Raw genomic sequence first — 57,671 nt, 5'->3', positions numbered from 1 at the left:
CGGCCCTAGACTGTCGGTCGCCCCTTTGCCGACGTCAGGAGCCTCATGTCGATCAAGGACATCCGCCTGTTCGGGGACCCGGTGCTGCGCAGCCGCGCCGCCGAGGTCGCCGACTTCGACAAGGAGCTCCGTGCCTTGGTCAAGGACCTCGAGGACACGATGATGGACGCGCCCGGCGCAGGCCTGGCCGCCCCTCAGCTCGGCGTCGGACTGCGGGTGTTCACCTACTACGTCGACGGAGCCCTTGGTCACCTCGTGAACCCGGTGCTGGACCTGTCTGACGAGGAGCAGGACGGGCCGGAGGGGTGCCTGTCGATCCCCGGCCTCGCCTTCGACACCAAACGCGCCCTGTCCGTCGTGGCCAAGGGCCAGAACATGTGGGGTGAGCCGGTCGTCGTCGAGGGCAGTGAGCTGCTCGCCCGCTGCGTGCAGCACGAGACTGACCATCTCGACGGCATCCTCTTCATCGACCGGCTCGACCCGGAGGCCCGCAAAGAGGCCATGCGCGCGATCCGGGAGGCCGAGTGGTTCGCAGAGAACCCCCCTGAGGTTCGGATCAGCCCGCACTCCACCTTCGGTCGGGCGATGTGACATGAGGGTGGTGTTCGCGGGCACACCCGAGGCGGCCGTGCCCAGCCTCGACGCAGTGGCCGCCTCGAGCCACGAGCTCGTCGCGGTGGTGACGCGGCCTGATGCGCCCTCGGGGCGAGGGCGGCGTCTCGAGGCGTCTCCGGTGCGTCTTCGTGCAGACGAGCTCGGCGTACCTGTGCTGACGCCGACCCGGGTGCGCGACGACGACTTCCTCGAGCGGCTTCGCGACATCGGTCCGGATGCGTGTCCCGTCGTCGCGTACGGCAACCTGATCCCACCGGTCGCACTCGACATCCCGCGACACGGGTGGGTCAACCTGCACTTCTCGTTGCTGCCCGCCTGGCGGGGGGCGGCCCCGGTCCAGCACGCGGTGATGGCAGGTGACGAGGTCACCGGCGCGTCGACCTTCCTCATCGAGAAGGGGCTGGACACCGGACCCGTCTACGGCGTGATGACCGAGGCGATCCGGCCGACCGACACGGCGGGCGATCTCCTGGACCGCCTCGCCGTCGCCGGGGCAGGCCTGCTGGTGGCCACTCTGGATGGCATCGAGACGGGTGCGCTCGTCGCGAAACCCCAACCGGCGGAAGGTGTTTCACTGGCGCCCAAGATCGATGTCGAGGACGCCCGCATCGAGTGGAGCCGACCCGCCCTCGCCATCGACCGGCTGGTCCGAGGCTGCACCCCGGCTCCCGGTGCCTGGACGACGTTCCGTGGGGAGCGCCTCAAGGTCGCCCCGCTCGTCCTCGCGACGCCCGATGAGCTGCCCAGCCAGGTGCCTGGTAGCGCCCACGTGGACGTGCAGGCCGACAGGCCTGGCGACGGCCCGCGTCCCGCCCGGCTGGACCCCGGCCGGATCGCCGTCACGAAGCGCGCCGTGTTCGTCGGAACCGGCAGCGTTCCCGTCCGGCTCGGCGTCGTCCAGGCGCACGGGAAGAAGCCGATGCCGGCGGCGGACTGGGCCCGCGGCTCCAGGATCGAGCCGGGGGAGGGCTTCGGCGATGGGTGAGTCCAGAGGTCGCGGGCGGCAGCGCCCACCCGCGCGCGAGCGGTCTGCCCAGCACCGTTCGGCACAGCGGCCGGCGGAGCGAAGCCGACGTACCGACCTTCCCCGCCTCACGGCATACACGGTCATGCGGGAGATCGCCGAGGGTGCTTATGCCAACCTCGTCCTCCCGCGACTGATGCGGGAGAAGCGCCTCACCGGCCGCGACGCGGCCTTCACGACCGAGCTGGTCTACGGCGCGACGCGCCTGCACGGTCTCTACGACGCCATCGCCGCGCGAGCTGCCGACCGCCCGGTCGACAAGATCGACCCGCGCGTGCTCGACACCATCCGGCTCGGCGCCCACCAGCTGCTCGGCATGCGCGTCCCGACCCACGCCGCCGTCGACGAGACCGTCGCGCTGGCGCGGCAGGTCAACGGGGCCGGCGCGGCGGGTTTCGTCAACGCGGTGATGCGACGGATCAGTGAACGTGACCTCGACGAGTGGCTCGAGGTCGTGACCGCCGGGGTCACGGACCCGTTGGAGGCTCTCGCGGTCCGCACCTCGCACCCGCTCTGGGTCGTCAAGGCCCTTCGGGCGGCCCTCATCGGTCATGGGGCGGCGACGTCTGCCACCGTCGACGGGCCGCTGACCGCGCTGCTCGAGGCCGACAACGCGCCCGCCAAGGTGACCCTCATCGCCCGCCCTGGCCTCGCGAGCGTGGACGAGCTGGTCGCTGCAGGGGCCACGCCGTCGACGACGAGTCCGGTGGGTGCCGTTCTGCCAGAAGGCGACCCAGGTTCGATCGCGGCTGTCCGCGAGGGTCGCGCGGCCGTCCAGGACGAAGGGTCTCAGCTCCTGGCGCTTGCACTCGCCGCGGCTCCCGTGGAGAGCCGCCCCGGCACGGAGCGGTGGCTCGACCTGTGCGCTGGGCCGGGAGGCAAGGCCGGCCTGCTCGCCGCGATCGCCGTTCAGCGGTCGATTCCCTTTGTCGCCAACGAGATCAGCGAACATCGGGCGGGACTCGTCCGTCAGACGCTCGATGCGGCCTCTCGTGCGGCCACGGCCGCAGGGACGACTGTGGAGGTCCGGCAAGGCGACGGTCGCGACGTCGGGGCTGCGGAGCCGGCGGCATACTCCCGCGTGCTCATCGACGCTCCGTGCACGGGCCTCGGAGCGCTCCGGCGCCGTCCGGAGGCCCGCTGGCGGCGCAGCCCCGGCGACGTCGCCGCCCTGGCGGGGCTCCAGCGCGAGCTGCTCGCGTCGGGGATCGACGCCACGATGCCGGGCGGGCTCATCGGCTATGCGACGTGCAGCCCCCACCTCAACGAGACGCGCTTCGTCGTCCAGGACGTCATGAAGAAGCGCTCGGACGCCGAGGTCGTCGACGCTCGTGAGCTCTTCGTCGACACCGCCGGTATGCCGCTGGGTGGGCTCGGTGAGGGCCCGTTCGTCCAGCTGTGGCCGCACGTGCACGGCACTGACGCGATGTTCTTCGCACTCCTGCGCAAGCTCTAGGGTGGCTGCCGTGCTGATCTCACCGAGCATCTTGTCGGCGGACTTCGCCAACCTCCAGTCGGAGCTCGAGCGCATCCGCAACGCGGACTGGGCGCACGTGGATGTCATGGACGCCCATTTCGTGCCGAACCTCACGCTCGGCCTGCCGGTCGTCGAGGCCCTGCTCAAGGTGAGCCCTGTCCCGGTCGACGCGCACCTGATGATCGAGGACCCCGACCACTGGGCGCCGATGTACGCCGAGGCGGGCTGTCAGTCGGTGACCTTCCACATCGAGGCGGCGCGCGACCCACGCGGCCTGGCGCGAGCGCTGCGCGCTGCCGGGGCTCGCGCGTCGATGGCGATCAAGCCCGCCACGGAGTTCGCGCCGTACGAGGACCTGCTGCCCGAGCTCGACATGGTCCTGGTCATGACCGTCGAGCCCGGATTCGGCGGCCAGTCGTTCATGGCCGACCAGATGCCCAAGGTCGCGCAGGTGCGAGAGGCCGTGCGGCGGCACGGCGGCGAGATCTGGGTCCAGGTGGACGGAGGCGTCAGCCTCGAGACCATCGAGCAGTGCGCCGAAGCCGGTGCAGACGTCTTCGTGGCTGGTTCGGCGGTGTACGGCGCTGAGGACGCGGCCGGGGCGATCGATCAGCTGCGGGCGCTGGCCGACCAGCACGCGCACTGAGCGCGGCCACCGCGTCCCCGGGGCGTCGTGGCGTCCGAGTGGGGACCATCACGTGGGCGGGCGGGGGCGCCGGGTGCGCCCGGTGGCATACTGGGGCTTACGTGCTCCGGGGTCGGTGTAATTCCGAGCCGGCGGTGATAGTCCGCGACCCGGCCGCAGCCAGCGGCCGGTTGACCTGGTGAAACTCCAGGACCGACGGTGAAAGTCCGGATGGGAGGCAGCACGAGACAGGCCGTCGTCGGCCGGTGTGCGGCACCGTGAGGTCCTCCGCCATCCGACCCGACCTGTGGAGTCCCCCGGAGTTCGTCCGTTCAGTATCACCACACGAACTTCGAGGACGAACACCACATGGTCACTCTCGCGCTCGCGGACGAGTCGAAGAACGTCTTCCAGCAGCTCATCGACGCTGCGATCCCGGTCGGGCAGTACCAGCTGCACTGGCTCGAGCTCATCGGCGTGCTCATCGGCGTCGCCTCGGCCTGGCTCGGCATGAAGCGCCTGGTCTGGGCCTGGCCGGTCGGCATCGTCGCCAACGTCATGCTTTTCTTCGTCTACCTCGGTGCCCTTTTCGGGGCCGACGAGCGGATCCCGCTGTTCGGGCAGGCCGGACGGCAGGTCTTCTTCATCATCACCAGCATCTACGGCTGGTGGCGCTGGTCCCGGGTCCGTCGGCTCAACCATGCCGATGACCCGTCCGGGGCTGCGATCACCCCGCGCTGGGCGACGACGCGTGAGCGGACCGCCGTCATCGCCCTGTGGCTGGTCGGCACGATCATCGTCGCCCAGGTCTTCAAGTGGATCTGGAGCCTCGCGCCCAACCCGTTCTTCACGCCCGAGTGGTGGTTCTACTGGTGCGACGCGTGGATCTTCGTCGGCTCGATCGTGGCGACCTACGCGATGGCGCGCGGCTGGAACGAGTTCTGGCTGGCCTGGATCGGCGTCGACCTCGTCGGCGTCCCGTTCGGGCTCGCCACCGGCTACGTGCCGACCGCGGTCCTCTACACGTTCTACGGCGCGTTCGTCGTCTACGGGTTCATCCAGTGGGTCAAGGTGTCCCGCACGGCCAAGCCTGACGTCGAGCCGGCGCTCGCGGACGCGAAGGCCGGCTGATCGGGCGGTCGCGCGACATGACGGACAGGCCCCACTCGATCGACAGCATGGGCCCAGCGGCGGCGTCCTGGATGCGGCGGGCTCTCCACCTCGCCGCATCCGGGCCGTGGCCTGACCCGAACCCTCGGGTCGGCTGCGTCCTCGTGGGTCCGGCGGGTGAGGTCGTCGGTGAGGGGTACCACCGGGGTGCCGGCTCACCCCACGCGGAGGTCGACGCGGTGGCTGCCGCGGGCACGCGCTCACGGGGCAGCACGGCATACGTCACGCTGGAGCCGTGCTCGCACGCAGGCCGCACCGGGCCCTGCGCCGACCTGCTGGTCGCAGCCGGGGTCGCTCGCGTCGTCTTCGCCCAGACCGACCCCAACCCTGAGGCGGCCGGCGGTGCGGAGGTGCTCCGCCGTGCCGGGGTCGACACCGTGGGGGGCGTGCTCGCCGACGAGGCCGCCGCGCTCAACGACCGCTGGTCGCGCACCGTCGCCCTCGGTCGCCCGCTCGTGACGTGGAAGTTCGCGGCAACGCTGGACGGTCGCAGCGCAGCGTCCGACGGGACCAGCCAGTGGATCACGGGGGAGGCCGCACGCGCCGACGTCCACGTTCAGCGGGCCATGCGCGACGCTGTCCTCGTCGGGACCGGCACGGTGATCGCCGACGACCCGAGGCTCACCGTTCGTATGCCGGATGGCGGGGAGGCCGCTCGACAGCCACTTCGCGTCGTCATGGGAGAGCGCTCCGTGCCTCGCGGTGCCCGCCTCTATGACGGCCCCGGGGAGGTCCTGCACCTCGCCACACGCGAGCCGGGAGAAGCGCTGCGTGCCTTGTGGGACAGGGGAGTCCGCGATGTGTGGCTGGAAGGAGGCCCGACGCTGGCGGCGGCCTTCCTGACCGCTGGACTAGTGGACGAGGTCTACGCGTACCTCGCTCCGGCACTGCTAGGGGATGGCCGCGCAGCGGTGGGCGACCTGGGCATCGGCACGGTGTCGGACCTGGTGCGGCTGGTGCCGGTCGAGGTCACCTGCGTCGGCGACGACATCCGGATCCACGCCATTACTCAGGCGTGTGCGGATCCGTCGGGTCGAGCCACATCTGGGTCGGGCGTCCCGAACGAGGCATGGGAAGCAGCAGAGGGTACGAGGAACAGGGAGTAGGAGCAGATGTTCACCGGAATCGTCGAAGAGCTCGGCACGGTCGCGTCGATCACGCACGGGCCGGAGTCAGCCGTGCTCCGCGTCCTCGGGCCCCGGGTGGTCACCGATGCCACCCACGGAGCATCGATCTGCGTCAACGGGGTGTGCCTGACCGTCACCGAGCACGATGCGGAGGGCTTCACGGTGGATGTGATGGCCGAGACCCTGCGCCGCAGCAGCCTCGGGGCACTACATCCGGGTGACCGGGTCAACCTCGAGCGCGCGATGCCTGCTGACGGGCGGTTCGGCGGTCACGTCGTTCAGGGGCACGTCGACGGCACCGCCTCGATCATCGGGCGGACGCCTGGGGACCGCTGGGAGACGGTCGTGCTCACACTCCCGCCGCATCTGGCCGGATATGTGGTCGAGAAGGGCTCGATCACCGTCGACGGTGTCTCGCTCACCGTGGCTTCCGTCGACGACGGCTCGTTCACCGTGTCGCTGATCCCGACGACGTTGGAACTGACGACGTTGAGCCGAAAGGGAGCCGGCGACGTCGTCAACCTCGAGGTCGACGTTCTGGCCAAGTACGTCGAGCGCTTGCTCCAGCAGGGCGGGCACCTTGCGCCGAGCGCAGGGCACCTCGAGCGGAGCGCAGGGAACCGTGAGCGGCCCGAACCACCGAACACCAACCAGGAGGTCTCGTCATGAGCGTGCTGTCGACCATCGAGGAGGCGCTCGAGGCGCTTCGTGAGGGCCGACCGGTCCTGGTGCTCGATGACGAGGACCGGGAGAACGAGGGTGACCTGGTCCTGGCCGGCGCGACGGCGACGGCGGAGTGGATGGCGTGGACGATCCGCCACTCGTCGGGATACCTGTGCGCGCCGATGCCGGCGGAGGTCGCCGACCGGCTGGACCTGCCGCTGATGGTCGCGGCGAACCGTGACCCGTTGCGGACGGCATACACGGTCTCGGTCGACGCCGCGTCGGGGGTGTCGACGGGCATCTCGGCGGCCGACCGCCTCCGCACGCTGCAGGTGCTCGCCGACCCGTCCTCGACCGCGGCCGACCTGATCCGTCCTGGGCATGTCCTACCGCTGCGCGCTCGTCCTGGTGGGGTGCTGACCCGTCCGGGTCACACGGAGGCTGCAGTCGACCTGGCCCGGCTCGCAGGGCTGCCGCCGGTGGCGCTGATCGGTGAGCTGGTCCATGACGACGGGCGGATGATGCGGATGCCGGGCGTCGTCGACCTGTCACGCGAGTTCGACCTGCCCGTGATCACCATCGAGCAGCTGATCGGCTGGCGGCAGCGCTATGACCGGGTCGAGCGCCTTGCGACGACGCGGATCCCGACGGTGCACGGCACGTTCACCGCGCATGGCTACCGCGACACCCTGACGGGTGACGAGCACGTGGCGCTGGTGAGCCCGCGGGGGCTCAAGGGGCTCAGCGACTCGGGGCCGGTGCTGACTCGGCTGCACTCGGAGTGCCTGACCGGTGACGCGTTCGGGTCGCTGCGCTGCGACTGTGGCCCGCAGCTGCAGGCCTCGCTGTCCCGGGTCGGGCGTGACGGCGGTGTCGTGGTCTATCTCGGTGGTCACGAGGGCCGCGGGGTAGGCCTGGTGGACAAGCTGCGCGCCTACGCCCAGCAGGACCGTGGCGCCGACACCGTGGATGCCCAGACGGCGCTGGGTCTGCCGGTCGATGCCCGCGAGTACGCCGCCGGAGCAGCGATCCTGCACGACCTCGGCGCCGAGCAGGTGGTCCTGCTGACGAACAACCCCGCGAAGGTGGAGGCGCTACGCCACCTGTCCATCGACGTGGTGGCGGTCGAGCGGCTGCACGGCCCGATCGGCCGGGACAACGAGCAGTACCTGGCGACCAAGCGCGTCCGGCTCGGTCACGACATCCCGCTGGCCGGCGAGCGGCGCGGCACCCATGGACTGGAGACCGCATGAAAGAGGGAGCCCCCGTCATCTCCACCGACGGAAGCGGCCTGTCCGTCGCAGTCGTCGCCGCGAGATGGCACGAGCGGGTCATGGACGGGCTCCTCGACGGCGCCCGCCGGGGGCTCGCCGAGGCGGGGGTGACCGAGGTTGACGTCGTCCGTGTCCCGGGCACCTTCGAGCTGCCGGTGGCATGTGCGGCGCTGGCGGACCGGTACGACGCGCTCGTCGCCCTCGGTGTCGTCATCCGGGGCGGCACGCCGCACTTCGACTACGTCTGTCAAGCAGCGACCGTCGGGATCACCGAGGTTTCGGTGCGCACCGCGACCCCCATCGGGTTCGGGGTGCTCACCTGTGACGACGAGGCCCAGGCGGTGGACCGGGCCGGCCTTCCGGGCTCGGCCGAGGACAAGGGCCACGAGGCTGCCTCCGCCGCCGTGGCCACCGTGGTCGCGCTCCGCTCGGTGGCGGCGTCGCACGGCCCGTGGTGACACCGGCGGCAGTGCCTGCCGGAGCACCGTCCCGACCCGTCGCGTCCCAGGGGCCGGGTGGGAGCGGCCGCCAGCCGGACGGCGTTCCAGCCCCGGCGGACGCGCCCGTAGGCTTGGGCACCGTGAAGAGCTTTGAGCAGCTGTTTGCCGAGCTGGCAGACAAGGCGGCGACACGTCCCCAAGGGTCAGGGACGGTCGCCGCACTCGACGCCGGCGTGCACGCGATCGGCAAGAAGATCGTCGAGGAGGCGGCCGAGGTCTGGATGGCGGCCGAGTACCAGTCGACCGACGAGACGGCCGAGGAGATCAGCCAGCTGCTCTACCACCTTCAGGTCCTCATGCTCGCGAGGGGGATCTCGCTCGAGGACGTCTACTCCCACCTCTGAGGCCGCTCTCACCGAGCGCCGGAGGACCATCCCAAGGAACCGAGAAATGCTGCGAATCGCCGTGCCCAACAAGGGGTCCCTGTCCGAGGCCACCGTCGAGATGCTGCGGGAGGCCGGATACCGGACGCGCCGCGACGCCAAGGAGCTGGTCGTCTCCGACCCCGACAACGACGTGGAGTTCTTCTACCTGCGGCCTCGCGACATCGCCGTCTACGTCGGGTCAGGCACCGTCGACGCGGGCGTCACCGGTCGGGACCTGCTCCTCGACTCGGGCTCCACCGCCGTCGAGGTCATCGCGCTCGGCTTCGGCGGCTCCACCTTCCGCTATGCCGCTCGGCCGGGTCACGTCTCGAGCATCGATGAGATCGCGGGCAAGAGGGTGGCGACGTCGTACCCGGGGCTGGTGCGGGCGGACCTCGCCCGGCGTGGGTTCGCTGCCGACGTGGTCCGTCTCGACGGTGCCGTCGAGACCGCGATCACGCTCGGCGTCGCGGACGTCATCGCGGACGTCGTCGAGACGGGAACGACTCTGCGCAACCAAGGCCTCGAGGTGTTCGGCGAGCCGATCCTGCGCTCCGAGGCGGTTCTGATCCGTGGCGACCGGCCGGGCGAGGCGCAGGCTGTCTCCGTGCTCGAGCGACGGCTCGCCGGCGTCATCACGGCACGCACGTACGTCATGCTCGACTACGACTGCCCGAGGGACCTCGTCGACAAGGCGACCGAGCTGACGCCGGGCCTGGAGTCGCCGACCGTCTCCCCGCTGCAGGACGAGGACTGGGTGGCCGTGCGCGCCATGGTGCCGCGGATCGGCCGCAACCGGCTCATGGACGAGCTCTACGACCTAGGCGCCCGCGCGATCCTCGTCACGGACATCGCCGCATGCCGTCTGTGAGGGCCACCATGTCGCATCGCCACCACGTCCACGAAGTGCTCCCGTGAGCCACGACCTCCCGCAGCAGCCGGCGACCGAGGCGCTGGCTCCGTTCCGCCCCCGCCGCGGCCGGGCCGTCGCGCTCGGCGTGGTCTGGGGGTCGCTGCTGGTCTTCGGCGTCATCGCCGTCATCATGCCGACGCAGGCCGACGGGCGCTGGGGCCCTGGCGACCGGATCATGTTCTTCGGTCTCGGCGTGCTCATCGCACTCGTCGCCTGGCGGTACGCCGCGATCGTGGCGGTCCCCAGCCGTGAGGGCCTCGTCGTCCGGAACCTCGTCGTGACGCGGACGCTCGAGTGGCCGGAGATCGTCGGCATCCAGTTCGGTGGTGGGGAGCCCTGGGTGAGCCTCGACCTCGAGGACGGAGACACCGTCGCGGTGATGGCGATCCAGAAGGCGGACGGGGATGTGTCCTCGCGCGAGGCGTCGCGGCTGGCCGCCCTGGTCCAGGCGTTCGGCGAGGCGCGCGAGCCCGGCCCGGACGCGCGGCCGGACGGCGGCCTGACGTGAGTGGTGAGCCGACGCCGGACCGGATGCGCCACGCTCTCGGGCACTTCGCGACCGGGGTCACCATCGTGACCGGGTATGCCGCCGACGGGGAGCCGGTGGGCTTCGCGTGCCAGTCGTTCGCCTCGGTCTCGCTCCATCCACCGCTGGTGCTGTTCTGCGCCGACCACCGGGGACGGTCCTGGCCGCGGATGCGTGACGACGGCCGCTTCACGGTCAACGTGCTGCGCGACGAGCAGCGTGACCTGATCGCACGGTTCGGATCCCGGGCCGGCCGGCGCTTCGACGGGTTGGAGTGGTTCGAGTCCGTGCACGGCGGGCCGAGCCTGCCGGGGGCGATCATGCGGGTCCACGGCGCGGTCGACGGGGTGCATGTGGCGGGCGACCACGACGTGGTCGTCGGACGGGTCCTCGAGCTCGAGGACGGCGAGCAGGGCCGCCCGATGCTCTTCTACCGGGGCCGCTTCACGGTCACCGAGCGTCGCGGGTCGGCAGTCGGGGACGAGGCGCCCGAGCCGCTGGACGACTACTGGGGGTGACCTGCCCCGACGCTCGCTCGGTGCCCGCGCCGCGTCAGCCGAGGGCGACCACGGCGACATGGGCCGGGGCGAGGAACCGGGTCTGCGCGAGACGGCTCGGAGTGGACCGGGGTGTCAGTCGACGCGGCGGAGGTCCGGCCGCAGGCGCAGGACCACGAGTCCTTGGACCACGCCGATGGCGGCGAGGATCGCCCACACGGGCGTCAGCCCGCCTGTCGTGTCGCGGACCAGGCCCATGGTGATCGGGCCGATCGAGGCGACCCCGTAGGAGAAGAGGAAGGCCATTCCGGTGAGCCGGCCGCTGGCCTCCGGCGTCGACGTGTAGCGCACGAGCAGCACGAGAGCCAGCGAGAACGCCGCACCCTGTCCGAGGCCCGTCACGGCCGCCCAGACCCACGGGGCCGCGAGGGGGGCGAGCCAGATCGCGACGCAGCCGGCCACCCCGAGCACTGCGGCCGGGAGCAGCAGCCGGCGCATGTCGGACGTCCGGTCGCTCAGGACCGGACCGAGCAGCCCGGACACGATCTGTGCCCCGCTGAACACGGCTGCGAGGTAGCCGGCAGACGCGCGGGACCAGCCCTGCTCGACGTACGTCGGCGCCAGCCACGTGACGGCCGAGTAGAAGCACCACGACTGGAGGGCGAGGTAGGCCGCGACGAGCCAGGCGGTGGGATGGCGCCACGGCAGCCGGCCCGGTCCCTCCTCGCCGGGCGTGTGGTGCGGGTTCGCCCGCACGGTGAACGGCGTCCACGCGAGCAGACCGACGAGCGCGACGACACTCCACGAGCCGAGCGAGGCCTGCCAGGAGCCGAGGCGGTCGGCCAGGGGGACGGACAGCGCGGAGCTGAGTGCGGCACCGCCCATCATGGCCAGCATGTAGAGGCCGGTGATGAGACCGGCCCGCTCGGGCGGGAAGAAGGCCTTGACCAGCCGTGGGAGCAGGGTGCCGGCGACCGCGATGCCGACGCCGCACACGAACGTCCCCGCATAGAGCACGAAGCGGTTGTCGCCCGCGAAGCGGCTGGCGGTGCCGACGAGGATGCTCGCGACGGCGGCGAGCACGGCGGCAGCGGCGCCCAGCCGGTGGGCGATGCGCGAGGCCACCGGCGCGAAGATCCCCATGCATAGCACCGGAAGCGTCGTCAGCGCGCCGGCTGCGGCGTGGCTCAGGCCGAGGTCGCTGGAGATGGCGTCGAGCAGGGGCGGGACGCTCGTGATGGCGATGCGCAAGTTCGCGGCGACGGCCACGAGGGCCACGGTCATGACCCACGCGGACGGGAGGGGACGGATCGCTCGCGTGCTCATCCGTTGTCGCCGTATGCCGCAGCGACGAGTGGCGTCAGCGACTTGACGTCGGCTTGGGTGGAGTCGGCGGCCAGGTGGATCCAGTGGGTCGCCTGAGCGAATCCCTTTGCAGGAGAAAGGCGGTCGTCGACGGGTGCGTCACCACGGTAGCGCAGTCCGATCCGCAGAGTGCCTCGCGGGCCCGGGGCGACGGCGACGAACTGGGACTTGCGGACCACCGGGATGTAGGTGCTGCGACCCTGTGCCTCGGTGTCGTCCCCCATGGACAGGGCCAGCTCGACGACGGCGTCGTGCAGTGGGCGCAGCCCGGACCGCGGACCGGAGTAGAGGGCGTCCGTGTAGCCGGTGACGGTCGGACGCTCCCACCCCGCCGCCATGGCCGCGGCATCGGCGATCGCCCACTGGCTGTTCTGCGCGACACCGTGCACGTCCTTGAGCCAGGCGCGGACCGCCTTCTGGTCGATCGGATCGGGACCCTCCGCCCGCACGAGGGCGACCCACTCGTCGAGCGTCCGTCCGGTGCGCTCCTTCATCGACGCGGCCACTCCGGCCATCATGTCCGCGGGTTCCATGACTCAGAGACTAGATGTGTCGAGGACGAGGTCCGCACGCTCCCTCGTGCGGTCGGCCGCGAAGACCGCGGTCTCCTGGTCTGCCCACCGCTCCCAGTGCGGCCGGTACGCCTCACCGTCGCGAGCGATGCCGCGCCGCATCCGCAGCGTTCGGTCAGCCTCGACGAAGACGGCCACGGCGGCATACCGCCCGGCTGGCTGCACGCTCGAACCGCACCCTTCGACGACGAGGAACTGCGATGGTGCCACCTCGCTGGTGCCGTCCCACTCGTCCCGCATCCAGTCCCACATGCGGAATGCCGCCCGCTGGCCGCGCGAGATCGGGGCCAGCACCTGGTCGGCCAGCAGGGAAGGCGCGACCGCGAGCCCGTCCCACCCTGGGTAGACCCGGTCCATGTGGACGACCTCGACCGAGCCGTGGGTGCCGAGGGCCTCGGACACGCCGAGGGCCAGCGTGGTCTTGCCCGACCCGCTCGGCCCGTCGATGGCCACGACCACCACGGCGCCACATCGCGGAGACGCGTGGGTCGCGAGCGAGACCACGGCTTCGACGTGCTCCGGCAGCGCCGGCTCGGTCACCTGGTGCCACATGGACGGGACACTACCCATCGGGCGCGCTGGCCTAGATTGGGGCCATGCCGGTCGCCACCAGAGTCATCGCGTGCCTCGACGTCGACGCCGGCCGGGTGGTCAAGGGCGTCAACTTCGAGAACCTGCGTGATGCCGGCGACCCTGTCGAGCTCGCCAAGGTCTATGACGAGCAGGGCGCCGACGAGCTGACGTTCCTCGACGTGACAGCCAGCAGCGGCAACCGGGCGACGACCTACGAGGTGGTCAGCCGCACCGCGGAGCAGGTGTTCATCCCGCTCACCGTCGGCGGTGGCGTCCGCACGGTCGATGACGTCGACCGGCTGCTGCGCGCGGGCGCGGACAAGGTCGGGGTCAACACGGCCGCGATCGCGCGCCCCGAGCTGATCTCGGAGATCGCGAGCCGGTTCGGCGCTCAGGTGCTCGTGCTCTCTGCGGATGTCCGGCGGCGGATCGGAGGCGGCGGTGCCCCGACTGCCGACTTTGTCATGACCACGCACGGAGGACGAACGCCGGTCGATCTCGATGCCGTCGAGTGGTGCGCTCGGGCGGCCGAGCTGGGCGCGGGCGAGATCCTGCTCAACTCGATGGATGCCGACGGCACGAAAGACGGCTTCGACCTCGAGCTCATCCGGAAGGTGCGCGCGGCCGTGTCGGTGCCGGTCATCGCGAGCGGTGGCGCGGGTCGGGTCGAGCACTTCGCCCCGGCGGTCGAGGCGGGAGCGGACGCCGTCCTTGCGGCGAGTGTCTTCCACTTCGGCGAGCTCACCGTCGCAGAGGTCAAGGACGCTCTGCGCGCCGCCGGCGTCACCGTGCGCTGACGCACTGCAAGCCCGCTCATCGCGCTCAGCGCGCTCAGACGCGCAGCCTCGCTCAGCTGATGCCGAGATGGACTCCCTGCAGCGCGGCGATGTCGTCGGCGTCGCCCTCGAGCTCGACATCGGCGACCGTGGTGCGCCCGTAGGAGTAGAGCATCAGCTCTTCCGGACGTCCGCGCAGGATGACGGTGCCATGCACGTCGGGGAGCTTCGCGGCATACCGGCCCTCGCCCTCGGCGATGAGCACGATCCCGGTCGGGACCCGGCGGTACATCAGGCGCGCCGAGCGGCGCAGCCCGGTCCACAGGGCGGCCCGCCGGTCGGCAGGCAGCTCGCGCGGCTGCCACTCAGGCTGCGCCCGGCGAACGTCCTCGAAGTGGACGAAGAACTCGACGAGGTTGGTCAGCTCGTCGATCCGGGCGTTGCGCATCGGGTTCCACACCGGGGGGCCCATGCGGACACGCCCGACGAGCGCGGCGTAGTCGCCGAGTGCCATCGCGCGCTGCTCGCGCTCGAGGTGGCCTCGCAGGAACGGGATGAAGCGCCCGGCGGACAGGTCGGGCCGGTGCTCGCGGACGACCAGGTGCGCCGCCATGTCTCGCGTCTCCCAGCCCTCGCACAGGGTGGGCTCGTCGGGGCCGAGACGGTCGAGCTCGTCGCAGAGCTGCAGGCGTTCGGACTGGGCGTGGCGCATCATGCGGTCATCCTCTCAGGTCGGGTTCGGCGGGCCGTCGACGTGGTAACTCATTGGCTCCCATGGCGTGCGAGTCTCTAGGGTCGTGTGGTGATCGAGCTGGTGCGCCCCACGGTCGACCTGGCCGACTCGTGGTGGGAGATGGTCGACGAGTTCGACGGGGAGCTGATCCACGGGTCGAGCTACCGGGCCTCCGACCGCGACATCCTGCGTGACCCGGAGGCCTTCGAGGAGTGGGTCGACGCACTGGGCCGGATGGAGCGATCGGACGAGCCGCTCCCCGAGGGGCGGGTGCCTTCGTCGAACCGCTGGATCGTCGAGGACGGCCGGGTGCTGGGCACGATCGCCCTGCGCCATGGGCTCTCCCCATCCTTGCTCGTGGAGGGCGGCCACATCGGGTATGCCGTCCGGCCCGGCTCACGTCGCCGCGGGGTCGCGACGGCAGCGCTGGGCATCGCCCTCGACCTGGCCGCCGCCCGTGCGATCGACCCGGTGCTGGTCACGTGCGACGACGACAACCTCGGGTCCGCGCGCACCATCGAGGGGCAAGGAGGGGTGCTCGAGGACGTGCGGGACGGCATACGCCGGTACTGGGTCGCGACCGGCGCATCCGCCCCGCCCATCTCGGCGGGTGTCGTGGAGACCCGGCTCGCCCGGCTGGTACCGGTGACCCGCGACGAGGCCGACGCCATGCGCGCGGGGGAGCGGCGACCAGGCTGGGCAGAGGGCTACCCGCGCGAGGACGACCTCGACGCGCTCGGGATGATGGGCGACCCGGACGCGTGGTCGCCGCGCCATATCGTCCGCCGGGCCGACTCGCTCACCGTCGGGACGATCGGGTGCTTCGGACCGCCGGACGAGCGGGCCGTCGTCGAGGTGGGCTACGGGCTGGTGCCTGCGGCACGGGGTGGCGGCCTGATGACGGATGTGCTGTCCGCGATGTGCCGCTCCCTGGAGGCCGCCGGTCTTCAGGTGGTCGCGCACACGGAACCCGACAACGTGCCGAGCCACCGGGTCCTTGGCCGGCTCGGCTTCGTGCGCGCGGACGAGCCGGAGGCCCTGCCGGCCGCGGACGGGCCCGGCGACGGAGCTGAGTGGCTGTGGGTGAGGCGGCCGCGCAGGGTCGTCGGTGGCTCATGAGAGGCTGAGTGGTCGCCACGTCGCCAGCCGTCGCAGGCGCAACCGTCAACAGAGCGCAGCATCAGGGGAGCCCCACACCGTGAACGTCCCGACCACCTCGACCCTTCGTGAGGGCCTTGCCGTCATCGGTAGAGGGATCAAGGGTGAGCCGCGGTGGTTCGCCCTGGCCGTGGTCGGCAGTGTCATCTACGGCGTGATGACCGGCCTCACTGCGTGGGCGATCGGATGGGTCGTGGACGCGGCCGTCGCACCCGCGATCAAGGCCGGCTCGGTGACCGGTCAGCAGCTGTGGTTCATCGGCGGCGTCGTCGCCCTCGTCGTCCTCGTCACCACCGTGGGGGTCATCGGACGCCGCCTCGCCGGTGGTATCGCGATGTTCAACCTCGGCGCGACCTATCGTCGCAAGGTCACCCGGCAGTACCTCCGGCTCCCCCTGAGCTGGCACCACCGGCATCCGTCCGGGCAGCTGCTGTCCAACGCGAACGCCGACGTCGAGGCGACCTGGAACATCTTCGCGCCCCTGCCCATGGCACTCGGGGTCATCGTCATGCTCGTCTTCGGCATCGTCCAGATGGTCATCGTGGACCCGTGGCTCGCCCTCGTCGGCCTGACGGTCTTTCCCATGCTGTTCTTCGCCAACGTCCTGTTCCAGCGGGCGATGTCCCCCCGCGTGACCCGTGCGCAGCAGCTGCGCGCAGACGTCTCTGAGGTCGCCCACGAGAGCTTCGAGGCGGCTCTCATCGTCAAGTCGCTCGGCCGCGAGGACCACGAGGCGGACCGGTTCCGCGTCGTCACGCATGAGCTGCGCGATGCCAACATCGAGGTCGGCCGCACCCGAGGCCGGTTCGACCCCACGATCGAGGCGATCCCGACCATCGGCACGCTCGCCGTCCTGCTCGTCGGCACGCTGCGCGTCGAGTCCGGCCAGCTGACCGCTGCCCAGGTCGTGCAGATCGCCTACCTGTTCTCGATCCTCGCGTTCCCGGTGCGCGCCCTCGGCTGGGTGCTCGCCGAGATGCCCCGGGCCGTGGTCGGGTGGAACCGCGTCAACGCGGTGCTGGAGGCGACCGGCAGCATGGAGTACGGCCCCAAGGAGCTCCCGCGTGGGTCGGCCAGCCACCTCCAGTCCGATGGCCTCGCCTATGCCTACGAGATCGAGACAGAGGACGGTGAGCCGGACCTCAACCCGGCCGTCGTCGACGTCACCCTCGACATCGCTCCCGGGGCGACCGTCGCGCTCGTCGGGCCCACGGGCAGCGGCAAGTCGACGTTGACCAACCTCGTCATGCGCCTCGTCGACCCCGACTCCGGCGCCGTGCTCGTCGACGACGTCGACCTTCGCGAAGTCCGCAAGGGAGACGTGAGTGACGTCGCCGCCCTCGTGGCACAGCAGACCTTCATGTTCGACGACAGTGTGCGCGGCAACATCACCCTCGGCGCAGAACATGACGACGACGCCGTCTGGGCAGCGCTCCAGGTCGCTCAAGGGGCGGGCTTCGTGGAGCGGCTGCCCGACCGGCTGGACACCCACGTGGGGGAGCGCGGTGCAAGCCTCTCCGGAGGCCAGCGTCAGCGGATCGCCTTGGCCCGCGCGGTGATTCGCGAGCCGCAGCTGCTCGTTCTCGACGACGCAACCTCCGCGGTCGACCCGAGCGTCGAGCAGGCCATCCTCAACCGGCTCCGCGACGCGAGCTCCGGCACGACGGTTCTGGTGGTCGCCTACCGGATGGCCACGATCCTGCTCGCCGACGAGGTCGTCTACATCGAGCAGGGGCGCGTCGTCGACCACGGCACCCACGAGCAGCTGCTCGGCCGGTGTGTCGGCTACGAGCGGCTCGTCACGGCATATGCCCGCGAGGCCGCCGAGCGCGAGGCCATCGCCGCCGACGAGGAGCTCGGCGAAGACCATGGCCGCGATGAGGTCGAGCAGGAGGTCTCACGATGAGCATGCGCTCTCAGGCGCTGGTTGAGCACCACGGGATCGCCACCGGCAAGGGGATGACCACCTGGCAGACGCTTCGGCGCGGCTTCGAGCTCTCGCCGGAGATGCGCAAGGGCATCTGGGTCACCGTGGCGCTCGCGGTGCTCTCGACCCTGGGCCGGGTCCTCGTGCCGTTCGTGGTCCAGCGGATCACGGACGACGGGCTGCTCGCCGGGGGCGGCCCCGACCTCGACGTCGTCGTCCGCTACATCGGCCTCGCCCTCATCGGTGTGGTCATCACCGCCTTCTCTGCCTACTTCGTGAACGTCCGCCTCTTCACGGCCTCGGAGAGCGGCCTGGCCACCTTGCGGCTCAAGGCGTTCCGTCACATCCACGACCTCGCGATGCTGACGCAGAACACCGAGCGCCGCGGGTCCCTGGTCTCGCGCGTGACCTCCGACGTCGACACGATCTCGATGTTCGTGCAGTTCGGCGGGCTCATGCTGATGATCAACGTCGCCCAGATCAGCCTGGCCACCGTGCTCATGGTGATCTACAGCCCGGTGCTGGCTCTCGTCGTGTGGCTCTGCTTCGTGCCGCTGTTCGTCATCATCCGCAAGTTCCAGGGGATCGTCGGGCGCGCCTACACCCGCGTGCGAGAGCGGGTCGGGGACATGCTGGGCGCCATCTCCGAGGCGGTCGTGGGAGCCCAGGCGATCCGTGCCTATGGCGTCGAGGACCGCACCGCCGAGCGGATCGACGAGGCCGTCGAGGCCCATCGCACGGCGGCCATCGGCGCTCAGGCCCGTTCGGTCGTCGCCTTCACCTCCGGCCAGCTCGTGTCCGGGCTCACCACCGCCGTCGTCCTCGTGGTCGGCACGGTGCTCGGCGCTCGCGGCAGTCTCACGCTGGGTGAGCTGCTCGCGTTCCTGTTCCTCGTCAACCTCTTCACGATGCCGGTCCAGCAGGCCACCGAGATCCTCAACGAGATGCAGAATGCCGTGGCCGGGTGGCGGCGTGTGATCGGCATCATCGACACGGCCGCCGACGTGGCCGACCCTGCCGACGACGGCGTGTCGCTGCCGCGCGGACCGATCACCGTACAGTTCACCGGCGTCGGCTTCGCCTACCCCGGCGGCGAGCCGGTGCTCCACGACATCGACCTCACGATCGCGCCGCGCAGCCGCGTGGCCATCGTCGGGGAGACCGGTTCGGGCAAGTCGACCCTCGCGAAGCTGCTGACCCGGCTGATGGACCCGACGAGCGGCCAGGTCCTGCTCGACGGCGTCGACCTGCGCACGATCCGCTTCTCGTCGCTGCGCTCCCGGGTGGTGCTGGTGCCGCAAGAGGGATTTCTCTTCGACGGCACGCTGCTCGACAACCTCCGGTTCGGCCGTCCGCAGGCCAGTGCCGACGACGTCCGGCTCACGCTGACCGAGCTGGGGCTCGACGCGTGGGTAGCGACTCTGCCGCTCGGACTTTCGACCGACGTCGGCCAGCGGGGGGAGTCGCTCTCGGCGGGCGAGCGCCAGCTCGTGGCGCTGGCCCGCGCCTACCTCGCCGACCCCGACCTGCTGGTCCTCGACGAGGCGACCTCGGCGGTCGACCCGAGCACCGAGGTGCGGCTCCAGCGAGCCCTCGACTCCCTGACGCGGGGGCGAACCTCCATCGCGATCGCGCACCGCCTGTCCACCGCCCAGGCCGCCGACGAGGTGATCGTCGTCGACGCCGGCCGGGTCGTCGAGCGCGGACATCACAGCGAGCTCGTCGGCCTCGGCGGTGTCTACTCGCGGCTGCACGAGTCGTGGGTCGCCCAGCAGCAGGCGATCTGACCGGGCTCCCTCGCCCGCCCTGCGGTGCGGGGAACCGATCGACACGCGGCACCCGCAGCGTGGTTTCGAGACCACACGCAGCGCTTGGGGACGGCCCGGGCAGAATGTCGGAGTGACCGACCTGACCGACCCGACCGTCCTCGACCCGAAGATCGCCGACCTGCTCAAGCGCGACGAGCAGGGCCTGGTCGCCGCCGTGGTCCAACAACATGACACCCGCGAGGTGCTCATGGTCGGCTGGATGGACGACGAGGCGCTGCGACGCACCCTGACCGAGGGACGGGTGACCTTCTGGTCCCGCAGTAGGTCCGAGTACTGGCGCAAGGGCGACACGAGCGGACACGTCCAGCACGTCAAGGCGGTCCGGCTCGACTGTGACGGCGACGCCGTGCTGGTCCAGGTCGACCAGGTGGGCGCCGCCTGCCACACCGGCGACCGCACCTGCTTCGACGCCCGAGTGCTACCTGTCGTCGTCGGTGCTCCAGACCCCGCCACCCCCTGACCCGGCCAACCCACGTCGAGTGGGCGCGCGGTCCCACCTGTCACACGCGGCAGTCCGGGGGGCGAGCCGGCCCGCCGGCATACCTCGGCGTGGGACACAATGTCCCGGTGTCTGAATCGACCACGTCGCTGACCGCCGCGCCCGTGCCACACGCGGAGCTCGCGTGGGGCCGGACGTGGCCCAGCCTCGCCGTGTTCACCGAGCTGGCCCTCGAGCACCGGCGAGTCATCCCGGTCGTGCGGCGCGTGCTGGCCGACGCGGAGACGCCGGTCGGCGTCTACCGCAAGCTCGCCAAGGACGCCCCGGGCACCTTCCTTCTCGAGTCTGCCGAGCATGGTGGCGTCTGGTCGCGATACTCGATCGTCGGTGCGCGCAGCGCCGCCACGCTCACGGAGCGGGACGGGGAGACGCACTGGATCGGCGAGCCTCCGGTGGGGCTGCCCACCTCAGGCGACCCGACCGTCGCGGTGCGGGACACCGTGGCGGCGCTGGCGACCCCACACATCCCCGGGCTGCCGCCGCTCACCGGCGGGCTCGTCGGTGCGATCACGTACGACGCCGTCCGACGCTGGGAGCGCGTGCCGGACCATGGGCGCGACGACCTGCACCTGCCCGAGGTCGGCATGATGCTGGCCACCGACCTGGCGGTGTTCGACCACAGCGACGGCTCGCTCCTGCTCGTGGCCAACGCCGTCAACCACGACGCCACCGACGAGCGCATCGAGGAGGCCTGGGCGGACGCCGTCGCCCGCCTCGACCGGATGACGCGCGAGCTGGCCGAGCCCGCCCCGAGCACGGTGGCCACGATCGAGCCGCGGGTGAGCGAGCCGACGAGCAGCCACACGCAGGAGCAGTTCGAGGCGATGGTCGAGGACGCCAAGGAGGCGATCCGGGCGGGCGAGGCGTTCCAGATCGTCGTCTCCCAGCGGTTCAGCGTTGCGTGCGAGGCGGACGCACTCGACGTCTACCGCGCATTGCGGGTCAGCAATCCCAGCCCGTACATGTACCTGCTGCGCATCCCGCACCCCGACGGGACGGCATACGACATCGTGGGGTCCAGCCCCGAGGCGCTGATCAAGGTCACCGGCCGGCAGGCGATCACGCACCCGATCGCCGGATCCCGGCCCCGCGGCAAGTCACCGGACCACGACCACCATCTTGCGGAGGAGCTGCTCGGCGACGCCAAGGAGCGGGCCGAGCACATCATGCTCGTCGACCTGGCGCGCAACGACCTTCAGCGCATCTGCCGGGCCGGCAGCGTCGACACCGTCGACTTCATGTCCATCCGGCGCTACAGCCACATCATGCACATCGAGTCGACCGTGGTCGGCGACCTCCGCGACGACCAGACTGCCTACGATGCGCTCGTCGCAACCTTCCCGGCAGGCACCCTGAGCGGCGCTCCGAAACCGCGCGCCATGGCGCTGATCGACGGTTACGAAGGCGTGCGCCGCGGCCTGTACGGCGGGGTCGTCGGCTATCTCGACTTCGCCGGCGACCTCGACATGGCCATCGCGATCCGCACCGCGCTCATCAAGGACGGCGTCGCCCACGTCCAGGCGGGCGCCGGGATCGTCGCCGACTCCGTGCCTCACCTCGAGTACGAGGAGACGGTCAACAAAGCGGCTGCAGCTCTGCGGGCAGTCGCCGCGGCCGCGGGGCTCCGACCGGTCCGCGACGGGGCCGACCGATGACCCTCGACAAGAAGCGGTCGGCGCTCGTCGTGCTCGTCCCGGCACTGCTGCTGGTCGGCCTGAGCACTCTCACCTGGGCCACGGGCGAGGCGAAGGACGTCCTCAGCCGTGGCGTCGTCGACGTCTCGGGCGGCTCGGCCGCGCCGGGTGTCGTGGGCCTCGCCGTGGTCTGCATCGTCGCCCTGCTGGGCATGATGACCGGCGGGCGGGTCATCCGATCCGTGTCGGCCGTGGTGCTCGTGCTCGCGGCGCTCGGCACGCTCCTGCTCACCGTCCTCGTGGTGCTCCGACCCGTCGACGCCGTCGCTTCGGCGGTCGCGCGAGAGCTGGCACGCACCACGTCGCCCGCGACGACCGGCGCGGCCACGGCGTGGGCGTGGGTCGCGCTTCTCGCGTCCGTCGTCCTGGTCGCCGGTTCCGTGCTCGCCGCGCTGTCGAGCCGGTCGTGGGCGGGGCTGTCCGGCCGGTACGACCGGGGCAGCCGGCCCGACGCCGGACCGCGCGGCCAGGTGCGCACGGCCTGGGACGAGCTGAGCGAGGGCCAGGACCCGACGGTGCATGACGCCCCTGACGAGACCTGACAACAAGACCTGACAGAATGTCGTGCGTCGGTCCCGACGGCACGGGACGGACCATACGAGAGAGGGAGCCATGGAAGAGCAGCACGAGGACCACGGGCACAGCGTCGCGGCGTGGACAGGGGTGGGAGTCATCCTGCTCGGGTCCCTCATCGCCGCGATCGGCGTCCTGCTGCCCAACCTGGCGCTCGGCATCGTCGGCGCGGTGGTGATCATCGGGGGCGTCGTGTCCGGCAAGGTCCTGTCGATGGCCGGCTACGGCAACAAGGGCCACGCGGCTCAGGACGGCAGCGTCGTCGACGCGCCGCACGAGTCCGGGCGCGGCACGCTCGGCAAGAGCTGAGAGCAGTGCCCACGGTTCTCGACGGGATCATCAGCGGCGTCCGCGAGGATCTCGAGCGCCGTCGTGCCTCGACGCCGTACGCCGAGCTCGAGCGGCGTCTCACCTATGCCGCTCCGGCGCTCGACCCGGTCCCCGGCCTCCGGGCCGCGCCCGGCGTCGCCGTCATCGCCGAGGTGAAGCGGTCGAGCCCGAGCAAGGGCGCGCTCGCAGACATTCCGGAGCCCGGTCGGCTCGCCGGGTCGTATGCCGCCGGGGGAGCGAGCGCCGTCAGCGTCCTCACGGAGGAGCGGCGTTTCGGCGGCAGCCTCGCCGACCTCGACCAGGTGCGCGACGCTGTCCGGGTTCCCTTGCTGCGCAAGGACTTCATGGTCGACGCGTACCAGGTGACCGAGGCCCGTGCCCACGGTGCCGACCTGATCCTGCTCATCGTCGCTGCACTCGACGACACGCTCATGGCCGATCTGCACGACCAGGCACGCGAGCTCGGCATGACCGCACTCGTCGAGGTGCACGACGCCGCCGAGCTCGACCGCGCGCTCGCTGTGCGCCCCGCACTCGTGGGCATCAACGCCCGCAACCTCAAGACGCTCGAGGTCGACCCGCGCGTGGTGACCGACCTGCTGCCGAGCGTCCCGGACGATGTCGTCGCAGTCGCCGAGTCCGGGGTGACCGGGCCGGCCGACGTGGCGGCCTACGTCCGCGCCGGCGCGGGCGCGGTCCTCGTCGGCGAGGCGCTGGTCCGAGACGGCGCGCCGGAGCAGGCGGTCCGTGCCTTCATCGAGGCCGCCATCGCTGTGCGCGGCGAGCGCCAAGACGACGCGACCAGGGAGCCGGCGTGACCACGACGGAGCAGCACCCGGCATACGGCCGGTTCGGAGCGTTCGGCGGGCGGTACGTCCCTGAGGCGCTCATCCCCGCTCTCGAGCAGCTCGAGGAGGTGTGGCGCAAGGCCGTCGTCGACCCGCAGTTCGTCGGCGAGCTCGAGCGGCTGCACCGCACCTATACCGGGCGTCCGAGCATCATCACCGAGGTGCCGCGCTTCGCCGAGCACTGTGGCGGCGCGCGGGTGATCCTCAAGCGCGAGGACCTCAACCACACTGGGTCGCACAAGATCAACAACGTCCTCGGCCAGGCGCTGCTCACCAAGCGGATGGGCAAGACGCGAGTCATCGCCGAGACCGGCGCCGGTCAGCACGGCGTCGCGACGGCTACCGCCGCGGCGCTGCTGGGTCTCGAGTGCGTGGTGTACATGGGCCGCAAGGACACCGAGCGCCAAGCCCTCAACGTCGCGAGGATGCGGCTCCTCGGCGCAGAGGTCGTCCCCGTCGACAACGGCAGCCGGACGCTCAAGGACGCCGTCAACGAAGCCTTCCGCGACTGGGTCGCCAACGTCGCCACGACCCACTACGTCCTTGGCACGGTGACCGGTCCGCACCCCTTCCCGGAGATGGTGCGTGACTTCCACCGGGTCATCGGCGTCGAGGCGCGCCAGCAGGTCCTCGACCTCGTCGGGCGCCTGCCGGACGTCGTCTGCGCGTGCGTCGGCGGCGGGTCCAACGCGATGGGGATCTTCCACCGTTTCATCGACGACCCGACGGTCAGGCTGGTCGGGTTCGAGGCGGGCGGGTCCGGCATCGCCTCGGGCAAGCACGCCGCCCGGTTCTCGGCAGGCACGCCCGGCGTGCTGCACGGGGCCTACACGTATGTCCTGCAGGACGACGACGGCCAGACGATCGAGTCCCACAGCGTGTCCGCCGGTCTCGACTACCCGAGCGTCGGCCCCGAGCACGCCTACCTTCTCGAGTCAGGGCGCGCCGAGTACCGCCCGATCACCGACGACGAGGCAATGGAGGCGTTCCGTCTCCTGTCGCGCACCGAGGGCATCCTGCCGGCCATCGAGAGCGCGCACGCACTCGCTGGTGCGATGCAGCTCGGCCGTGAGCTCGGTCGCGACGCGGTCATCCTCGTCAACCTTTCGGGGCGGGGCGACAAGGACGTCCACACGGCCGCGCAGTGGTTCGGCCTCATCGACGACTCGGGCCGGTCCACGGTCGGGCGTCCGCCCGACAACCCGGGCGCCAAGGGCATGGGGGAGCAGAGTTGAGCGTCGGTCCGATCCTCGAGAAGTGCCGCGCGGAGGGCCGTCCGGCACTCATCGGCTACCTGCCGGTCGGCTTCCCGACCGTCGACGGGTCGATCGAGGCGATGTGCACCCTCGTCGACAACGGCGTCGACATCCTCGAGATCGGGGTGCCGTACAGCGACCCGGTCATGGACGGCCCGGTGATCCAGGACGCCGCGGTCCGCGCCCTGGAGGCCGGCGTGCGTCTCAAGGACGTGTTCACCGCCACCCGTGAGGTGTCGGCGGCCGGCGCGGGAGCGCTCGTCATGACCTACTGGAACCCGGTCCTGCACTACGGCGTCGAGCGGTTCGCCGCCGACCTGGCTGCTGCAGGGGGAGCGGGCCTGATCACGCCCGACCTCATCCCGGACGAGGCCGCGGAGTGGATCTCGGCCGCCGACGCCCACGACCTCGACAAGGTCTTCCTCGTCGCCCCCAGCTCCACTCCCGAGCGCCTCGCGGCTGTCACCGCGGCATGCCGAGGCTTCGTCTACGCGGCGGCCGTCATGGGCGTCACCGGTGCGCGCGCAAGCGTCGGCGAGGCCGCCGACGACCTGGTCTCCCGCACACGTGCCGCCTCGGACGTGCCGGTGTGCGTCGGGATCGGCGTGTCCAGCGGCGACCAGGCCGCCCAGGTCGGCAGGTTCGCCGACGGAGTCATCGTCGGCTCGGCGCTCGTCCGGTGTCTCACCGAGGCCAGCACCCCCGCGGCCGGCCTCGAGGCGCTGGGCCGCCTCGCCAGAGAGCTAGCCGACGGCGTCAGGAAGGCCCGAGCATGAGCATGCTGACCGGCATACCCACCTTGGTGTCGGCCCTGCCGGCCGAGATCCCCTCACCGACGGTGGGGGTCTGGCACCTCGGCCCCATCCCGATCCGTGGCTACGCCATGTGCATCCTCGCCGGGATCATCGTCGCGGTGTGGCTCACCGCCAAGCGCCTCACGGCGCGCGGCTACCGCCCCGGTGTGACGATCGACGTCTCGGCGTGGGCGGTGCCTTTCGGCATCCTCGGGGGCCGCCTCTACCACCTCATCACGACGCCACAGCCGTACTTCGGCAAGGGTGGCGACCCGTGGAAGGCGTTCGCCATCTACGAGGGTGGGCTCGGCATCTGGGGCGCGATCGCACTGGGCGCGCTCGGTGCCTGGATCGGCTGCCGCCGCCACCAGGTGCTGTTCCGGGACTTCGTCGACGCCGCGGCGCCCGGCATCGCCATCGCCCAGGCGATGGGACGCTTCGGCAACTGGTTCAACAACGAGATCTACGGCGCACCCACCGACCTGCCGTGGCGCCTGAGGATCTACGAGTGGGACACCTCGGCCGGCCGCGCCGTCGTCGACGCGTCAGGCAACCCCATCGTCAAGGGCTACTTCCAGCCGACCTTCCTCTACGAGGCGCTGTGGTGTCTCCTGCTCGCCGCCTTCCTGATCTGGCTCGGCCGCAGGTACACGCTGAAGCCCGGCCAGGTGTTCGCGGCATACGTCATGGGCTACCCCGTCGGCCGCATCGTCATCGAGAACATGCGCAGCGACGAGGCCAACCTCATCCTCGGCCAGCGCGTCAACACCTGGGTCTCGATCCTCGTCTTCCTCCTCGGTCTCTACCTGTGGCGCCACTTCGGACGGATGTCTCTGCCGGAACGCCCGGACGGCGACGGAGATCCTTCGGCAACGACGGTCGGCGACGGGGCAAACGCCGCCGCCGTGGGCAGTGGGAAGCAGGAGCGCCCGTCCACGTCGTGATGTGACGTGCGCGTGAACGGCGTGTGTCCTCTCGCACGACGTCTCACCATACGGAATCCCGAGTATCAACAGGTAGGACGACGCGCTGCTCCGATATCGTCGTCCCACTGCCTGTGGCCAAAGCCGTCCACTGCGCTTTCCGGGATGAGATGTCGTTCCCCCAGCACGCCTGGGGGGAGGGGCACCTGCCCGGCTCCAGTCATGTCACGCGGCGCCGTCTTGGTCGCCTCTGGGACCAACAGAAGGACGGTGAAGATGTCGCCGCACACCCGCACCCGTGCCCTCTTCAGTGCACACCCGGAGAACTCCGGCCTCTACCGTCGCGAGTTCGAGCATGACGCCTGCGGGGTCGCGCTCATCGCCACGATGCGCGGGACGGCTGGACACGACATCGTCGAGCACGCCATGACGGCCCTGCGCAACCTCGACCACCGCGGTGCCACGGGCGCCGACCCGCACGTCGGTGACGGCGCCGGCATCCTCCTGCAGATCCCGGACGAGTTCTTCCGCGCGGTCGTCCCGTTCACCCTTCCGAACAGCGGGGCGTATGCCGCCGGCATCGCCTTCCTGCCCCAGAACGCTGTCGAGCGCGCCGCCGCGAAGGCCCGCATCGAGGAGCTGGCGGTCGCCGAGAACCTCAAGGTTCTCGGCTGGCGGCCGGTGCCGGTGGAGGCCGACCTCGTCGGCCAGGTGGCCCGCGACTGTATGCCGTTCTTCGAGCAGCTCTTCGTCAGCAGCTCGATCGGACGCCAGGTCGCGCTCGGCCTCGACCGGCTCGCGTTCTGCCTGCGCAAGCGCGCGGAGCGCGAGGTCGACGTCTACTTCGCGTCGCTCAGCTCGCGGACCATCGTCTACAAGGGCATGCTGACCACGGGTCAGCTCGAGCCGTTCTTCCCGGACCTGTCCGACCCGCGCTTCGCCTCGGAGCTGGCACTGGTCCACTCGCGGTTCTCGACGAACACCTTCCCGTCGTGGCCGCTGGCCCACCCGTACCGCTTCATCGCACACAACGGAGAGATCAACACCGTCAAGGGCAACCGCAACTGGATGCGTGCCCGCGAGAGCCAGCTGACCTCCGACATCATCCCGGGGGACCTCGAGCGGCTCTACCCGATCTGCACCCCGGACGCGTCCGACTCGGCGAGCTTCGACGAGGTGCTGGAGCTGCTGCACCTCGGCGGCCGGTCGCTCCCGCACGCCGTGCTCATGATGATCCCCGAGGCGTGGGAGAACCACGAGACGATGGACCCGGCGCGCCGGGCCTTCTACGAGTTCCACTCGACCTTCATGGAGCCGTGGGACGGCCCGGCCAACGTCTGCTTCACCGACGGCACGCTCGTCGGCGCCGTGCTCGACCGCAACGGTCTCCGCCCCGGCCGGTACACCGTGACCGACGACGGCCTGGTCGTGCTGGCCTCCGAGTCCGGCGTGCTCGAGCTCGACCCGGCCACGATCGTGCAGCGGGGCCGGCTCCAGCCGGGCCGGATGTTCCTCGTCGACACCGAGCACGGACGGATCGTCAGCGACGACGAGATCAAGAGCCAGCTCGCCGCCGCCAAGCCGTATGCCGAGTGGCTCCACGGCGGTCTGATCCGGCTCGAGGAGCTGCCGGAGCGTGAGCACATCGTGCACACCGCCGCGTCGGTCGCGCGCCGGCAGCAGACCTTCGGCTACACCGCGGAGGAGCTGCGCATCCTCCTCACGCCGATGGCGCGATCCGGCGCCGAGGCGCTCGGCTCGATGGGCACGGACACGCCGATCGCGGTGCTGTCCTCGCGCCCACGGCTGCTGTTCGACTACTTCACCCAGCTGTTCGCCCAGGTGACCAACCCGCCCCTCGACGCGATTCGCGAGGAGCTCGTCACCTCGCTCGGCACGTACATGGGGCCGGAGGGCAACGCTCTCTCCGCAACCCCGTCGCACGCTCGGCAGCTCGTGCTCGACTTCCCGGTCATCGACAACGACCAGCTCGCGAAGATCGTGCACATCAACGCCGACGGCGACCTGCCCGGCTACGCCACTCACGTGGTGCGCGGCCTCTACGACGTCACCGGCGGTGCGGCGGCCATGCGCGAACGGCTCGACGAGATCTTCGCCGAGGTCTCGCAGGCGATCTCGCGCGGTGCGCGCTTCGTCGTTCTGTCCGACCGGGACTCCGGCCGCGACCTCGCACCCATCCCGTCCCTGCTGCTGACCGCCGCCGTGCACCACCACCTGATCCGTGAGAAGACGCGCACCCAGGTCGGTCTGCTCGTCGAGGCGGGGGACGTGCGCGAGGTGCACCACGTCGCGCTCCTCATCGGGTACGGCGCCGCGGCCGTCAACCCGTACCTCGCGATGGAGACCGTGGAGGACCTCGTCCGGTCCGGCGACATCGAGGGGGTCTCCCCGGAGAAGGCGGTCCGCAACCTCATCAAGGCACTCGGCAAGGGCGTCCTCAAGGTCATGTCGAAGATGGGCATCTCGACCGTGGCCTCCTACCGCGGCGCCCAGGTGTTCGAGGCCATCGGCCTCTCCCAGGAGCTCGTCGACCGCTACTTCACCGGCACGGTGTCGCAGCTCGGGGGTGTCGGCCTCGACGTCATCTCCCGTGAGGCGTCGGAGCGGCACGCACGCGCCTACCCGCCGGACGGCGTCCACCAGCCGCACCGGGTCCTCGACGTGGGTGGCGAGTACCAGTGGCGCCGCGAGGGCGAGCCGCACCTGTTCGACCCCGAGACGGTGTTCCGCCTCCAGCACTCGACCCGTCAGCGGCGCTACGACATCTTCAAGCAGTACACCGAGCGGATCGACGACCAGACCACGCGCCTGATGACGCTGCGCGGGCTGATGGCCTTCAAGCCGACCGGCGTCACGGGGCGGCTGCCCGTGCCGATCGAGGAGGTCGAGCCGGTCAGCGAGATCGTCAGGCGGTTCAACACCGGCGCGATGAGCTACGGCTCGATCTCGCTGGAGGCGCACGAGACACTCGCGGTGGCGATGAACCGCCTCGGCGGACGGTCCAACACCGGCGAGGGCGGCGAGGACAAGGAGCGGCTGCTCGACCCCGAGCGCCGGTCGGCGGTCAAGCAGGTCGCGTCGGGCCGGTTCGGCGTGACGAGCCTCTACCTCACCCACTCCGACGACATCCAGATCAAGATGGCGCAGGGCGCCAAGCCCGGCGAGGGGGGCCAGCTGCCCGGGCACAAGGTGTACCCCTGGGTGGCCAAGACCCGGCACTCCACTCCCGGAGTGGGCCTCATCTCACCCCCGCCACACCACGACATCTACTCGATCGAGGATCTGGCGCAGCTGATCCACGACCTCAAGAACGCCAATCCCTCCGCACGCGTCCACGTCAAGCTCGTGGCGGAGATCGGCGTTGGCACGGTCGCGGCGGGTGTCTCCAAGGCACACGCCGACGTCGTGCTCATCTCCGGCCACGACGGTGGCACCGGCGCCTCGCCCCTGACCTCGCTCAAGCACGCCGGTGCGCCCTGGGAGCTCGGCCTTGCCGAGGCCCAGCAGACGCTCGTCCTCAACGGGCTCCGCGACCGGATCGTCGTGCAGGTCGACGGCCAGCTCAAGACCGGCCGCGACGTCGTCATCGCGGCGCTGCTCGGCGCCGAGGAGTTCGGCTTCGCGACCGCGCCGCTCGTGGTGTCGGGCTGCGTCATGATGCGGGTCTGTCACCTCGACACCTGTCCGGTCGGCATCGCGACCCAGAACCCCGAGCTGCGCGCTCGCTTCACCGGCAAGCCCGAGTTCGTCGAGACCTTCTTCGAGTACATCGCCGAAGAGGTTCGCGAGAACCTCGCTGCGCTCGGCTTCCGCTCGATCGAGGAGGCCGTCGGTCAGGTGGCGAGCCTCGACCTGGACAAGGCCATCGCGCACTGGAAGGCATCCGGTCTCGACCTGACGCCCATCCTGACCACCGCCGACAACCCCACGGGCGGCACGCTGTACCAGTCCACCGTGCAGGACCACGGTCTCGACAAGGCCCTCGACAACGAGCTGGTCAGCCGGGCGCTGCCCGCGATCGAGACGGGCGAGCGGGTGCGCAGTGAGATCGCGGTCCGCAACGTCAACCGCACCGTCGGCACGATGCTCGGCCACCACGTCACCAAGGCGCACCCGGAAGGCCTCGCCGACGACACGATCGAGCTGGTGATGACCGGCTCCGGCGGCCAGTCCTTCGGGGCCTTCCTCCCAGCCGGCATCACGCTCCAGCTGTTCGGCGACGCCAACGACTATGTCGGCAAGGGCCTGTCGGGCGGCCGAGTCGTGGTGCGACCGGACCGCCGGGCGACCCTGGTGGCCGAGGAGAACGTCATCGCGGGCAACGTCATCGCCTACGGTGCCACGACCGGCGAGCTGTTCCTGCGTGGCGTGGTGGGCGAGCGGTTCTGCGTCCGCAACTCCGGTGCGCGGGCGGTCGTCGAAGGGGTCGGCGACCACGGCTGCGAGTACATGACGGGTGGCACCGCGGTCGTCCTCGGCAGCACCGGGCGCAACTTCGCCGCCGGCATGTCGGGAGGCGTGGCATACGTCCTCGACCTCGACCCGGCCCTGGTCAACGGTGAGCTCGTCGACCTGCTGCCCCTGCGCCCCGCCGACGTCTCCGCGCTGGCCGAGCTGCTCGAGGCGCACGTCCGCTGGACGGAATCCCCGGTCGCCCGTGCACTTCTCGACGACTGGGCAGCGGCCAGCCAGCGGTTCACGCTCGTCCTGCCGCGTGACTACCAGCGGGTCCTGGACGTGCGCGCCGAGGCGACACAACACGGCCTCGACCTCGACGGCCCCGAAGTGTGGAACCGGATCATGGAGGCGTCCCGTGGCTGACCCGCAAGGCTTTCTCACGACCCGCGAGCGCGAGCTCCCAGCCCGCCGACCGGTCCCCGTCCGTATCCGGGACTGGAAGGAGGTCTACGAGGAGCAGGAGGTCGCCCAGCTCCAGCGCCAGGCCGGCCGCTGCATGGACTGCGGCATTCCCTTCTGCCACTCCGGCTGCCCCCTGGGCAACCTCATCCCAGAATGGAACACCCTGGCCTGGCGGGGCGACTGGGCCGATGCGATCGAGCGGCTCCACGCGACGAACAACTTCCCGGAGTTCACCGGCCGTCTGTGTCCGGCGCCGTGCGAGACCGCCTGCGTGCTCGGTATCAACCAGCCCGCGGTGACGATCAAGCAGGTCGAGGTGACCACGATCGACCGCGCGTTCGCGAGCGGTCTCGTCAAGCCGCTGCCGCCCGAGCGCCTCTCGGGCAAGACGGTCGCCGTCGTCGGCTCGGGCCCGGCCGGCCTGGCCGCCGCCCAGCAGCTGACCCGGGCCGGCCACACGGTCGCGGTGTTCGAGCGGGCCGACAAGCCCGGTGGTCTGCTCCGCTACGGCATCCCCGAGTTCAAGATGGAGAAGTCGGTGCTGGACCGCCGGCTCGCGCAGATGGAGGCCGAGGGCACCCGGTTCCGCAACAGCGTCGACATCGGCGTCGACATCACCGGCAAGCAGCTGCTCGACCGGTACGACGCGGTGGTGCTGGCTGTCGGTGCGACCGTCCCGCGCGACCTGTCGGTGCCTGGGCGTGAGCTCGGCGGCATCCACCAGGCGATGGACTTCCTCCCACAGTCCAACCGGGCCTCGCTCGGCACGGACGTGCCGGACCAGATCCTCGCGACCGGTAAGCACGTCGTCGTCATCGGTGGCGGCGACACCGGGGCCGACTGCATCGGCACCGCGCACCGGCAGGGCGCGGCATCGGTGACGAGCCTGGAGATCCTGCCCCAGCCCGGCGACGACCGACCCGGCAACCAGCCGTGGCCGACGTATCCGATGATCTACCGGGTCGCCAGCGCGCACGAGGAGGGTGGCGAGCGGGTCTACGCCGTCAGCACGTCGGAGTTCGTCGGAGACGACGACGGCAACGTCCGGGCCCTGCGCCTCACCGAGGTCGAGATGGTCGACGGCCGGTTCACGCCGAAGTCCGGCACCGAGCGGGAGATCCCCGCCGGCCTGGTGCTGTTCGCGATGGGCTTCCTCGGCCCGCAGGGTCCCGGGGTCGTGGAGCAGCTCGGCGTCGAGCTCGACGAGCGCTCGAACGTCCGGCGCGACAAGAACTTCATGTCCTCCGTTCCCGGCGTCTTCGTCGCCGGTGACGCCGGCCGCGGGCAGTCGCTCATCGTGTGGGCGATCGCGGAGGGCCGCGCCGCGGCGGCCGGCGTCGACGCGTGGCTCACCGGATCGTCCTCGCTGCCGAGGCCGATCGCGCCCACCGACCGCCCGCTCACGGTCTGAGCCGGCCGGGCCTTAGCCGGGGCAGCTCCTCGAGCACGCCTCGGATCTGTCCCGCAGCACCACCCAGGACCCACCGGTCAAGGACGCCCGGTCATGGTGGCCTGCCCTCGGCAGGCGGCCGTTCCACCCCGCCACGCGGGTTCGTCCAGAAGGCGAACCCTCGTGGTGACCCACGTCACAGCACCCATAAGGTTGAAGCATGCGTCGCGCCAAGATCGTCTGCACGATCGGTCCCAAGACCTCATCCCCTGAGCAGCTTCGAGCTCTCGTCGACGCCGGTATGGACGTCGCTCGGCTCAACCTCTCCCACGGCGACCACTCGATCCACGAGCAGGTCTACCGCGACGTGCGTGCCGCGAGCGACGGCTCCGGCCGCGCCGTTGGCATCCTCGTGGACCTGCAGGGTCCCAAGATCCGCACCGGCCGCTTCGCGTCCGGCCCGGTGGCCCTGAGCAAGGGCCAGCGCTTCACCATCACCACGCGTGACGTGGAGGGCGACGACACCATCGTCGGTACGACGTATGCCGGCCTGCCGGGCGACGTGAAGCCCGGTGACGTCCTGCTCATCGACGACGGCAAGGTCATGCTCCGGGCTGTCGAGGTCACCGACACCGACGTGCTCACCGAGACGGTCGTCGGCGGCGAGGTGAGCAACAACAAGGGAATCAACCTGCCCGGAGTCGCGGTCAGCGTCCCGGCCTTGTCGGCGAAGGACCGTGAGGACCTCCGTTTCGCAATGCGCCTCGGCGCCGACCTGATCGCCCTGTCGTTCGTACGCTCTGCCGACGACATCATCGACGTGCACGAGATCATGGACGAGTTCGGGTACCGCATCCCGGTCATCGCCAAGATCGAGAAGCCGCAGGCCGTGGACAACCTCGAGGCGATCGTCCAGGCCTTCGACGGCATCATGGTCGCCCGTGGCGACCTCGGCGTCGAGATGCCGCTCGAGGACGTCCCGCTCGTGCAGAAGTCCGCGATCGAGCTGGCTCGCCGGGAGGCCAAGCCGGTCATCGTCGCGACCCAGGTGCTCGAGTCGATGATCGAGAACCCCCGGCCGACACGCGCCGAGGCTTCCGACGCCGCCAACGCCGTCCTCGACGGTGCGGACGCCCTCATGCTCTCCGGCGAGACGTCGGTCGGCGCCTGGCCCATCGAGGCCGTGCACACGATGGCCCGGATCATCGAGAGCACCGAGGAGCACGGCTACGACAAGATCGCGCGGATGAAGACCAACCCGAAGACCGTCGGTGGCGCCGTCACCAAGGCGGCAGTCGAGATCGGCGAGGTTGTCGGGGCGCGGTTCCTCATCACGTTCAGCGAGACCGGCGGCTCGGCCAAGCGCATGGCGCGGATCCGGCCCCGGCTGCCGATGCTGGCCTTCACCTCCGAGCAACGCGTCCGGTCGCAGCTCGCCCTGGTCTGGGGCGTCGAGACGTACCTCGTCCCGCGCATGCATCACACCGACCAGTTCGCGATGCAGGTGGACCTCAAGCTGATCCCCGAGGGCCGCGTGGCCGAGGGGGAGCGCGTCGTCATCGTCGCCGGCTCGCCGCCCGGCATTCCCGGTTCGACGAATGCACTGCGGGTCCACCGAGTCGGCGACGCCGTGCACCGCAGGGCGCCCGCCTACCGCCCGGAGGAGGTCACCGGCTGACGCCGGCGCCATCTGGACAACCTGTATTCGCCGCCTGAGACCTGCGTATGCGCTCGGCCCCGCCCGGCGGCATACGCAGGTCTGCGGTGCGTCGCCCGCCTTCCGGAGACGGGCCACGGGCGGCCACCCGCTCCCGGCGGCATACCGTGGCTCGCCGCGCCGGTATGCTGGCCCGGCACTCCAGCCGGGGTGGTGGAATGGCAGACACGGGGCACTCAAAATGCTCTGGCCGCAAGGCCGTGCGGGTTCGAGTCCCGCTCCCGGCACCCTTGTCCCTGGCGCGCGGACCACGGCTGCGACCACGGCAGTCGGGGAGCTCCGCGACCGTCGGTGAGCACGCGCCCGCGGCGCCCGGGCGTCACGGTCCCGAAACGCGCCGGAAACCTCGCCCCGGCTAGGCTTTGCCCGTGAGCACAGACGAGAGCACCAGCCCCAAACCCCAGGCCACGCCGGCCAGCAAGCCCGCCCCGGCGGGCGGCGAAACCCGCATCCTCGTCGCCGAGGACGAGGCGCTGATCCGGCTGGATCTCGTCGAGATGCTCGGTGAGCAGGGATACGACGTCGTGGGGCAGGCGAGCAACGGCGAGCAGGCTGTCGAGCTCGCCCGCGAGGTCAAGCCCGACCTCGTCATCATGGACGTCAAGATGCCGGTGCTCGATGGTCTCTCGGCCGCCGAGCAGCTGCACGAGGCGAAGCTGTGCCCGGTCATCATGCTCACGGCGTTCTCGCAGACCGAGCTCGTCGAGCGGGCCCGCGACGCCGGGGTGATGGCGTACATCGTCAAGCCGTTCACCGCGGCCGACCTTCGTCCGGCGATCGACATCGCCACCTCACGCTGGCAGGAGCTCAAGGCGCTCGAGGCCGAGGTCGCCGACCTCGGAGAGCGGCTCGAGACGCGCAAGCTCGTCGACCGCGCCAAGGGCGTGCTCATGGCACAGCTCAAGCTGAGCGAGGCGGACGCCTTCCGCTGGATCCAGAAGACGGCGATGGACCGCCGCCTCGGGATGAAAGAGGTGGCGGAGGCGGTCATCAACGGATTCCCGGCGTCCTGACGTCGGATTACCGCAAATCGTTCGGCCCGAGCGTCACGCCGAGGTCACGGCTCGGTCACCGATCGGTCTTAGGTCGTGACCTCAGCACGAAATTAGGCCTAGTCTCCGTGTCAGCCCTCATCCGAGGGATGTGTGACATCAGGAGGACATCCGTGCGTTCCACCCTCAAGTTCGCTGTGCCGCTCGTGGCCGCGGCGCTTGCTCTCGGTGCCTGTGGTACCAAGGGCGGCGAGACTCCCTCTGCCGGCGGCACCGGCGGCGCCTCTGCCGCGTCGTGCGACCTGAAGATCGGCATGTTCGGTGCCCTCACCGGCCCGAACGCCAACCTGGGCATCTACATCCAGAACGGCGTCAACCTCGCGCTCGACGACTACAACAAGGCTCACTCCAACTGCAAGGTGACCCTCGAGAACTACGACTCGCAGGGTGACCCGACGCAGGCTCCGGCGCTGGCCAAGAAGGCTATCGACGACAAGAAGGTCGTCGGCATCGTCGGCCCCGCCTTCTCCGGCGAGTCCAAGGCTGCCGACCCGGCGTTCAACGAGGCCGGCCTCGTGACGATCACGCCGTCGGCTACCAACCCGAAGCTGGCTGACAACGGCTGGAAGACCTTCTTCCGCGCGCTCGGCAATGACGCGACGCAGGGTCCCGCCGCGGCCAAGTACATCAAGGACACCCTCAAGGCGCAGAAGGTCTTCGTCATCGACGACGCGTCTGAGTACGGCAAGGGTCTGGCCGACATCGTCCGCCAGGACCTCGGCTCGCAGGTCGTCGGCAGCGACACGATCCAGCAGAAGCAGACCGACTTCAGCGCCTCGGTCACCAAGGTGACCGCTGCCAACGCCGACGCTCTCTTCTTCGGCGGCTACGCCCCCGAGGCCGCGCCGATGATCAAGCAGCTGCGCGACGCCGGCTGGAAGGGCACGTACGTCGTGGCCGACGGCGTCAAGGACCAGTCGTTCATCGACAACGCCAAGGAAGCCGCCGAGGGCACGATCATCACCTGCCCGTGCGTTCCGCCGGACGTCGCTCCGGACTTCCAGGCCGCGTACAAGGCCAAGTACAACGAGGACCCCAACACCTACTCCGGTGAGGGCTACGACGCCGCGACGATCCTGCTCAACGGCATCGGCGCCGGCAAGACCCGCGCCACGATGGTCGACTGGGTGAAGAACTACGACCAGAAGGGCGTCACGAAGCAGCTCAAGTTCGACGCCAAGGGTGAGGTCGTGGACATCAAGGTCTTCGCCTACAAGGTCGAGAACGGCAAGATCGTGTCGATCGGCGAGATCAAGTAACCGCCGAGTCCGAGCATGAAGGGCGGTCGGAGCAGTAGGCTCCGACCGCCCTTCGTATCCCTCGATGCGCTTGTCTGATCCCGCCCACCGCACCTGGCCCTCAGGAGGTCTTGGATGCAGTTCCTCATCGACAACTTCTGGGCGCTGACGATCACCGGCCTCACCCTTGGTGCGGTCTATGCCCTCGTCGCCCTCGGCTACACCCTGGTCTACGGCGTGCTGCGACTCATCAACTTCGCGCACTCCGAAGTGTTCATGTACGGCACCTTCGCCGCCCTCTGGGTGGTGATGTTCTTCGGCGGCCGGACCGGCGGCTCGGTCGGCCAGGTCATCTTCTGGGTAGCGGCGATGTTCATCGCCGCGATGGCCATGTCCGGGTTGATCGCCGTGCTCCTCGAGCGGTTCGCCTACCGCCCACTGCGTAAGCGCAACGCCCCGCCGCTCATCGCCCTCATCTCGGCCATCGGTGCCTCGTTCGTGCTCTCCGAGCTCATGGGCCTTCGCGGCCGGATCGCGAGCTGGGTGGGCCTCGAGGACAACCTGAGCGACTATGTCCGCAACTCGCGCAACAACGCCGGTATGGCGACGATCATCCAGCCCCAGTCGGTCGTCGAGATCGGCGGCTACCACGTGACGAACGTCGACTTCTTCGTCATCTTCGGCGCGATCGCGATCATGGTGGTGCTCGACCAGTGGGTGCGGCGCTCGAGGACCGGCCGCGGTATCCGCGCGGTCGCCATGGATCCCGAGTCGGCTGCGCTCATGGGCGTCAACCGCGACCGCGTCATCCAGGTGACGTTCCTCGTCGGTGGCGTCATGGCCGGAGCCGCGGCTGCCTTCTACATGTTGAAGATCGGCATCACACGGTACGACGCGGGCTTCCTCCTGGGCGTCAAGGCGTTCACCGCCGCCGTGCTCGGCGGCATCGGCAACCTCCGTGGAGCTCTCCTCGGTGGCTTCGTCCTCGGTGTCGCGGAGAACTACGGGTCGGCCCTCGTGGGCACGCAGTGGAAGGACGTCGTCGCCTTCGTCCTGCTCATTCTTGTCCTGCTCTTCCGGCCCACCGGCCTGCTCGGTGAGTCACTCGGAAAGGCACGCGTATGACCGCCGCAACGACCACGGCCAAAGCTCCCCGTCCCGGCTTCAAGGAGCGCATCAGCGGGATGCCCAAGAGCGCCAAGATCATCCTCTGGATGCTCTTCGCGGTGTTCCTGTTCCTGCTGCCGCTGCTCAACATCCCGCTCATCACGACCGAGGGGTCGGACTTCGGCGGCGTGCTGTTCACCGTGTGCACCTACGTGCTGGTGGCCCTGGGCCTCAACATCGTCGTCGGGTATGCCGGACTGCTCGACCTCGGCTATGTCGGGTTCTACGCGATCGGGGCCTACACCGTCGGTGTCCTGAGTGCGCAGCACGCGAAGCTGTCCTGGATCACCGTGGTGCCGATCGCGATCGTCATGGCGATGATCTCGGGTCTGATCCTCGGTGCACCGACGCTGCGCGTGCGCGGTGACTACCTCGCGATCGTGACGCTCGGCTTCGGTGAGATCGTGCGCCTGACCCTCGTCAACTCCGAGTGGCTCGGCGCCGCGCAGGGCATCTCGTCGATCCCCAGCCCGCCCGGCATCGAGCTGTTCGACGTGCCGAGCATCGACTGGAGCACCGGCGTCCCGGTCATCGACCTCGAGACCACCTCGACGTTCCTCAAGTTCAGCATCGCCGACTTCGTGCCGTACTACTGGTTGGGCCTGTTCGTCATCGGCCTCGTGCTGATCTTCGACATCCTCGTGAAGAACAGCCGCGTCGGCCGAGCCTGGGAGGCCACGCGTGAGGACGAGGACGCTGCCGAGCTGATGGGGGTGCCGACCTTCAAGTTCAAGCTGCTCGCCTTCATGCTCGGCGCCGCAATCGGCGGTCTGTCGGGCGCCCTGTTCGCGACGAAGGCCGGCTTCATCAACCCGGACAGCTTCCAGCTGCTGTTCTCGATCCTGTTCCTCGCCGCGGTCGTCGTCGGTGGTGCGGGCAACCGGTGGGGTGTCATTCTCGGCGCGATCGTGGTTGCCTACTTCCCGGAGCGCTTCCGCGACTTCGCGGACTTCCGGGTGCTCGCCTTCGGCCTGGCGCTGATGCTCCTGGCGATCTTCCGTCCGCAGGGCATCCTGCCGCCGCGACGGACCGTTCGAGCGAAGCGGGCCGATGAGAGACAGCACGTTCTCGAGGAAGGAGAAGCCAGTGCCTGAGCAGACCCAGCCTGAGGACATCTCCAGCCAGTCCACACAGCGGCCCGCTGACGCCAACGCCAACGCTGACGCTAACGCTGACGTCAACGCAGACGTCAACGCAGATGCCAGGCCTGATGCCGGCGCTGACGCCAAGGGTGACGCGAAGGCCGACCCGACGGCTGACTCCACTGCCGACCCGACCGCGGCCACGACCGCTGACTCGACCGCGGCTACGCCCCCGGAGCCGGCAGTCGGCGCCACGGCTGACCCCGTCGCGGAGCGGCCCACCGCGGCGGACGCGGAGACCGACGACCCACAGCCGCTGGCCGACCCGGCTGACGCCGTCACCGAGATCAACCCCGACGTCGACATCGCACCCGAGGACATCGGCCCGACCGTTGCCGAGGGCGAGCGCATTCTCGAGGTCGACAACGTCACGCTGCGCTTCGGTGGAGTTGTGGCGCTGAACGAGGTGAGCTTCCACATCAACAAGGGCGAGATCCTCGGTCTCATCGGTCCCAACGGTGCCGGCAAGACGACGTGCTTCAACGTCATGACCGGCGTCTACCAGCCCACGTCTGGCGGCGTGCGGTTCCTCAGCAAGCCGTTGGGCAAGCGCAAGAAGTTCCAGATCACCAAGCTGGGCATCGCGCGGACGTTCCAGAACATCCGCCTGTTCGCGAACATGACGGCTCTCGAGAACGTCCTCGTCGGGGTCGACGCCCACCACTCGACGGGCGTCGGGTCGGCGATGTTCCGCCTGCCCAAGCACCGGCGGGAGGAGGAGCAGGGGCAGGCCCGCGCGCTCGAGCTGCTGGAGTTCATGGGGCTGGAGAACAAGGCTGACGAGCTGGCCCGGAACCTGCCCTACGGCGACCAGCGCCGGCTCGAGATCGCGCGAGCACTGGCGACGAGCCCGCAGCTGCTCTGCCTCGACGAGCCGGCGGCGGGCTTCAACCCGGCCGAGAAGGCCAAGCTCATGGATCTGATCCGATCGATCCGCGACCAGGGGTACACCGTGCTGCTCATCGAGCACGACATGCGCCTCGTCATGGGCGTCACCGACCGGATCGTCGTGCTCGAGTTCGGTCGCAAGATCGCCGAGGGCTCGCCGGCCGAGATCCGCGACAACCCGGCGGTCATCGCCGCCTACCTGGGAGTTGATGAAGAAGATGCTTCTTGAGGTCAAGGGACTGTGCGTCAACTACGGGCGCATCGAGGCCATCCGGGACATCAGCTTCGGCGTCGAGGAGGGGGAGATCGTCACGCTCATCGGTGCCAACGGCGCCGGCAAGACGACGACCCTCAAGACCGTGTCCGGCCTGCGTCCGGTGAGGGCGGGCGAGGTCAAGTTCGACGGCAAGGACATCACGCACACTCCGTCGCACGAGCGGCCCGTGCTCGGCATCGCGCAGTCTCCTGAGGGCCGCGGGTGCTTCGTCGGCATGACGGTGATGGAGAACCTCGAGATGGGCACCTACGCCCGCCCCGACCGCAAGACGAAGGCGGTCAAGGACGATCTCGATCGGGTGTTCGACCTCTTCCCGCGGCTCAAGGAGCGCAGCAACCAGGCCGCCGGGTCGATGTCGGGTGGTGAGCAGCAGATGCTCGCGATGGGCCGGGCTCTCATGGCCAAGCCCAGGCTGCTGCTGCTCGACGAGCCGTCGATGGGCCTGGCTCCCAAGCTGATCCAGCAGATCTTCGAGATCGTCGCCGAGATCAACAGCCAGGGCACGACCGTGCTGCTCGTCGAGCAGAACGCCGCCCAGGCGCTGAAGCGGTCGCACCGGGCCTACATCCTCGAGACCGGCGAGATCGTCCGGGAGGGCAAGGGGCCGGAGCTCGCCGCAGACCCGGCGGTGAAGGAGGCCTACCTGGGTGGGGACGTCTGACGACGAGGACCCCGGACGGCATTCCGGCTCAGGGATCGGTCCAGGGCGCCGCGGCTTCGGCCGTGGCGCCCTCGGTCGTCAACACACCCTCCGGATCCCCTTCCGCCGGAAGCCGGTTGGCCGTAATCTCAGCCGAGTGACCTCGGGGTAGGGAACTGGAGGGATGATGGGTCGAGCGGTCGCGTCGGTGCAGCGGGTGGATGAGGGTCTGCACTCCCAGTTCATCGGACTCTGGATCACCCACCGCATCGAGGGAGGTACCTCCCCGGAGGCCGCTCAGCGGCTCGCCCTCGACGGGACCCTGCGCAATGCGTTACAGCGCGAGGACGTCTGTGCCTACATCGCTTTCAGCGACAACCAGCCCGCCGGCTACGTCGTGCTCGCCGACTCGACCCGAAGCCTGCTGGTCAACTCGCCGTGCGTGTCGATCGACATGCTCTTCGTGCACCCGGACTTCCGGCGCCAGGGCATCGGACGCGCGTTGCTCACGGCCGTGACGAGATATGCCGACCGGCAGGGTTGCGACCACCTGGCGAGCGCAGTGCCCGCCGCGGACCGCGACGCGAACCGGTTCTTCGCGCGTCTCGGCTTCGTGCCGGAGACCGTGCGCCGCATCGCCTCGGCGACGAGCCTGCAGCGTCGCCTCGCGGGCGAGTCACGAGCGAAGGTGCTGCCCCTCGAGCAGGTGCTCCAGCGGCGGCGTGACCTGAGAGCCTCGGTCAGGCCCCAGGCGCCGCATCGCGCAGCAGGCACGTGATCCGCGACGTGCAGATCCGCTTGCCGTCCTCGTCGGTGACGGCGACCTCGTAGCTGACGAGGGTGCGGCCGGCGCTGAGCACCGTCGCCGTGCCCGTCACGACGCCGCCGCGAGCCGCGCGGTGGTGCGTCGCGTTGATGTCGAGGCCGACGGCCACGCGGCCCGGGCCGGCGTAGAGCTGCGCCCCGAGCGAGCCGAGCGTCTCGGCGAGGACGACGCTCGCGCCGCCATGGAGGAGTCCATACGGCTGCGTGTTGCCCTCGACGGGCATCGTCGCGACGAGACGCTCGGGGGTGGTCTCGACGAGCTCGATCCCCATCCGCTCGATGAGCGTGCCGGCGCCGCTGGCGCGCATGGCCTCCAGGGTCACGTCGGGTGAGCCATCCTGCGTCGTCGAGTCAGTCATGCCCGAGATCGTATGCCGCCCCGGCGACGGCGACGGCGCCGCCTCCACCGTCGGTGCCGGACACTAGGCTGCCCGTGTGAGCCGACTTCTCCTCCTCGACGGACACTCGCTGGCGTACCGCGCGTTCTTCGCGCTCCCTGCCGAGAACTTCTCGACGAGCACGGGGCAGCACACCAACGCCGTCTACGGCTTCACCTCGATGCTCATCAACATGCTGCGCGACGAGCAGCCCACCCACGTCGTCGTCGCCTTCGACAAGTCGCGGCAGACCTTCCGAACGCAGGAGTACGCCGAGTACAAGGCGGGTCGAGCCCGGACGCCGGACGAGTTCTCCGGCCAGCTGCCGCTGGTCAAGGAGGTGCTCGACGCCCTCCGCATCCGCTTCGTCGAGCTGGACGGCTACGAGGCGGACGACATCATCGCGACCATCGCGACCGAGGCCGACGACTCCGGCGTCGAGGTGCTCATCTGCTCCGGCGACCGCGACACGTTCCAGCTCGTCTCCGACAACGTGACGATCCTCTACCCGGTCCGTGGTGTCTCCGAGGTGTGGCGGATGGGGCCGGCGCAGGTGGAGGAGAAGTACGGCGTGCCGCCGACTCGCTACAGCGACCTGGCCGCGATGGTCGGCGAGACGTCCGACAACCTCCCGGGCGTGCCGGGAGTCGGGCCCAAGACCGCTGCGAAGTGGATCACCCAGTTCGGCAACCTCGACGGGATCGTCGCCGGCATCGACCAGATCAAGGGCAAGGCAGGCGACGCCCTGCGCGAGCACCTCGACCAGGTGCTGCGCAACCGCCGGCTCAACCAGCTGGTCAAGGACGCCCCGGTCGGGCTGACCGTCGAGGAGCTCGAGCGGACTCAGTGGGCCCGCGAGGAGGTCCACGAGGTCTTCGACCGGCTCGAGTTCCGGGTGCTGCGCGACCGGCTGTTCAGCGAGGTCGAGGCGAGCGAGCCCGAGGCCGAGTCGGGGTTCGAGGTCGATGGCGTCGTGCTTGCCGCCGACGAGGTGGCCGGCTGGGTGGCCGAGCACCTCGGTGGACCCGAGCGGGCAGCGCTGTCGGTGTCCGGCAGCTGGGCGCGGGGGACGGGCGACGCCGCCGCCATCGCGGTCGCGGCGTCCGACGGCGCCGCCGCCTGGATCGACCTGACGACGCTCACCCCGGACGGCGAGGCGGCCGTGGGGGAGTGGCTGGAGGACCCGAAGCGGCCCAAGGCGATGCATGACGCCAAGGGCCCGATCGAGGCTCTGGCGGCGCGTGGCTGGGCACTCGACGGGCTGACGAGCGACACCCAGCTCGCGGCATACCTCGTCAAGCCCGACCAGCGCACCTACCACCTCGACGACCTCGTGCTGCGCAACCTCAAGCGCGAGCTCAGCTCGCAGTCGGCCGCCGAGGGGCAGGGGATGCTCGACTTCGAGGGCGACGCGGACGAGAAGGCCGCGCAGAAGGAGATGGTGCGCGCGACCGCCGTCCGCGACCTCGCAGTCGTGCTCGACGAGCAGGTCGCCTCGACCGGAGGCGCCGAGCTGCTCGCCGACGTCGAGCTGCCGCTCATCGACGTCCTGGCGCGGATGGAGCGGATCGGCATCGCGGTCGACGTTCCCGGTCTCGACGACCTCGAGAAGGACTTCGCGGCCAAGGTCGCCCAGGCGCAGGAGGACGCGTGGGACGCGATCGGCGGGGAGAAGATCAACCTCGGCTCGCCCAAGCAGCTCCAGGAGGTGCTCTTCGGCCAGCTCAACATGCCGAAGACCAAGCGCACCAAGACCGGCTACACGACGGACGCCGACGCCCTCAGCGACCTGTACACCAAGACCGAGCACCCCTTCCTCGAGGCACTGCTGCGGCACCGTGACTCGGCGCGCCTGCGAGTGACGGTCGAGGGGCTGCAGAAGTCGGTGGCCGATGACGACCGGATCCACACGACGTACCTGCAGACCATCGCCGCGACCGGACGCCTCTCCTCGACTGACCCCAACCTCCAGAACGTCCCGATCCGCACGGAGGAGGGCCGCCGCATCCGGGAGCTGTTCGTCGTCGGGGACGGCTATGAGGCCCTCATGTCCGCCGACTACTCCCAGATCGAGATGCGGGTGATGGCGCACCTGTCCGGTGACGCCGGGCTCATCGACGCGTTCCGCTCAGGGGAGGACCTGCACCGTTTCGTCGGCTCGCGCGTCTTCGGCGTCGCGCCCGAGGACGTCACACCGCAGATGCGCTCGAAGGTCAAGGCGATGTCCTATGGCCTGGCCTACGGCCTCTCGGCGTTCGGGCTGTCCAAGCAGCTGACCATCAGCACCGAAGAGGCGCGCGGTCTCATGGACGGCTACTTCGAGCGGTTCGGGGGCGTGAGCGACTACCTGCGTGACGTCGTGGCCGTCGCGCGCGGCACGGGGTACACCGCGACCATGCTCGGGCGCCGCCGCTACCTTCCCGACCTCACGTCGGACAACCGTCAGCGCCGCGAGGCCGCGGAGCGGATGGCCCTCAACGCGCCCATCCAGGGATCGGCGGCGGACATCATGAAGGTCGCGATGATCGGCGTCGACCGCGCCCTGACCAAGGCCGGCGCGCGCTCGCGGATCCTGCTTCAGGTTCACGACGAGCTCGTCCTCGAGATCGCCCCGGGGGAGCGCGACGCCATCGAGCAGCTGGTCCGGCACGAGATGGGTCACGCCGTCGAGATGGACGTGCCGCTCGACGTCAACGTGGGCGTCGGTCGCTCCTGGCACGACGCGGCCCACTGACCGGGCTGAGCGTGCTGCGCTCGAGATAGAGCCCGACGAGCACGAGGGCGGCGGCGCACAGCGCGAGGGTCGTCACCAGAGCCGACACCGAGGACCGCGTCGCCGGCAAGGCAGTCACCAGCGCGACGGCCATGATGTTGACGAGCCAGATCGCCCGGCCCATGGGCGCGCTCGCGCTCGCCAGCCCGGCATACGCCAGCACCTGGACGAGCGCCAGACAGACGCCGTAGGCCGTGAAGCGCCACACGTCTGGCCCCAGCGCGGCATAGGAGGCGCCGCCGACCAGCGTCGCGAGCTGTGCCCCGAACAGCGCCGCGACGAGCACCCCCGCAAGCCCGACGGCCCCGGTGATGCCGAGCGCCCGTGTCAGAGCATCGCGCCGTCGGTGCGCAACGGCCATGGCGGGGTAGAAGAGCGTCGCCAGGAACGTCATCCCCCAGAAGGCGGCCTTCTCGAACAGCGCCCCGATCGTGTAGGCGCCGGACTGCGCCGGGGTCAGATGTTGCCGCGCGAGCAGCACGTCGACGCTCGACAGGAACAGCAGGCCCGAGGTCGGTATGACCGCGGCCGCGACCAGGCGCCAGAGATGACCCGGCTGGACGGCCGTGTCCCGCTGCGGCCACGCTCTAGCGGCCCAGAGGGCGACGAAGGCGACCAGGAACCAGCCGGCCGCGAGGGCCCCGACGACCCCGGTGACGGAGAGAGCAGTGAGAGCGGCGGCGACTGCAGCGCCGAGCTTGGCGACCCCGGCAAGCGCGAGCACGACCGCCAGCGTCACGAACCGCTCGCGTCCTTGGAGCACGCCCTGGCATGCGAACGTCAGGGTCATCGGGGCGAGCGAGGCCGCAAGGATGATCACGGCCGCAAGGGGGACGTGGAGCAGGGCCGACAGCAGGGGCGAGCCCACGGCGACGACCGCAGCGACAGCGATCCCGAGTCCCGTTGCGTTCCAAAGGATCTGGCGATCAAGGCGGTCAGGCGCCGATGCCTGCGCCGCACGGGCGACGAGCCGTGCTGCGACGAGCTGGAGGCCGAGCCCGGCGACGGACGCGATGACCGACAGGTTCACCAGTGCCCCGACCGCGCCGAGGTCGGCGCCCGACAGGTGCCGGCTCAGGACCACGAAGAAGGCATAGGAGAGCAGGTTCGACAGCAAGGTGCCCGCAAGCAGCGCTCCACCCGGCCCGGCCAGCCGCTGAGCGGGCGGGCTCCCAGTCGTCACCACGGCGTGCACCTTCTCACACTCGCAAGGGTGTGGGCGACGGCCCACGGCCCGCGGCCAACGGCGGCGAGGCGGTCGGGCGGCGTTGTGCCATAGTGCCGGGCATGACGTCACCCGCGCGCGGGACCGCCACTGCGGTCGTCGTCGGGTTCGGCGTCACCGCCGTCGCGACGGCGATCCAGCTGTGGCCCTCGCTCGGACGTGGCCAGCTGCTCTACCGCGACTTCGTCAGCGTTCCGTCCCCGGTCCTGAACGCGAGAGCACTCGGGCTCGACGGTTACGCCCCGCGTGCCGTGCCGCTGGATGCGGTCACAGCGCTCCTGTCCGCCGTCGTGCCGTCAGGGGTCCAGCAGCAGGTCATGCTGCTTGCGACGCTGTTGCTCGCGGGCGCCGGCGTGACCTGGCTCCTTCGAGGCCATGGCCCCGTCGCGACCGGCGTGGCCGCCGCCGCGGCGACGTGGTCGGTGTACGGCGCGGAGCGCCTCCTCCTCGGCCAGCCGCCGACGCTTCTGGCCTGGTCCGTGCTCCCGTGGGTCGTCGTCGCCGCCCGCCGACCCGCCACCGGCTGGAGGTGGCTCAGCGGGGTCGCTGTGGTGTCCCTGCCGGCGGCCCTGACGCCGTTCGGTGGAATCGCGGTCCTCGCCGCCGGGCTCTGTGCCTCGTGGCTCCACGGCAGGTCATCGCGGGACCTCGTCATGCTCGCGGGCCTGGGTCTGGTGTGGTGCCTGCCCTGGCTGGTGCCGGCTCTGCTGGGCGCCACCGAGGCAGGGGAGGCGGGTGGGGTCTCGGCGTTCCGGGTGGAGGCCAAGGGCATCGGCGGTCTCGTGGACGTGGTCACCGGGGGAGGTGCCTGGTCGGCGGCCGCACGGCTGCGGTCCCGAGGCGAGCCCGTCGCCCTTGCAGCTTCGGCGGCGCTGCTCGCCCTCGCCGTGGTCGGTTGGCGGGGACTGACCTCGCCGCGTCGGGCCGGATTCGCCACGGCGGCGCTGATCGCTCCGCCCGTCGTCGCACTCGCCCTGGCCACCCCGGCGGGAGTGGCTCTGTTCTCACGCCTTCAATGGGTGCCGGGGCTCGGGCTGTTCCGCGACACCCATCGGCTGCTGCTCGCGTCGTCGATGACCCTGTGTGTGCTGGCTGGGCTCGGCGCCGCACGGATGGCCGCGCTGCTGGCCGCCCCCCGGACGTGGAGCACTGCCGATGCGGTGCGGCCGGCCTCACGGCCGGGATCCGCGGCACCGCCCGGCAGTGTTCCAGCGGCGATCGCGACGCGGCTCGCGGTCGGCGTGACCGGGGTAGCACTCGTCCTGTTGGCCGCGCCCGACGCGAGCGCCAGGCTCGCTGCGGCATACCGCCCGACCACGATGCCGCAGGCGTGGGCGGACATGGTGACGGCGGTGGGCGACGGACGGGCGCTGCTCCTGCCGTGGCAGCCCATGCGCCAGGTCTCCTGGGCCGGCCCCGAGCCGTTCCTCGATCCGGTGCCGCTCGCTGTCCCGCGCACCACGGCCGCGGCGCGGAGGCTCACGGTGGTTCGGGACGGCCACGTCTGGGTCGTCGGACCCACCGAGTCTCCGCAGGCCGCCGGATGGGCTCGCGGCGACGCCCTCGACGCGGCCGCGCTCCGTCGGGACGGGATCGACCGCGTCGTCGAATGGCTCGGCACGCCCGGCCCGCTGCCGAGCGAGCATCGCGGGCTCCGGCTGCTGCTCGAGACACGGGAGTTCATGGTCTGGAGCGTCCCCTGAGCCTGCTCCCCGTGCGACCCGACGCGGTAACACCCGGCGGCGCCAGCACCTTGCCAAAGGCCGATCGACCGCTAACATACTCACGAGTAAGCCACGTCGCGTGGCGTTCCAGGGAGGAAGTTCAGTGTCGAACCAGCCAGAGCGCGGGGCGGTCGCTATCACGTTCATCGTCGTCGTCCTGAGCGGCCTGGTCGGTGGAGGCGTGGCCTGGGGAGCCATCAGCGCCGTGGTGAGTGCGACCGCGCCGAACGACACCTCGGCCGTCCAGAACGGCCCCCAGCAGCCGGTCGACCCCTCCCGAGTCATCCGCTACGGCGGCTGACCGCTCCGGTCACCCGTCCCGTTCCACACTCATCACGTCGCCGTGCGTATCGCGTTCCTCAACTGGCGTGACCTCACGCACAGCGAAGGAGGCGGCGCCGAGCGCTATGCGCAGACGGTGTGCGCCGGGCTCGCGGAGCGAGGCCATGACGTCGTGTTCTTCTGCGCAGCCCACCCGCATGCTCCGCGGTCCGAGCTGCGCGACGGATACCGCATCGTGCGAGCCGGGGGGCGCATGGGCGTGTACCCCCGAGCACTTCAGGCGATGCGACGCGAAGCCCGCCGGGGCGGTCCGTTCGATGCCGTCGTCGACACCCAGAACGGCCTGCCGTTCTGGTCGCCTCTGGCCACCCGTTCGCCCGTGGTGTCGCTCGTCCACCACGTGCATCGTGAGCAGTGGCCCGTGGTGTTCGGGCCCGTCATGGCGCGGGCGGGCTGGTTCGTCGAGTCGCGGGTCTCGCCGGTCGTCTACCGGGGACGCCCCTGCGTCACGGTCTCCGACCGGTCCCGGGACGAGCTGTGCGCGCTCGGGCTCGACCGGGAGTCGATCACGGTCATCCACAACGGCACCGACTCACCGATGGCCCTGTCGCAGCCTCGAGCCGTCCGACCCACGATCGTGGTGCTCGGACGGCTCGTCCCCCACAAGCGCGTCGAGCTGGCCATCGACGTGCTGGCGCGCCTGCAGCGAGGCCACCCCGACCTCGAGCTGCGGATCATCGGCGATGGCTGGTGGCACGAGCGCATCGTCGACCACGCCGATCGTGCCGGCGTGTCCAGCCGCGTGCGGATGCTCGGCTACGTCGACGAGCTGACGAAGCACCGGGAGCTGGCTCGGGCGTGGCTCGCCCTGGCCCCGAGCGCCAAGGAGGGGTGGGGCCTCAACGTCGTCGAGGCCGCCTCTCACGGCATACCGACCATCGCGCACCACGGCGCGGGGGGTCTGTCCGAGTCGATCGTCGACGGGCAGACCGGCCTGCTCGTGGAGGACGTCGAGCACATGGCGAGCGTCACCTCCGACCTCCTGCTCGACCACGCACGCCGCGAGGAGCTCGGTCGCGCGGCGCGGGTCCACGCCCGGCGCTACTCATGGCTCGCGACCGTCGACGCGTGGGAGCAGCTGCTCGGCGACGTGTCCGGCCTTGGCGCGGAGTCCCTCGCGGAGTCCCGTCACGAGTCTCGCGACGAGTCCCGCTCCATCTCGGCTGAGGCGTCGAGCGCGTGACCGTGCACGAGCTCGCCCCGCGGGGCTCGGTCGCACGCTCGGTCCAGCTGTTCAGGGCCTTCCGGGTCGAGCAGAGCGACCCCGACCATTTCTACTCCCTGCTGGCCCAGGACACCGTCAGAGAGGTCGGCACCTGGTGCCACCTCGAAGGAGCGATGGTCGTCGACGTCGGGGGTGGCCCCGGCTACTTCGCCGACGCCTTCGGGCGCGCCGGAGCACGGTATGCCGGCCTCGACCCGGACGTGGGCGAGCTGACCGCGCGCGGCACGGTCGGCTCGAACACGCTGCGCGCCTCCGGCCTCAGCCTGCCCATCGCGACGGACGCGGTCCACCTGACCTTCTCGAGCAACGTGCTGGAGCACGTTCCGGACCCCGAGGCGATGGCCGCCGAGATGGTCCGCGTCACCGCCAGTGGGGGGTGCGTCGTCATCTCGTGGACGCCGTGGCTCTCGCCGTGGGGCGGGCACGAGACGGCGCCGTGGCACTACCTCGGCGGCCGGCGCGCAGCCGACCGGTATGCCCGACGCCACGGACGACGGCCCAAGAACGACTTCGGGCGGACGCTGTTCGCCTGCTCCGTGGGCCGGATGGTCCGCTGGGCGCGGCGGCAGCGCGATGCCGGAGCGGTCGACATCGTCGACGTGCTGCCGCGCTACCACCCCGGCTGGGCGAGGTGGGTGATCCACGTCCCGGGTCTTCGGGAGCTCGCGTGCTGGAACGCGGTCATCGTCCTGAGGAAGCGATGACCTCCGGCGCCCCGCGGCTCGTGTGGCGCCTACGCCTCGTCGTGCTGGTGATGGTGTTCGCTGCGCTCGCGTTCCGGCAGTCCACCGGGCTGGTCGTTCCGGACACCAAGCTCGACCTCACCGCCGACCCCGCGAGCTTCCTCGCTCGTGCGCTGCACCTCTGGGACCCGAACGGCAGCTTCGGACAGCTGCAGAACCAGGCGTACGGCTACCTGTTCCCCGTGGGACCGCTCCACCTTCTCGTGCACGAAGCCGGCGTGCCCGCCTGGGTGGTGCAGCGTCTGTGGTGGACCCTCTTGTTCACGGTGGCTCTGCTCGGTATGTGGGCCCTGACGCGTCGGCTCGGCATCACCGACCCGTGGGCCCGCTTGGCGGGGGCCGCGGCATACGCCCTGGCTCCTCGGGTCGTCAGCGAGGTTGCGGTCACCTCGGTCGAGGTCTGGCCGATGGCCGTGGCCCCGTGGATCCTGCTCCCACTGGTCATGCAGGACAAGAGCATTCGCTGGCGGGTCACCCGCTCGGCGCTGGCGTTCGCATGTGTCGGAGGCATCAACGGTGCCGCGTCGGTGGCCGTGCTCGTCGTGCCCGCTCTGTGGATCGCGACCCGCCGCTGGGACGCCGCCAACCTCCGGCTTGCCGCGGCCTGGTCCGGGTGCATAGCGCTCGCGTCCGCATGGTGGGTCGGGCCACTGCTGCTCCTGTCGCGATACAGCCCGCCCTTCCTGTCCTGGATCGAGAACGCCAGCCTGACGACAAGCACCGCGAGCCCCTTCGAGGCGGTGCGAGGGACCACGCCGTGGCTGGGGTTCCTCACCGGTCCGACCGGACCGTCGTGGCCTGCCGGATGGCTCTACCTCGTGACCCCTGCGGTCGTCATTGCGTCCATGGTCGTCGCCGGGCTCGGCCTCGCCGGAATCACCCGGAGCCGGATCGCCCACGCTCCGTTTCTGGTGCTCAGCGCAACGGTGGGGCTGGCCCTCGTCACGCTGGGCCATGTCGGAGGGGGCTCGTGGCCGTGGGCGACCCAGGTCCAGCAGCTTCTCGACGGGCCACTCGCGCCGTTCCGCAACACGCACAAGTTCGAGGCTGTCGTCCGTTTGCCGCTCGCGCTCGGGTTCGCGTTCGCGGTGGGCCGGATGCACGGGCTGGCTCGTGGACTCGTCGGCACGCCGTGGGTCCGCCGGTTGGTCCTGCCTGTCGTCGTGGGCGGGCTCGTCGTCACGGTCGCCTCACCCGCCCTGGGCGCGTCGATGGCGCGCCCGGAGGCCTACCGGGAGATCCCGCAGCACTGGCGTCAGGCCGCCGCCTGGCTCGACGCACAGCCGGCGTCCGGCGCGGTGCTGGTGGCCCCCGACGCGAGCTTCAGCGACCTCACCTGGGGATCGACGAAGGACGAGCCGCTCCAGGCTCTCGCGAACCGTCCCTTCGTCGTGAGGGATGCCGTGCCGCTCGGGTCTGCCGGGGCGACGAGGCTGCTCGACTCGATGAGCGACGCGCTCTCGACCGGGACGGACGTGCCCGGGCTCGCTGCGACGCTCTCGCGCTCGGGCATCGCGTTCGTCCTGGTGCGTAACGAGCTCCGGCTCGACAAGCAGGGCGCGCCCCCCGCCGTCGTCGAGGAGACGCTGCGCCGCTCCGGCCTGTCAGAGGTGGCCCACTTCGGGCCGCTCACCGGCGCGTACGGCGAGTCTGCCGACCTGACCGTCGACTACCGGACCTTGGTGCAGCGACCTGCGATCGTCGTCTACTCCGTGCCGGCCCCGAGCACCGCCCGCCTCGTCCCGGAGAGCGAGCTGAGCGTCGTCGCGGGTGGCCCGGAGAACCTGGTGCAGCTCGCGGGCGAGGGCGCTTGGCGTGACACCGTCCTCGCCGGCGACGCGGAGGCCCAGGATCTCGAGGGGAGTGACCACCGTCTGGTCCTCACCGACGGCTCCCGCCGGCGGGAGGTCAACTTCGGCCGGTCGTCGGCGAACACCTCCGCGCTCCTTGCCGCCGATGACCCGGGACGCTCCGGCCGGAAGGTCATCGACTACGACGTCGTTGCAGCCGCCGACCAGCGGACCTCCTTGGAGTGGAGAGGCGTTCGCGACGTCACGGCGTCCTCGTCGGCCTCGGACGCGTACGCCTCGCTCCGCCTCGGGCCCGGCTTCGGGCCGGCCGCCGCGCTCGACGGCGACCCCTCGACCCGGTGGGTCAGCGGGACCTACGGCAAGGCCGTCGGGGAATGGCTTCAGATCGACCTCGACGCGCCGCGAAGCGTCGCCGGTGCGCGGATCCAGCTCTCGTCTCAGACCCCGGTCGGCGCGGCACCCCTGACGGTCCGCGTCGACACGGATACCGGTCACGCGGTGACCGACGTCTTCTCAGGTCCCGCGATCACGCTGGTGACGCCTCCGGGGCGGACGTCGCACCTGCGCGTGACACTGACGGGGGTCGCTTCGGGTGCGCCGAACGGGTTGGGGATCACCGAGCTGGAGGTTCCCGGGGTCCACGCCCTCGCGGTGGCCCGGTTGCCCGCTGTCCGGGGAGCGTCGGCGCCGGACTCGGTCCTGCTTCAGGCCGGCAAGCCAGGGCACGGCGACTGCGCTGTCGCAGACGGCCGATCGGTCTGCGCACCGAGCCTGTCGACTGCTCCCGAGGAGCAGAGCTGGGCCAGGGCGTGGACCGCTCCGGCTGCCGCGACCTACGGCTTCTCCGGCCGGGTGCGCGCCGTCGACGGCGCTGGTCTGGAGCGACTCCTCCGTCTGCCGAGCGGCTGGTCCGCGACAGCGTCGTCTCGGCTGGTGTCGGCGCCGCGCGGACGGCCGGACGCGGCCCTCGACGCGGATCTGGGGACCGGGTGGGTGGCGAGTCCGACGGACCCCGCGCCGTGGTACGAGGTGCACTTTCCGACGAGGCGTCGCGTCTCGGGGATCGTCGTCGCGAAGTCGTTCGCCCTGCCGGCGTCCACGCCGGTCGTCGTCCACGTGCGCTTCGACGACGGCACGACCCGGACCGTGCGCCTCGACGAGAACGGGCGTGCAGACCTGCCTGCACAGGTCACCAGGTCGCTGCATCTGACGTTCGACGACACGCGCCTGCTCGTCAACATCGACTCGCGCACCGGTGCGCGGTCCTTTGCCCCGGTGGGCTTCAGCGAGCTGCGTGTCGAGGGTGCGGAGGACCTTCGGCAGCCGTTGCCCGAGTCGCTCGCCACGGGAGTGCCGTGCGGCTTCGGACCTCGGCTCGTGGTCGGCGGTCGCACCTGGCACACATCGGTGTCGGGAACCGTGGGCGACATCCTCGACGGCCAGCCGCTGCGATGGCAGCTGTGCGGTCACGGAGGTGGCATCGACGGTGGGATGCGGCTCCCCGCGGGCGAGACCGTGCTCGAGACGAGCCGGAGCGCGGAGTTCGCGCCACTGAGCCTGGCACTGACCCGGTCCGGTCCGGTCGACGCGTCCACGGCGCAGTGGGCCGTGGCCAGCGTGCACCCCACACCGGCCGAGGTCGTTGCGGCGGTGCCGGAGCGCGCCACGTCGTCGGTGCTCGTCCTGGCGCAGAACTTCAACCGCGGGTGGACGGCGTCGACGCCCGACGGCACGGCTCTGAGACCGTTGCGCGTCAACGGGTGGCAGCAGGGCTGGGTGCTGCCCGCGGGCGCCGCGACCCAGGTGCTGGCGTCATTCGAGCCGGACCGGACCTACCGGGCCGCCCTCCTTGTCGGCCTGGCGCTCCTCGGGCTCCTGGTCGTGCTGGCGCTGTGGCCTGCCGGCGGCCGGGCGGTCTCCGCTGGATGGGCCGACGCCTCTGACGGGGAACGCCCGCGGCGGCGGGCGCTCGCCACGACGAGCGTCGCGGGCGTGATCGTCTGCCTCGCCGGCGGCGTGGCGGCCTGTCTTGCGGTGGGCGTGGTGCTCGCCTTCGCGGCGGTGCGTGGGACCAGGACGCGGCTGCCGTACCTCGCTGCAGCAGCGGGTGGCCCGGCTGCAGCGGCGGTCGTCGTAGCGCTACGCCCGTGGCCGGCGAATGACCTCAACCTGACGTCATGGGGCGTTCAGGCGCTGGTCTGGCTGGGCGTCAGCGCCTCCGCGCTGCTGGTCGGTGCCGATGCGTGGACGTCCGGTCGCGAGCGGGACGTGCGGCGCCGTGCGTAGCCCATGACGGGCAGCTCCACGACGTAGTAGCTGAGGGCTGCAAGCGCGATCGTCACCACGAGCGTGATGACCCATGGACCCCAGAACGCGCCGGTGAACGGCTCGAACGCGTCGATGCGCCCGACGAGGGCGAGCACGATGACGTGGTAGCCGAAGATGCCGTAGGAGACGACGCCGAGCCAGACGACGGGCCTGCTGCGCAGGACCCGTCCACCCGACGGCGCTGCCGAGCCACGCACCGCGGCCACCGCGGGCAGGATGACGAGGAGGCCGAACACCGTGTAGAGGAAGTTCTTGGTTGCGGCCTGGCCGGGCGTGGGCTCCGACAGGTCGTACGGGCCAGCGAGCGCGGTCCCCGCGATGGCGATGACCGCCGCCGCCGCCGCCCACACCGTCCCCGGATAAGCCGCTGCTGCGTCGACACGTCCTGCGCGTACCAGTCCGACCGTGCGGGCCGAGTGCCAGAGGGCGAGCAGCATGCCCACGGCGAACCACCCGAGGAAGCCGGGCAGCCAGAGCCGCCACGGCGCATGTCCCGTCGCGGTGGCGACCGCCATCCAGGCCGGACCGGCCAGCATGGTCAGCACCAGCCCGGCGCTGACTCGGCGGACCCAGCGCAGGTCGGCAGAGCCCCGGCACATCAGCGCCGCGAGCGCCGGCAGGACGAGGTAGAAGGAGACCTCGACCGACAGGCTCCAGAACTGGGTCAGACCGGCGGTGAGCGGGGTCCCGACATAGGTCTGCACGAGCGCGGCATGGGCCAGGTAGTCGCCCGTGGCCCCTGACGGCGTGCGGAGCAGCCACCAGGCGAGCGCGACCGCCAGCCACAGGACCGGAAGGATGCGGGCGGCCCGCCGGACGAAGTAGGACCTCGGCCGCGGCCGCGTGTGGCCCTCCAGGTGCGCCATGAAGTGCGGCCGCGTCAGCAGGAAGCCCGAGACGGCGAAGAAGAGCGCGACGCCGGCGTCCAGCCGGGAGAGCAGGCCGGCATACGGGCCGCGAAGGGCAGCGCCGCTGTCGAAGCCGACATGGGTGGTGAGCACCATGAGCGCGCCCACGAACCGCAGCCCGTCCAGAGCGGCGAAGCGCGTTCTCACGGCCGGTCACAGGCCGGGCGGACCCTCATGCCTTGGGTACCGGATTGCCGACCTGGACGTCCCCGACGCACACGCGCACCCCCGGGGACAGGTCGGTCAGCTCGACCTGGTTGCCGCCACCGGTGATCGGGATGAACACCTCGCCCAGTCCCTGGTGCAGCCGGATCGGGACCGAGCCCTTGCCGAGGTGCACGACGGCCGATGCGTCGCCGTCGGCCAGATAGCCGATCCGCATGGCCCACGACCAGGCGAACACGTCGGCCGCGAGCGGCACGACGACCCGCCCGGACGCGTCGCTCCACCCGCACGTGCCGCCGAGCGGTGCCGGCGACCCGATGCCGTCCACCCGCATCGGGGCGAACGTCCCGTCGGGCTTCAGCACATACGGCTTGGTGTACTCCGTCGTCTCGTAGAGCGCGGCCCGGCCGCGGGCGTCCGTGAACGGCGCGAGGAAGCGACTGACGCGGTTGTAGTCGAGGAACAAGGGTCCGACGACGTCGACCGGGAGCGCTGTGTCGTACACCTGCGCCCCGTCGGGCAGCGCCGCGAACCCCGCTCGGGCGTTCTCGACGAAGGCGCGGTACGGGTTGGCGGCGTGGAACGTGGCATAGCCACTCATCGCGTGCAGCGACAGGGCGAGCATCACCGCGAGCAGCGACGCAACGCAGACCCGCTTGACGCGCCGGAACGTCTCGGCCGGGAGGCCGTACGGCGTGGCGTACCACGCGTTGCGCTCGCCCTGCACCGGCATCACGCAGAAGCCGATGGTGATGACGAGGGGGATGACGGCGTCGGCGACATAGCGGGTCTCGAGGCCGGCGACGGACCCGATGAGCGGGACTCGGCTGACCCCGAGCGCGAGGATCGAGAAGAAGAGGTAGACGGCCAGCGAGACCCATGCCCGGACTGCGCGTCGCCTCAGCACCAGGCTCGCACCCACGACGGCGGCGGCGACCACCCACGCGCCCCACTCGAAGCCGCGCGGGGAGGACACGATTGCGGTGGCGCTGCTCACGGGCGTCCACTCCCACGGGCCTCCCAGGGCGCCCGGGACGAAGGTCTGCAGCACGGTGCGGTAGGCGAACTCGCCGAGGGTGCCGACGCCGGGGGAGCGCAGCCCGGAGCTGACGTCGGAGTGACGCGCGTTGGTGACGTAGACGCCGAGGTATGCCGCCGTGCACGCCCCGTAGACGAGCCAGAGTGGCAGGGTCGCGCGGACGAAGCCGCGCAGTGCCGTCCACCGCAGCCGCAGGCTCGGAAGGACGACGAACGAGAACGCGACGAGGTATGGCAGCAGGACGAGCACCTTCTCGAAGCTGGCCATCCCGACGAGCAGCCAGATGCCCGCGCCGGCAAGGTTGGGCGTCTGGCGCGTGCGCAGGTACCGGGTGTGGTGCCGCAGCACGCCGGCCATCGCGATCATCAGCGGCGCCCAGATGATCGCCGCGGACAGCCAGCTGAACGTGGGCAGGGTCAGCGTGCTGATGCTGAACACCGCAAACGGCAGCAGCGTCATGGCCCGGCGGCCGAACAGCTCGGTGAGCAGCCGCCACACCATGAACGACAGCAGGGCCTGCGCGGCGATGATGGCCAGCACGGCCACCGTCCAGTCGAGGGTGGCCAGATGGGCGAAGACCCACATGAAGGCGAACCCGATCGGTTCGAAGTGCCCTGTGTGGACCCGGGTCAGGTAGGAGAAGCCGAGGTCGTTCTCGACCGCGCGGGTCGTGAGCATGAAGTCGTCCGTGAGGAAGTAGCCGTCCTTGAGGACGCTGGCACGGATGGCGAGGCTGATCACGGCGATGGCGAGGGCAGCCGTGCGAACCGGGTCGCGCACGAGCCAGCTCGGTCCTTCGTCGACGGCGACATCGTCGGCGGCGACATCTGGGTCGGCGCCGGTGTGCGCCACGGGAGACCGGTGTCGTCCGCCGGCCGAGGCGACCTCGGTCAAGAGGGGCTCCTAGCGTCCTTGCAAGGTGGTGCTCTGTGGTGGGTGACGGCCACCGTACACGCTGGTACGCTTCGCGCGAAGTGAGGTTACCAGCGCGTAGCCTGTCCTTGACAGCGTTGTCATCAAGCCCGGGAGTCACTCAGTTGCGCCGTGTTCTCGCTGCCGTTTCGCTGGTGCTCGGCGTCGCCCTCCTGCTCCTTGGCATCCTGGGCAAACCGCTGATCTACGACCAGCTCACGACCGTCCCGCTCGACCAGAGCTCGACGTCGGTGTC

Annotated in this window: 50 protein-coding genes, 1 tRNA gene and 1 riboswitch (1 of these 52 running past the window's edge); of the genes, 43 read left to right on the top strand and 8 right to left on the bottom strand. The window is 70.6% G+C overall.

Translation table 11 applies throughout. From position 1 onward, the window contains the following. The first annotated feature begins 45 nt into the window (after positions 1-45). The 13 genes from def (at position 46) to ACWEOW_RS12825 (ending at position 10,797) form a co-directional block, all read left to right on the top strand. Entirely contained in the window at positions 46-591 is a 546-nt protein-coding gene (def, locus tag ACWEOW_RS12885; RefSeq protein WP_452269601.1) for a peptide deformylase, read from the top strand. 1 nt (position 592) lies between these two features. Beyond that, entirely contained in the window at positions 593-1,600 is a 1,008-nt protein-coding gene (gene fmt, locus ACWEOW_RS12880) for a methionyl-tRNA formyltransferase (RefSeq protein WP_452269600.1), read from the top strand. After that, positions 1,593-3,095, top strand: coding sequence for an RsmB/NOP family class I SAM-dependent RNA methyltransferase (locus ACWEOW_RS12875; RefSeq protein WP_452269599.1), 1,503 nt, complete (start codon positions 1,593-1,595; stop codon positions 3,093-3,095). The genes fmt and ACWEOW_RS12875 overlap by 8 nt, the downstream gene beginning before the upstream one ends. Positions 3,096-3,105: 10 nt before the next feature. Further along, complete coding sequence (gene rpe, locus ACWEOW_RS12870; RefSeq protein ID WP_452269598.1) at positions 3,106-3,762, top strand: ribulose-phosphate 3-epimerase; 657 nt, start codon at positions 3,106-3,108, stop codon at positions 3,760-3,762. Positions 3,763-3,860: 98 nt separating this feature from the next. Next, positions 3,861-3,989: riboswitch (FMN riboswitch) on the top strand. A 121-nt stretch (positions 3,990-4,110) separates the two neighbouring features. Continuing rightward, the gene (gene pnuC / locus ACWEOW_RS12865; protein ID WP_452269597.1) at positions 4,111-4,872 is read left to right on the top strand and encodes a nicotinamide riboside transporter PnuC; all 762 of its coding nucleotides are present in this window, start codon (positions 4,111-4,113) and stop codon (positions 4,870-4,872) included. Between the two features lie 17 nt (positions 4,873-4,889). Further along, positions 4,890-6,017 carry a bifunctional diaminohydroxyphosphoribosylaminopyrimidine deaminase/5-amino-6-(5-phosphoribosylamino)uracil reductase RibD gene (gene ribD / locus ACWEOW_RS12860; protein WP_452269596.1) on the top strand — a complete coding sequence of 376 codons (1,128 nt, stop codon included), beginning with the start codon at positions 4,890-4,892 and terminating at the stop codon, positions 6,015-6,017. Positions 6,018-6,023: 6 nt separating this feature from the next. After that, a complete protein-coding gene (locus ACWEOW_RS12855) occupies positions 6,024-6,707 on the top strand; it encodes a riboflavin synthase (RefSeq protein ID WP_452269595.1) in 684 nt (227 codons plus the stop codon). Continuing rightward, the gene (gene ribB, locus ACWEOW_RS12850) at positions 6,704-7,954 is read left to right on the top strand and encodes a 3,4-dihydroxy-2-butanone-4-phosphate synthase (RefSeq protein WP_452269594.1); all 1,251 of its coding nucleotides are present in this window, start codon (positions 6,704-6,706) and stop codon (positions 7,952-7,954) included. Before ACWEOW_RS12855 ends, ribB begins: the two co-directional genes overlap by 4 nt. Beyond that, complete coding sequence (ribH, locus tag ACWEOW_RS12845; protein WP_452269593.1) at positions 7,951-8,433, top strand: 6,7-dimethyl-8-ribityllumazine synthase; 483 nt, start codon at positions 7,951-7,953, stop codon at positions 8,431-8,433. Before ribB ends, ribH begins: the two co-directional genes overlap by 4 nt. 122 nt (positions 8,434-8,555) lie before the next feature. Next, entirely contained in the window at positions 8,556-8,819 is a 264-nt protein-coding gene (locus ACWEOW_RS12840) for a phosphoribosyl-ATP diphosphatase (RefSeq protein ID WP_452269592.1), read from the top strand. 46 nt (positions 8,820-8,865) lie between these two features. Then, complete coding sequence (hisG, locus tag ACWEOW_RS12835) at positions 8,866-9,711, top strand: ATP phosphoribosyltransferase (protein WP_452269591.1); 846 nt, start codon at positions 8,866-8,868, stop codon at positions 9,709-9,711. Positions 9,712-9,754: 43 nt separating this feature from the next. Further along, positions 9,755-10,261 carry a PH domain-containing protein gene (locus ACWEOW_RS12830; protein WP_452269590.1) on the top strand — a complete coding sequence of 169 codons (507 nt, stop codon included), beginning with the start codon at positions 9,755-9,757 and terminating at the stop codon, positions 10,259-10,261. Continuing rightward, entirely contained in the window at positions 10,258-10,797 is a 540-nt protein-coding gene (locus ACWEOW_RS12825) for a flavin reductase family protein (protein ID WP_452269589.1), read from the top strand. Before ACWEOW_RS12830 ends, ACWEOW_RS12825 begins: the two co-directional genes overlap by 4 nt. A gap of 114 nt (positions 10,798-10,911) precedes the next feature. On the opposite strand, the gene ACWEOW_RS12820 is transcribed toward ACWEOW_RS12825, so the two are convergent. Genes ACWEOW_RS12820 through ACWEOW_RS12810 form a run of 3 tightly spaced genes read right to left on the bottom strand, consistent with a single transcriptional unit; the run spans position 10,912 to position 13,265 of the window. Next, positions 10,912-12,102 (bottom strand): MFS transporter, encoded by a 1,191-nt coding sequence (locus tag ACWEOW_RS12820; RefSeq protein ID WP_452269588.1) that lies wholly within the window; start codon positions 12,100-12,102, stop codon positions 10,912-10,914. Then, a complete protein-coding gene (locus tag ACWEOW_RS12815) occupies positions 12,099-12,674 on the bottom strand; it encodes a DUF5655 domain-containing protein (RefSeq protein WP_452269587.1) in 576 nt (191 codons plus the stop codon). The genes ACWEOW_RS12820 and ACWEOW_RS12815 overlap by 4 nt, the downstream gene beginning before the upstream one ends. A gap of 3 nt (positions 12,675-12,677) precedes the next feature. Then, entirely contained in the window at positions 12,678-13,265 is a 588-nt protein-coding gene (locus ACWEOW_RS12810) for an AAA family ATPase (protein ID WP_452269586.1), read from the bottom strand. 44 nt (positions 13,266-13,309) lie between these two features. On the opposite strand from ACWEOW_RS12810, the gene hisF reads away from it, so the two are divergent. After that, positions 13,310-14,083: an imidazole glycerol phosphate synthase subunit HisF gene (gene hisF / locus ACWEOW_RS12805; RefSeq protein ID WP_452269585.1), complete on the top strand. Its 774-nt coding sequence runs from the start codon at positions 13,310-13,312 to the stop codon at positions 14,081-14,083. Positions 14,084-14,135: 52 nt separating this feature from the next. Here the strand turns inward: hisF and ACWEOW_RS12800 are convergent, their stop codons facing one another. Then, on the bottom strand, positions 14,136-14,777 hold the full coding sequence (locus ACWEOW_RS12800) for a TIGR03085 family metal-binding protein (protein ID WP_452269584.1): 642 nt from the start codon (positions 14,775-14,777) through the stop codon (positions 14,136-14,138). 87 nt (positions 14,778-14,864) lie between these two features. On the opposite strand from ACWEOW_RS12800, the gene ACWEOW_RS12795 reads away from it, so the two are divergent. The 22 genes from ACWEOW_RS12795 (at position 14,865) to ACWEOW_RS12690 (ending at position 41,796) form a co-directional block, all read left to right on the top strand. After that, entirely contained in the window at positions 14,865-15,914 is a 1,050-nt protein-coding gene (locus ACWEOW_RS12795) for a GNAT family N-acetyltransferase (RefSeq protein ID WP_452269583.1), read from the top strand. 79 nt (positions 15,915-15,993) lie between these two features. Next, positions 15,994-17,859 (top strand): ABC transporter ATP-binding protein, encoded by a 1,866-nt coding sequence (locus tag ACWEOW_RS12790; protein WP_452269582.1) that lies wholly within the window; start codon positions 15,994-15,996, stop codon positions 17,857-17,859. Further along, a complete protein-coding gene (locus ACWEOW_RS12785; RefSeq protein ID WP_452269581.1) occupies positions 17,856-19,667 on the top strand; it encodes an ABC transporter ATP-binding protein in 1,812 nt (603 codons plus the stop codon). Before ACWEOW_RS12790 ends, ACWEOW_RS12785 begins: the two co-directional genes overlap by 4 nt. A gap of 112 nt (positions 19,668-19,779) precedes the next feature. After that, positions 19,780-20,169, top strand: a complete 390-nt coding sequence (hisI, locus tag ACWEOW_RS12780; protein WP_452269580.1) for a phosphoribosyl-AMP cyclohydrolase — start codon at positions 19,780-19,782, stop codon at positions 20,167-20,169. Between the two features lie 107 nt (positions 20,170-20,276). Next, the gene (locus ACWEOW_RS12775; protein WP_452269579.1) at positions 20,277-21,863 is read left to right on the top strand and encodes an anthranilate synthase component I; all 1,587 of its coding nucleotides are present in this window, start codon (positions 20,277-20,279) and stop codon (positions 21,861-21,863) included. Next, entirely contained in the window at positions 21,860-22,444 is a 585-nt protein-coding gene (locus ACWEOW_RS12770; protein ID WP_452269578.1) for a Trp biosynthesis-associated membrane protein, read from the top strand. The genes ACWEOW_RS12775 and ACWEOW_RS12770 overlap by 4 nt, the downstream gene beginning before the upstream one ends. A 70-nt stretch (positions 22,445-22,514) precedes the next feature. Continuing rightward, positions 22,515-22,784, top strand: coding sequence for an HGxxPAAW family protein (locus ACWEOW_RS12765; RefSeq protein ID WP_452269577.1), 270 nt, complete (start codon positions 22,515-22,517; stop codon positions 22,782-22,784). Positions 22,785-22,789: 5 nt separating this feature from the next. Beyond that, the gene (trpC, locus tag ACWEOW_RS12760) at positions 22,790-23,623 is read left to right on the top strand and encodes an indole-3-glycerol phosphate synthase TrpC (protein WP_452269576.1); all 834 of its coding nucleotides are present in this window, start codon (positions 22,790-22,792) and stop codon (positions 23,621-23,623) included. Then, entirely contained in the window at positions 23,620-24,888 is a 1,269-nt protein-coding gene (gene trpB, locus ACWEOW_RS12755; protein ID WP_452269575.1) for a tryptophan synthase subunit beta, read from the top strand. The genes trpC and trpB overlap by 4 nt, the downstream gene beginning before the upstream one ends. Further along, positions 24,885-25,685, top strand: coding sequence for a tryptophan synthase subunit alpha (trpA, locus tag ACWEOW_RS12750; RefSeq protein ID WP_452269574.1), 801 nt, complete (start codon positions 24,885-24,887; stop codon positions 25,683-25,685). The genes trpB and trpA overlap by 4 nt, the downstream gene beginning before the upstream one ends. Continuing rightward, positions 25,682-26,647, top strand: a complete 966-nt coding sequence (gene lgt / locus ACWEOW_RS12745) for a prolipoprotein diacylglyceryl transferase (RefSeq protein ID WP_452269573.1) — start codon at positions 25,682-25,684, stop codon at positions 26,645-26,647. Before trpA ends, lgt begins: the two co-directional genes overlap by 4 nt. Before the next feature lie 255 nt (positions 26,648-26,902). Then, positions 26,903-31,468, top strand: coding sequence for a glutamate synthase large subunit (gene gltB, locus ACWEOW_RS12740; protein WP_452269572.1), 4,566 nt, complete (start codon positions 26,903-26,905; stop codon positions 31,466-31,468). Further along, a complete protein-coding gene (locus ACWEOW_RS12735) occupies positions 31,461-32,918 on the top strand; it encodes a glutamate synthase subunit beta (RefSeq protein ID WP_452269571.1) in 1,458 nt (485 codons plus the stop codon). The genes gltB and ACWEOW_RS12735 overlap by 8 nt, the downstream gene beginning before the upstream one ends. A 199-nt stretch (positions 32,919-33,117) precedes the next feature. After that, a complete protein-coding gene (pyk, locus tag ACWEOW_RS12730) occupies positions 33,118-34,575 on the top strand; it encodes a pyruvate kinase (RefSeq protein ID WP_452269570.1) in 1,458 nt (485 codons plus the stop codon). 183 nt (positions 34,576-34,758) lie between these two features. Further along, a tRNA-Leu gene (locus tag ACWEOW_RS12725) sits at positions 34,759-34,841 on the top strand. A gap of 141 nt (positions 34,842-34,982) precedes the next feature. Beyond that, positions 34,983-35,627, top strand: a complete 645-nt coding sequence (locus ACWEOW_RS12720) for an ANTAR domain-containing response regulator (protein ID WP_452269569.1) — start codon at positions 34,983-34,985, stop codon at positions 35,625-35,627. Between the two features lie 152 nt (positions 35,628-35,779). Further along, a complete protein-coding gene (locus ACWEOW_RS12715) occupies positions 35,780-36,925 on the top strand; it encodes a branched-chain amino acid ABC transporter substrate-binding protein (protein ID WP_452269568.1) in 1,146 nt (381 codons plus the stop codon). Between the two features lie 114 nt (positions 36,926-37,039). Continuing rightward, positions 37,040-38,029 (top strand): branched-chain amino acid ABC transporter permease, encoded by a 990-nt coding sequence (locus tag ACWEOW_RS12710; RefSeq protein WP_452269567.1) that lies wholly within the window; start codon positions 37,040-37,042, stop codon positions 38,027-38,029. Continuing rightward, entirely contained in the window at positions 38,026-39,165 is a 1,140-nt protein-coding gene (locus ACWEOW_RS12705) for a branched-chain amino acid ABC transporter permease (protein ID WP_452269566.1), read from the top strand. Before ACWEOW_RS12710 ends, ACWEOW_RS12705 begins: the two co-directional genes overlap by 4 nt. A 304-nt stretch (positions 39,166-39,469) precedes the next feature. Continuing rightward, positions 39,470-40,330: an ABC transporter ATP-binding protein gene (locus tag ACWEOW_RS12700; protein WP_452269609.1), complete on the top strand. Its 861-nt coding sequence runs from the start codon at positions 39,470-39,472 to the stop codon at positions 40,328-40,330. Then, positions 40,320-41,039: an ABC transporter ATP-binding protein gene (locus ACWEOW_RS12695; protein WP_452269608.1), complete on the top strand. Its 720-nt coding sequence runs from the start codon at positions 40,320-40,322 to the stop codon at positions 41,037-41,039. Before ACWEOW_RS12700 ends, ACWEOW_RS12695 begins: the two co-directional genes overlap by 11 nt. A 163-nt stretch (positions 41,040-41,202) precedes the next feature. Further along, the gene (locus ACWEOW_RS12690) at positions 41,203-41,796 is read left to right on the top strand and encodes a GNAT family N-acetyltransferase (RefSeq protein ID WP_452269565.1); all 594 of its coding nucleotides are present in this window, start codon (positions 41,203-41,205) and stop codon (positions 41,794-41,796) included. Here ACWEOW_RS12690 and ACWEOW_RS12685 read toward each other — a convergent pair. After that, on the bottom strand, positions 41,759-42,202 hold the full coding sequence (locus ACWEOW_RS12685; protein ID WP_452269564.1) for a PaaI family thioesterase: 444 nt from the start codon (positions 42,200-42,202) through the stop codon (positions 41,759-41,761). The genes ACWEOW_RS12690 and ACWEOW_RS12685 overlap by 38 nt on opposite strands. Positions 42,203-42,278: 76 nt before the next feature. Here ACWEOW_RS12685 and polA point away from each other — a divergent pair, with 76 nt between their 5' ends. Continuing rightward, on the top strand, positions 42,279-44,954 hold the full coding sequence (gene polA / locus ACWEOW_RS12680; RefSeq protein WP_452269563.1) for a DNA polymerase I: 2,676 nt from the start codon (positions 42,279-42,281) through the stop codon (positions 44,952-44,954). Here polA and ACWEOW_RS12675 read toward each other — a convergent pair. Further along, positions 44,911-46,179 (bottom strand): oligosaccharide flippase family protein, encoded by a 1,269-nt coding sequence (locus tag ACWEOW_RS12675; RefSeq protein ID WP_452269562.1) that lies wholly within the window; start codon positions 46,177-46,179, stop codon positions 44,911-44,913. The genes polA and ACWEOW_RS12675 overlap by 44 nt on opposite strands. 101 nt (positions 46,180-46,280) lie before the next feature. Between ACWEOW_RS12675 and ACWEOW_RS12670 the strand changes: the two genes are divergently transcribed. The 5 genes from ACWEOW_RS12670 to ACWEOW_RS12650 all read left to right on the top strand — a co-directional run bounded on the left by ACWEOW_RS12670 (position 46,281) and on the right by ACWEOW_RS12650 (position 54,349). Continuing rightward, positions 46,281-47,921, top strand: a complete 1,641-nt coding sequence (locus ACWEOW_RS12670) for a hypothetical protein (protein ID WP_452269561.1) — start codon at positions 46,281-46,283, stop codon at positions 47,919-47,921. A 124-nt stretch (positions 47,922-48,045) separates the two neighbouring features. Next, the gene (locus ACWEOW_RS12665; protein WP_452269560.1) at positions 48,046-48,243 is read left to right on the top strand and encodes a hypothetical protein; all 198 of its coding nucleotides are present in this window, start codon (positions 48,046-48,048) and stop codon (positions 48,241-48,243) included. A 42-nt stretch (positions 48,244-48,285) separates the two neighbouring features. Next, complete coding sequence (locus ACWEOW_RS12660; RefSeq protein WP_452269559.1) at positions 48,286-49,467, top strand: glycosyltransferase family 4 protein; 1,182 nt, start codon at positions 48,286-48,288, stop codon at positions 49,465-49,467. Next, positions 49,464-50,213, top strand: a complete 750-nt coding sequence (locus ACWEOW_RS12655) for a class I SAM-dependent methyltransferase (RefSeq protein WP_452269558.1) — start codon at positions 49,464-49,466, stop codon at positions 50,211-50,213. Before ACWEOW_RS12660 ends, ACWEOW_RS12655 begins: the two co-directional genes overlap by 4 nt. Further along, positions 50,210-54,349, top strand: coding sequence for an alpha-(1->3)-arabinofuranosyltransferase domain-containing protein (locus ACWEOW_RS12650; RefSeq protein WP_452269557.1), 4,140 nt, complete (start codon positions 50,210-50,212; stop codon positions 54,347-54,349). Before ACWEOW_RS12655 ends, ACWEOW_RS12650 begins: the two co-directional genes overlap by 4 nt. Here the strand turns inward: ACWEOW_RS12650 and ACWEOW_RS12645 are convergent. Both ACWEOW_RS12645 and ACWEOW_RS12640 read right to left on the bottom strand, forming a co-directional pair. Beyond that, complete coding sequence (locus ACWEOW_RS12645; protein WP_452269556.1) at positions 54,250-55,446, bottom strand: acyltransferase family protein; 1,197 nt, start codon at positions 55,444-55,446, stop codon at positions 54,250-54,252. The two genes, ACWEOW_RS12650 and ACWEOW_RS12645, sit on opposite strands and share 100 nt — an antisense overlap. A gap of 25 nt (positions 55,447-55,471) precedes the next feature. Next, the gene (locus tag ACWEOW_RS12640) at positions 55,472-57,397 is read right to left on the bottom strand and encodes a hypothetical protein (protein WP_452269555.1); all 1,926 of its coding nucleotides are present in this window, start codon (positions 57,395-57,397) and stop codon (positions 55,472-55,474) included. A 143-nt stretch (positions 57,398-57,540) separates the two neighbouring features. Between ACWEOW_RS12640 and ACWEOW_RS12635 the strand changes: the two genes are divergently transcribed. Beyond that, positions 57,541-57,671 carry the start of a DUF3068 domain-containing protein gene (locus ACWEOW_RS12635; RefSeq protein ID WP_452269554.1) on the top strand. It continues 910 nt past the right edge of the window, so only the first 131 of its 1,041 coding nucleotides appear in the window; the start codon lies at positions 57,541-57,543; the stop codon falls past the right edge of the window.

Source organism: Monashia sp. NPDC004114 (genome assembly GCF_053603855.1).
This window is presented reverse-complemented; position numbering and strand designations above follow the sequence as displayed.

What these genes read in the sequence shown, in the direction of transcription:
- def (WP_452269601.1), top strand. Translation starts at nt 46, where the DNA reads ATGTCGATCAAGGACATCCGCCTGTTCGGGGACCCGGTGCTGCGCAGC.
- fmt (WP_452269600.1), top strand. Translation starts at nt 593, where the DNA reads ATGAGGGTGGTGTTCGCGGGCACACCCGAGGCGGCCGTGCCCAGCCTC.
- ACWEOW_RS12875 (WP_452269599.1), top strand. Translation starts at nt 1,593, where the DNA reads ATGGGTGAGTCCAGAGGTCGCGGGCGGCAGCGCCCACCCGCGCGCGAG.
- pnuC (WP_452269597.1), top strand. Translation starts at nt 4,111, where the DNA reads ATGGTCACTCTCGCGCTCGCGGACGAGTCGAAGAACGTCTTCCAGCAG.
- ribD (WP_452269596.1), top strand. Translation starts at nt 4,890, where the DNA reads ATGACGGACAGGCCCCACTCGATCGACAGCATGGGCCCAGCGGCGGCG.
- ACWEOW_RS12855 (WP_452269595.1), top strand. Translation starts at nt 6,024, where the DNA reads ATGTTCACCGGAATCGTCGAAGAGCTCGGCACGGTCGCGTCGATCACG.
- ribB (WP_452269594.1), top strand. Translation starts at nt 6,704, where the DNA reads ATGAGCGTGCTGTCGACCATCGAGGAGGCGCTCGAGGCGCTTCGTGAG.
- ribH (WP_452269593.1), top strand. Translation starts at nt 7,951, where the DNA reads ATGAAAGAGGGAGCCCCCGTCATCTCCACCGACGGAAGCGGCCTGTCC.
- hisG (WP_452269591.1), top strand. Translation starts at nt 8,866, where the DNA reads ATGCTGCGAATCGCCGTGCCCAACAAGGGGTCCCTGTCCGAGGCCACC.
- ACWEOW_RS12820 (WP_452269588.1), bottom strand. Translation starts at nt 12,102, where the DNA reads ATGAGCACGCGAGCGATCCGTCCCCTCCCGTCCGCGTGGGTCATGACC.
- ACWEOW_RS12815 (WP_452269587.1), bottom strand. Translation starts at nt 12,674, where the DNA reads ATGGAACCCGCGGACATGATGGCCGGAGTGGCCGCGTCGATGAAGGAG.
- ACWEOW_RS12810 (WP_452269586.1), bottom strand. Translation starts at nt 13,265, where the DNA reads ATGTGGCACCAGGTGACCGAGCCGGCGCTGCCGGAGCACGTCGAAGCC.
- hisF (WP_452269585.1), top strand. Translation starts at nt 13,310, where the DNA reads ATGCCGGTCGCCACCAGAGTCATCGCGTGCCTCGACGTCGACGCCGGC.
- ACWEOW_RS12800 (WP_452269584.1), bottom strand. Translation starts at nt 14,777, where the DNA reads ATGATGCGCCACGCCCAGTCCGAACGCCTGCAGCTCTGCGACGAGCTC.
- ACWEOW_RS12785 (WP_452269581.1), top strand. Translation starts at nt 17,856, where the DNA reads ATGAGCATGCGCTCTCAGGCGCTGGTTGAGCACCACGGGATCGCCACC.
- ACWEOW_RS12770 (WP_452269578.1), top strand. Translation starts at nt 21,860, where the DNA reads ATGACCCTCGACAAGAAGCGGTCGGCGCTCGTCGTGCTCGTCCCGGCA.
- ACWEOW_RS12765 (WP_452269577.1), top strand. Translation starts at nt 22,515, where the DNA reads ATGGAAGAGCAGCACGAGGACCACGGGCACAGCGTCGCGGCGTGGACA.
- lgt (WP_452269573.1), top strand. Translation starts at nt 25,682, where the DNA reads ATGAGCATGCTGACCGGCATACCCACCTTGGTGTCGGCCCTGCCGGCC.
- gltB (WP_452269572.1), top strand. Translation starts at nt 26,903, where the DNA reads ATGTCGCCGCACACCCGCACCCGTGCCCTCTTCAGTGCACACCCGGAG.
- pyk (WP_452269570.1), top strand. Translation starts at nt 33,118, where the DNA reads ATGCGTCGCGCCAAGATCGTCTGCACGATCGGTCCCAAGACCTCATCC.
- ACWEOW_RS12710 (WP_452269567.1), top strand. Translation starts at nt 37,040, where the DNA reads ATGCAGTTCCTCATCGACAACTTCTGGGCGCTGACGATCACCGGCCTC.
- ACWEOW_RS12705 (WP_452269566.1), top strand. Translation starts at nt 38,026, where the DNA reads ATGACCGCCGCAACGACCACGGCCAAAGCTCCCCGTCCCGGCTTCAAG.
- ACWEOW_RS12695 (WP_452269608.1), top strand. Translation starts at nt 40,320, where the DNA reads ATGCTTCTTGAGGTCAAGGGACTGTGCGTCAACTACGGGCGCATCGAG.
- ACWEOW_RS12690 (WP_452269565.1), top strand. Translation starts at nt 41,203, where the DNA reads ATGATGGGTCGAGCGGTCGCGTCGGTGCAGCGGGTGGATGAGGGTCTG.
- ACWEOW_RS12685 (WP_452269564.1), bottom strand. Translation starts at nt 42,202, where the DNA reads ATGACTGACTCGACGACGCAGGATGGCTCACCCGACGTGACCCTGGAG.
- ACWEOW_RS12670 (WP_452269561.1), top strand. Translation starts at nt 46,281, where the DNA reads ATGACGTCACCCGCGCGCGGGACCGCCACTGCGGTCGTCGTCGGGTTC.
- ACWEOW_RS12650 (WP_452269557.1), top strand. Translation starts at nt 50,210, where the DNA reads ATGACCTCCGGCGCCCCGCGGCTCGTGTGGCGCCTACGCCTCGTCGTG.